The sequence below is a fragment of the Cohnella thermotolerans DSM 17683 genome (genome assembly GCF_000429825.1).
Taxonomy (GTDB): domain Bacteria; phylum Bacillota; class Bacilli; order Paenibacillales; family Paenibacillaceae; genus Cohnella; species Cohnella thermotolerans.
This window is the reverse complement of record NZ_AUCP01000013.1, coordinates 1-56,455: the sequence shown is the minus strand read 5'-3', so window position 1 is coordinate 56,455 and position 56,455 is coordinate 1. Positions and strand designations below refer to the sequence as shown.

Here is a 56,455-nt window from a genome sequence, read left to right as displayed (position 1 = left end):
CGGGCAAGACGGTGTTGATGGGACGCAAGACGTTTGAATCGCTGGGGCGCCCGCTGCCGAACCGGACGAATGTCGTGCTCTCCCGCACGCTTAAGGAAGCGCCGGAAGGCTGCCGGCTCGTCCGTTCGATCGACGAAGCGGCCGCCGAATACGGCGGCGGCGAGATCATGGTCATCGGCGGAGCGGAAATATATGCGCTGGCGCTGAAGGACGCCGACCGTATGCTGTTGACGGAGATCGGCAGAAGCTACGAGGGCGACGCTTATTTTCCGGCGTTCGACCGTTCCGAATGGGACCTGGTGTCCAAAATCCCGGGCGTTCAGGACGAGAAGAACGCGGTTCCTTACGACTTTTGCTTCTATGAACGCAAACGCGCATAGACGCAATCGTGCAAACAATTGAGAAGATAATCCATTCTGAACGACCGGGTTGTCTGGTAGGATGATCTATCAATACTGAATAATTATGCAAGCTTCTGTCTTGCGGCTTTAGTCGCAGACGGATATGATGAATAAAGTGCCCTTTAGCGCTGTTACGTGCGAAACACCGACAGATGGAGGAAATGAAGATGTCGACGCCTACGGGATTTATGGAATATCAACGCGAATTGCCGAGCGATCGCGATCCGCTGGAGCGCATCAAGGACTGGAACGAGTTCCACCGGATGTTCTCCGAGGATCAGTTGCGGACGCAAGGGGCGCGCTGCATGGATTGCGGCACGCCTTACTGCCATACCGGCATGGAATTGGCCGGCAACGCATCGGGATGCCCGATCAACAACCTCATCCCCGAATGGAACAACCTGGTTTACCGCGGTCTGTGGAAGGAAGCTTACGAGCGTCTGGCGAAGACGAACAACTTCCCCGAGTTTACGGGGCGCGTCTGCCCGGCGCCTTGCGAAGGCTCCTGCACGGTTGGCCTCATCGGCGAACCGGTAACGATCAAGACGATCGAGCAAGCGATCATCGACCGCGCGTTCGAAGAAGGCTGGGTCGTGCCGCAGCCGCCCAAGAAGCGTACCGGCAAGAAGGTTGCCGTCGTCGGCTCCGGTCCCGCCGGACTCGCCGCCGCCGCGCAGCTCAATAAAGCCGGCCACACGGTCACCGTCTACGAGCGTGCGGACCGCATCGGCGGTCTGCTGATGTACGGCATCCCGACGATGAAGCTCGAGAAGCACATCGTGCAGCGCCGTGTCGATCTGTTGGCCGCAGAGGGCATCAAGTTCGTGACGAACACGGAGATCGGCAAGGACATTTCCGCCCAAGAGCTGGTCGAGCAATACGATTCGGTCGTCCTGTGCGGCGGCGCGACGAAGGCTCGCGGCATCGGCAATGTGGAAGGAAGCCACCTCAAGGGGATTTATCCGGCGATGGACTTCCTGAATTCGACGATCAAGAGCTACCTCGATTCCGGGCTGGCAGACGGGAACTACATTTCCGCCAAGGACAAACACGTCATCGTCATCGGCGGCGGCGATACCGGCACCGACTGCGTGGCGACGAGCTTGCGCCACGGCTGCGCCAGCGTCACGCAATTCGGTACGCATCCCAAGGCTCCGCTGACCCGCGATCCGATCAACAATCCGTGGCCGGAGTTCCCGAACGTCTACACGCTCGATTACGCCCACGAAGAAGCGAAGGCGCTGTTCGGCGAAGACCCGCGCGCATTCTCCGTGCTGACGAAGAAGTTTGTCGGCGACGAGAACGGCAACGTCAAGGAGCTGCACACGGTTCAAATCCGCCGTTATGTGGATGAGCAAGGACGCAAGATTTACGAAGAAATTCCGGGTACCGAGAAAGTATGGCCTGCCGATCTTGTGCTCGTCGCCGTCGGCTTCGAAGGTCCGGAGAACACGCTGATCGAACAGCTCGGACTGGAGACCGACCGCCGCACGAACGTCAAGGCGGCATACGGCAAGTACAAGACGAACGTCGAGAAGGTGTTCGCCGCCGGCGACATGCGCCGCGGACAAAGCCTCATCGTCTGGGCGATCAACGAGGGCCGCGAAGCCGCCCGCGAAGTCGACAAGTACTTGATGGGCTCCTCGATGCTGCCTTAACATTCAGGAATAGGCCATTATCCACACAGGTTGTTCCCGATCGCGGCGATGCCGCCGGGAGCAACCATTTTTTTGCCGGAAGGGAGGAAGCTGACGATGCTCAAATACGGAGACGACCGGATCACGGAACTTAAATTCGTCTCGTTCGAACCGCGCGTGGAGCGGCGCAATGAGCATTGGGTGGACGTGACGCTGCGGTTCGAGACCGCCCCCGAGACGCCGATCCCGGACGATCTGATCGAGCTGACGGCGCTCGTCGTCTGCACGCCGCAGGGGATTCCGGTCGAGATCGAGCCGCAGGACGAGGGCTGCGACTGCGAATATCAATTTACGTTCGCGGAGAAGGAGCAAATTAAAGCCTACGTCCGCAGTGAGGCGGTGCAGGAGGCGATCGCGAAGGCATAGGCCGGCTTCATTTTGCAGTCCCTTCCCCCAAATCTTTCCTGTATGTTACACTACGGATTAGTAGATTGCTAGCTTACGGAAGGGGCCAGGGGCCGGATGGAACGCGCCGCGCTGTTGACGCCGACGGACATTCACGTCATTCGCCGCTACGTTCAAACCAAATACGCACCGCTGCCGCGGCACCGCCAAGCCGAGATCGTCGCGGACGCCGTTCGCGTCGCGTTGGAACGCAGGCTGCCCGATCTGTCACCTGTGGTCAAAACCCGGATCGTGAACGAGCTTATTCGCCGCTGCGTCGTTCAGGAGCAGCGAGAGGTCGCGATCGAAGATGTGCTCGAGGCGTGCGCCGCCGAGGGCGCCCACGACGGCATCGACCTGGAGCCGCTTCGCCGATGGATCGATGAACGTTCGCCGGACCGGTCGAGCCGGGATCGGATGGAGGCGCGCCTTCGTCGGGAACCGGGTGCGAACTCCGAAGAGACGGCGGCCGACATGCCGGGCACGGCCGGGACCGCCGCTTTCTCCGTATTAGGCCTTCCGACAGCCGAAGGCATATCGTCGCCTGCCGCTGCGGCTGTCGGAACGGAATCCGCAGCGGCCTTCGCGAATCCGCTCGCCGGAACCGAACGCTTGCCCGCCTGGAGCCGACGCGCCGCCTGGATCGCGCTCGCACTATCCCTGTCGGCGGGCGCGGCGATCGGGTGGCTGTCGCAGCGGGAGGCGACGGGCGAGGCGTCGCCCGTTCCAGAACGGCCGTACGTCCAGGCCGCACCCGGAGCGGCCGAGGCGCAGGCCGGAATGCCCGAGGAGCTTCGCTACGCAGACATCGACGCCGCGGCCGTGAAGGCTTATTTGCGCAGCCGGAATTCGCTGCTCGCGGACGAGCCCTACTTCGGCGCCATCGTGGCAAGCGCTCGCAAGTACGACGTGAATCCGCTCCTGCTGCTTGCCATCACGGGCCAGGAGCAAGGGTTCGTGCCCAAGACGGGCAAGCAAGCCAAGCTGATCGCCAACAATCCGTTCAACGTGTTCCATAGCTGGCAGGAATACAACACGGACATCGCCGACGCCTCGGACATTGCGGCGAAGCTCGTGGCAAAGCTGGGGGCAAGCCGTCCCGCCGGCCGCGATCCGTTCGAATGGCTGAACCGCACTTACGCCGAAGATCCCGAATGGGCGGAAGGCGTGCGCCAACTGTTCGACAAGCTGACTCATCTTCCCGCAAGCCAGCCTTAGAGAGGGTTCCGCGCCGCCTGTTCTGCCCTGTTCTGCATGGTCGCCGTCGTCGTGACGGTAATGGCTTACGAGACGATTCTGGAAGGCATGCATTTGCTGTCCCATCCCGCCCATACGACGGGGTTGTGGCTTACCGTGACCGTGCTGCTGCTGGCGTTGGCCACCGACGGTTACGTCCTGATCAAAGCGATGAAAGAAATCGTGCACGAGAGCCGGATCGAAGCCAAAGGGCTATCGATTTTCTATATCGACGGCATTACGACGATCGTCATCGGCGTTCTCATGGTTGGCGTCGCGTTCCGCGTCGGCTACGACAATATGGTCGGCCTGATCGAACTGAAGAGAGGGCTGAGCCTGGCGGAGGCGGACGATATCAAGTTCCACGTACGCGACAAGCTGCTCGGCGACCCGCACATTTCGGACGTGACGCTCGGCATTATCGAGGACAACGGGGTAACGGATTGGGATGCGAAGGAGCAGGCGGACTAAACGTAAAAAAAGGGGCGATGCCCCTTTTTTTACGTTTTCGGCAGGAAGCTGACCTCGTCCGGAAATTCGCTCCGCCTTAAACGCCGGATTCCTTCAACTTGAGCGCATATTCGCCGATGGCGGGGGGCACTTCGGACAACGCAGTCAGAGTCAGCAACGCGCCCCGGGGCGGCGTCTCAATCGTCAGCATATTGTACGTCCATTCCTGCTCGCGCTTCATGTAGATCGCGTTGATGCCGCATTCCACCGCGGGAAGCACGTCCGTCCGCAGCGAGTTGCCGATCATCCACGTCCGATCCGTGTCAAACCGGCCGGCTTGCAAAATATCCTTCAACGCTTCCGTATTTTTGCGCATCCGAATATAAATCCGGTCCTCAAAGTACCGTTCCAGGTTCATGCGCTCGATTTTGCGCTGTTGAATGACGGGGTCGCCTCCGGTGTACAGATGCAGCCGGTGTCCGCTCCGGCTCAGCTCGTCGAGCGTCTCTTCCATATGCGGATAAGGCTCGACTTCATGCTCGTAGACGCTGATGCCGAGATCCCACAGCCATTTCTCTTCCTCGCTCGATTTGGGCCGGCGGTGCTGCTCGCAGAAGTAGCGGTACGTATCGACGAACGACTGGGGAAAGTGCTCGCTCTTGAAGCCGAAAAGCTGAACGCCGGCAATGTCGAGCTCGGTGTGCTTGGCGAGAAGGGTCCCGCGATCGACGCCGTAACCGGAGAACCAGTCCAGCATCATGTCGGCGAACTGATCGAGAACGAGATTGAAATATTTGTTGCAGTAGATCAGCGTATCGTCCAGATCGAAAAGAATGCTCAACTTCATTCGTTCGTGCTCCTTCAACCGAGGCGTTCGGGTTCTTCGAAATCGCGAAGCCGATAAAATCATTATGGCGATGAAAACAACGTTTGTAAATGAGCGAGCGGTGGCAAGCTGAAAAGAAAAGCCCTCGCCGCGAAGCGAAGGACAGGGGGTGAGTTGCCGTTATGCCGAAGAACAGCAGCACCAAAGCCGACAACCAGCAAAATTTAGCCCGCTTCAAGGCAGAATCCCGAACGCCCGCGCTGGAGAAGCTGTCCCGTCTCCCGCCGAGCCTTAATAAGATCAACAAAAATTTGCCCTGACAAAAGCTTAGGCATACTTCTCGCGCTTGGCGATCAAGTCGCGCTTGATGAACGCGATCCGCTGGCGCGCATAGAAGTCGTAGCTGCCCCCGCTCAGATCGCGGGGGCTTAACGTATGTCCGGTATCGTTGTCGACAATGACGAGCTTCCCGTCGGAGTAAAATTTGAAGGTAAGATCACGAGACGGGCGGGCTCCCCTTGAAGGTTCCATATAACGGAAATGTTCGCAGTTCGCCATCCCAATCCACCTCTTCGTCAGAATAGTCGGAACAAATGTTCCCGTTCCCATTATAGCAAACATTTGTTCGTATGGAAAGCCGTTCCGGAATACAATAAACTAGATTTATTGCGGAATTTATCATCAATATAAGGTTTGCCGAAGAAGGAGCCGTTCAGCGATGATTACGATATCGGGATTGACCCGCAAATTGCCGCAAGGCAAAACGGTGCTGCAAGACATCAGGGGCCAGCTGGAGAAGGGAACGTTCGTCGCGATCGTCGGTTCGAGCGGCAGCGGCAAGTCGACGCTGCTCCGCTGCCTGGCGCTCAAGGAGCCCTGGACGAAGGGCGAGTACCGGTTCGACGGGCAGGACATCCGCAAGGCCGGGACGATGGCGCGCCTGAAGATCCGCCGCAAAATCGCCTATTTGGAACAGAAACCGCTTTTATACGAGAAAAAGACGGCGCTCAAAAACGTCATCATCGGAGCGGTCGGACAAGTGTCATGGTTCCGGCGCGTGACCGGCATGGTTCGCAGCGACGATTACATGGACGCGATGGACACGCTGGAAGCGGTCGGACTGATCGACCGTGCGCACCAGCCCGCCGAGAAGCTGAGCGGCGGCGAACGCCAGCGCGTCGCCGTCGCGCGGGCCATCGCCCACGGCGCGGAGCTGCTGCTGGCGGACGAGCCGGTGACGGGGCTCGATCCGCATTCGGCGGAGGACATTATGGCGATGCTCAAAAAGCTGTGCAAGGAACGAGGCACGACGGTCGTCGTCGCGATGCACCGTCTGGAGCTGGCGGAGAAGTTCGCGGACGAGATTTGGGGGCTGCACGAAGGCCGCCTCATTATGAACGTCCGCGGCCGCCGGCTGACGGCGGCGGAGAAGGCCAGACTGACATGACCGCGGTCCGGATAAGGCCGGCCGAATCCGCGGACGAGATCGCGCTCGCGCACAAGCTGGAGCTCGCCAGCTACCCGCCCGAATTGGCCGCTTCCCGCGAAGCCTTCGAATACCGGTGGCGGGCTTTTCCCGATTTTTTCCTGACCGCCTGGGAGAGCGGCGAGCTGATCGGGCTTACGTGCGGCGTGCGGACGGATGCGGCGGATTGCTCGGACGTCGGGATCAAGAAGCTGCACGGAGGTTCGCCGGACGGGCGCAAGCTGTGCGTTCTGTCGGTGGCGGTAAGCCCCGGGCGGCGGGGACGGGGAATCGGCGCCCTGCTGCTTCGGGAGTCGGTCGAGCGGGCAAGGGCGGCGGGGTTGGCGGAGGTCATGCTCATGTGCCAGCCGCATCTGGTGGAATGGTACCGGGCCGCCGGCTTTCGCGAGACCGGCCTGACCCATGACGAGCACGGCGGCGTCGAATGGCGCGATATGCGCCTGCCGCTCGGAGGCGAATAAAGAACGGCTCCCCCGCACGGTGCCGGGGGAGCCCGTTCCTACGCGGTTGTTAGCGTGGCGCAGGCGCGCCGCGGGTATACGCCCGAATGAAGGGCGTACGCGAAGATGGGAGAGAGAATCGATGGCAACGTTGGAGAACGCCGTCAAAATGCCGCTGCTCTCGGTCAATACGGGCGTTGCGGAGACGGGAACGTACAAGGGACGGGAAGCGAGGTCCGGAATCTTCAAGCGTCCGTCCGATCGCCCGCTTCGGCTCAGCCGGACGGGACTCGACGGGGACGAGCAGGCCGATCTCGTTCATCACGGCGGCCCGGACAAGGCGGTTTGCGTCTACAGCTACCGCCATTATCCGCATTTGGAGCAAGTGCTGAACCGGAAGCTGCCGATGGGCGCGTTCGGGGAAAACTTCACCGTAGACGAGCTCGCCGAAGACGAGATCCATATCGGCGACATCTACGCGGTCGGGACGGCGACGGTGCAGGTCAGCCAGCCGCGCGTCCCCTGCTGGAAGCTGGCGATGAAGTGGGGGCTGGACGAGCTGCCCGCGCTCGTGACCGAGACCGGAGCGACGGGATTTTATTTCCGGGTGCTGGAGGAAGGGGAGGTCGCGCCGGGCGAGCTCGTGCTGCTGGAGCGCCATCCGGCCGCGCTGTCCGTGCAGGAAGCGAACCGGATCATGCATCGCGACAAGAAGGACGCGGAGGGCATCCGCCGGCTGCTAGCCGTAGACGCGCTGGCGGACAGCTGGAAAGAGACGTTGAACCGTCGTCTGGCCAAAATCGAAGCGGAAGGGTGAGCCTGTGCCATGTTTGAAGAACGAACGGTTGTCATTACGGGCGCGGCCGGGGGCATCGGCCGCGTCCTCTCGCGCGCCTATGCGGAGAAGGGAGCCGCCGTACTGCTCACCGATCTGCCCGGCGAAGAGGGAGAAGCGCTGGCCCGCAGCCTCGCGCAGGAGGGCTCGCGGGCGGAGTTTTACGGCGCCGATCTGAGCAAGCCCGAGTCGGCCGCTCACATTATGGAGGCGGCGACCGAAGCGTTCGGCAGCGTGGACGTCTTGATCAACAACGCCGGCTTCGGCATCTGGAAATCGCCGCTGGAGCTGGAAGTCGAAGAATGGGACCGGGTGATGAACGTCAATCTGCGCGGCGCGTTTCTATGCTCGCGGGAAGCCGCCAAAGTAATGAAGCGGCAGGGCAGGGGCGGCGCCATCGTCAACATCTCCTCGACCCGGCACATGCAATCGGAGCCGAATTCGGAAGCGTACGCCGCGTCCAAAGGCGGGATCGCTTCGCTGACGCATGCCCTGGCGCTCTCGCTCGGCCCGGACCGGATTCGCGTCAACGCGATCAGCCCCGGCTGGATCGAGACCGGCGATTATACCGCGCTGCGTCCGGAGGACCACAGCCAGCATCCGTCGGGCCGCGTCGGAACGCCCGAGGACATCGCGCGCGCCTGCTTTTATCTGACCGATCCGGCGAACGACTTCGTCACCGGCATCAATCTGACGGTCGACGGCGGCATGACCCGCAAAATGATTTACGAGCCCTGACCCGATTTGCCGGATCCGTCGGCAATCGCGGGCAATCACCGACATATAATAATCTATTGAAGGAACGGGACGCGGATCCGGAAGGCCGGATGCGCTCCCGGCCGATTGAATCGTAAGCGTTTTCTTGAAAGCCGCCATCTTCGGCAGGAATATCCCGATCGGCGGCGAAATGGTTTTTCATACTAGCAAACGCTTCTGCAGACGGTCCGTTTTTCCATCATTTCGATGCGAAAGGGGATTAGTAAGCTATGATTGCGTTGCCCAGAACGAACGAGCTCGGTTTTTTCGAGATCCGGCTGGAATCGATCGGCGGACTCGGGGCCAATCTGGCGGGGAAAATGCTGGCCGAAGCCGGCGTCATGGGGGCCGGGCTGAACGGCGTCAGCTTCAGCTCCTACGGCTCCGAGAAGAAAGGCTCTCCCGTCAAAGCCCACATCCGCTTCTGCGACACCGACACCTCCATCCGCGACACCTCTCCCGTCGAGCGCCCTCACGTCATCGGCATTTTCCACGAGAACCTGTCCCGAACGGTCAATGTCATCTCCGGCATGTACGAGGATACGATCGTCCTCGTCAACTCCAAGAAATCGCCCGAAGAGCTGAAGCAATCGCTCAAGCTCATAAGCGGCACGATCGCCGTCGTCGACGCCACCGGCATCAGCCTCGAAGAGAACAACCGGGTCAACATGGCCATGCTCGGAGGCTTGTTCCGGCTGTGCGGGTTTCTCGATCCCGAATTTATGAAGGGCGTCGTCCGCAAATCGCTTGAGAAAAAGTATCCCGGCGCCGTTCAGCCCGCGCTGAACACGTTCGGCCGGGGCTTCCGCGAGGTTCGCTTCCAGACGTTCGGTCTGGCGGAAGGCGACTCGATGCCGGACTTCGTTCGGATGGACACCCCGGTGCTCGGTTACGAGACCCAGCCGCTGGGCGGTCTGATCACGAATCCCGGCAACAGCATTCTCAAGGACCTGAGCATCTCGCGCGCGGGCAGATTGCCCCATTTCGCCGATGACAAGTGCATCCATTGCGCCGCTTGCGACAACGTCTGTCCCGACTTCTGCTTCGTCTGGGATGAGCTTCCCGACAAGAAGGGACGCCCCCAAATGTTCCTGCAAGGGATCGATTACCAGTATTGCAAAGGCTGCCTGAAATGCGTGCAGGCTTGCCCGACCGACGCATTGTCCGCAGAATTGGAGGCGGACGGCTATGCGGACGGCCACCGCGTGCCGCACCGGTTCAACCTAGTCGTCTGACGTTCGGTTTCGGCTTGGCCTGAACGATTCGATTCACAAGACTTGTAAGAAGGGTGGGTATCGGGGAAATGGCAATCGATATGACCAAGGAGCAAGGCAGGAGGGGAACCGTCGAGCAGCGCGTCGTCTACGAGTCCGGCAACGAGATGGCCGCCTATGCGGCGCACCAGATCAACTATCATATCATGGGGTATTTTCCGATTTCGCCGTCGACGGAGGTCGCGCAATTTCTCGACCTGATGAAGGCGAACGGCCAGCACGACATCGTGCTCATCCCGGCCGACGGTGAGCACGGCTCCGCGGGCGTCTGCTACGGCGCCTCGACGGGCGGCGGACGGGTGTTCAACGCCACCAGCGCCAACGGCTACCTGTACATGCTGGAGCAGATGCCGGTGCAATCGGGCACGCGGTTCCCGATGGTCATGAACCTCGTCTGCCGCTCGGTGTCCGGCCCGCTCGACATCCATGGGGACCATTCGGATTTGTACTTCGCGCTGAACACCGGCTGGCCGATCGTGCTGTGCCGCGATCCGCAGGCCGTGTACGACATGAACCTCATGGCGCTCAAGCTCGCCGAAGATCCGGAGGTGCGGCTGCCGGTGCTGGTCGCCTCGGACGGCTATTTCACGAGCCATCAGAAGCGGCGCGTCATGACATTCGCTCGCCGCGAAGACGTGCTCGCCTTCGTCGGCGAGAAGCCGCCGGAAGGGTTCGCGCACGTGCTCGACCGCGAAAATCCGATTACGGTCGGTCCGTACATGAACGAGCCGGACTACATCAACAACTGCTACCAGCAGTCGATGGCGATGTACAAGGCCGAAGCGGTGTACGACCGCATTCGCAAGGAATACGCGGCGCTCACCGGCCGCGACTATCCGGTGCTGGACCTGTACCGGATGGACGATGCCGAAGTGGCCGTCTTCCTGCTCAACTCCGCGGCGGAGATCGTCAAGGACGTCGTCGACCGGCTCCGGGAACGGGGGATCAGAGCGGGAGCGATCTCGCCGAACCTCATTCGGCCGTTCCCGGCGAAGGCGATCGCCGACGCGCTGGCGAACGTGAAGGCGGTCACCGTCGGGGACCGGGCCGATTCGTACGGCGGGCACGGCGGCAACATGACGCTGGAGGTCAAGGCCGCGCTTCAAACGTACGGCAACCGGAAGACGCTCGTCGTCAGCCGCGTTTACGGGCTCGGCGGGAAAGATTTCTACGCCGAGGACGGCTTCAAGCTGTTCGAATACGCCATCGAGGCGGCGGAGCGCGGGAATGTGGAGAAGCCGTTCGACTACCACGGCCATACGAAGGGCGATCCGGCCAAAGCGCCCAAAAGGGTGCTCGAGCCGATGCGGTACGAGGAGCTGAAGACCGGGCTTATTGCCGTGACCCCGGACGCAGCGACGGGCAAGCTGAACGTGCGCGTGCCGCCGCTTCGTTCGCTGACGAAGAAGCCGAAGCGGATCGCGCCCGGCCACGGGGCATGTCCGGGCTGCGGCATTTTCTCCGGGCTGGAGTTGTTCTTCAAAGGCATCGAGGGCGACATCGTCGCGCTGTTCCAGACCGGCTGCGCCATGGTCGTCACGACGGGGTATCCTTATTCCGCGCACAAAGCAACGTACATCCACAACCTGTTCCAGAACGGGGCGGCGACCTTGTCCGGCGTCGTCGAGATGTTCCAAGAGCGGAAGCGGCGGGGCGAGCTCGACCATCTGGGGCTGAAGGACGACTTCACCTTCGTCATGATTACGGGCGACGGCGGCATGGACATCGGCATGGGCCCCGCCATCGGAGCGGCGCTGCGCAACCACCGGATGATCATTCTCGAGTACGACAACGAAGGCTACATGAACACGGGCGCGCAGCTGTCGTATTCGACGCCGATCGGGCACCGGACGTCGACGTCCAACGTCGGCTCGAAGCAGACCGGCAAAGCGTTCCACCACAAGGACACGCCGCAAATTATGGCGGCCACGAACATTCCGTACGTGTTCACGGGCAGCGAGGCGTTCCCGCAGGACTTGCTGAAGAAAGCGGCCAAAGCGCAATGGTACGCGCAGAACGTCGGCATGGTCTACGGCAAAATCTTGATCACGTGCCCGCTCAACTGGCTGTCTGAGGACAAGGACGGCGCGACGATCATCGAGCATGCGGTCAACACCTGCTTTTTCCCGTTGTACGAGGTGGAACGCGGGGTTACGAACATTACGTACAACCCGGAAGAGAAGGGAAAGCGGGTGCCGATGATCGACTGGCTGAAGCTGATGGGCAAGACGCGGCATCTCGACAAGCCGGAAAACGCCGAGCTGCTGCGGGACTTCGAGGCGGAGATCGAGCGCCGCTGGTGCATGCTTAAAGCCAAACACGAAAGCCCCTATTTGTAAGGCGGTGACCGGGCGATGCCTTATGCGCTCAGGCATTCGGTCACGGGAGAGCTTCTCTCGTGCTCGCAGACGAACGGTTATGAGTTGAAATATTACGGCATTCTGCTGTGGGAGGACGCCCCAGGCGCGGAAGAGAGGCTGGCGGCGCTGCTGCGCGCGGAACGGTACCGGCCGCAGGAGGAGAACGGGGGCAGACGCGAACGTCATGCGGCGGAGTGGGAACAGGTGCAGGAGCTGACCCGCTGGCAGCCGGTGCTGCTGAGCGAGCGCGAGGCCAAGCTGGCCAACGCGAAGCTGCGCAACGACGCGGGGCTGCGGGTGTTCCTGCGGGAAGGGGCGCTGCAGGCGGAGCCGGTTCCGGAGGATGCGGAGTAATCGTACCCGACGCCGCCTCAAAAGACGTTCAAGCGCATATCGGCTCTTCCCTTCGCCGGCGCGGGGGAAGAGCCTTTTGCATGGCCGTTTCCGGGAGCCGTCCCATTATCCCTCCGGTTCAGGGGCATGCGGGGGATGATGCCATTATCCCTGCGATTCAGGGAAATGCGGGGTCATCCCACGTTCTGACCGAAAGGGATAAGGGGACGCCTTCCGAATCGGAAGGATCAAGCCTTTCGCAGACAGCGGTCTTCCCGATCCGTAAGGCTCGCAAGAGATCGCCCCCCAAACTTCCGTTTTTTCCCCCGCGGGCGCGGACAAGCGCACATTCTTTCGCGATTCTGGAGGAATGGCTGACATTATACCCTGCATTTTATGATATAATGAGAGTCAATGTACGCGAAAGATTCGCAGGAAATGTCTCCGGGAGGGAACTAAACATGAGTCGACGTTTTGTCATCGAGGCGGTTATGATCGCCACTTACGGCCAGCTGCTTCTGCCGAAACGTCCTGTCGAATACAGGATTCCGTACTCCACGATCATGGAGTTGTACGATATGAAGGACAGCCCGGAGCCGATAATGCCGGAGCCGGACGACGACCGCCACGTCAAGGCCAAGGTTGCCGAGATGATCGAGTATTTCGAAGATCCGTTCAACCGCAAGAAGCTGGAGCGCGCGCTGATCGCTCCGTGGCGCGAAAGCCCGCCGATGCCGGTGAACGAGCATGTGACGCTCGTCGTCGTGAACGCGGTGGAGAACATGCAATACGGCGAAATGCTCGATCCGATCGAGACCGAGCTCATTCTGACGTCCCTGCGGCTGCAATGCCCGATTCTGACCGATCAGATCGAGTTCCAGGATAAGGTCGTGCAGAACAGCATTCCGGTTATTCTGTACGATATCGACGATTATGAATTCGCGCTGGAGGAAGACGTGCCCTCCACCGACGGATATTCGCAATGAACAAGCTGCCGGGCGGACCGGCAGCTTTTCGCGCTAGAGGAGGAACTTCATGCGAATCCGCTCAACGTGGGCCCGCTGGATGGCGGTCAGAATGCGCAAGAGAGGGCGCCTCGACCGTGCGTTCGATTGGTACCGCCGACTGGGCGAAGCCCGAATGTATCCGCAGGAACGGGTGGCCTACGCCGAACTGCTTCACGATCTCGGCTTTACGGACCGGGCGCTGCTGTCGTTGTCGGGAGTGCTGGCCGCGTACCGGCTTCCCGAAGCTTACGCGCGCCGAGCGTTTATTTACAACGACATCGGCAAGGTGCATGAAGCGATCGCGGATTTGAACGAGGCGGTGCGTCTGGATCCGGCACCGGCCATTTATTGGTATACGAGGGCGATCTGCTACAGCAGCCTCGGGGAATTCGGCCAAGCGGTCCGGCAAATGCGTGAAGCGATCGCCCGAAGCGACGGCGACAGCCGGTCTTCCTCGTATTACGAGCTGGGGTGCATCTATTTGCGCATGGAGCGCTGCGAGGAAGCGGCCGAGGCGTTCCGGCAGGCGATCGCGGCAAGCGGACATGACGTGCCCTTGCATCGTTTCCGTCTTGCGGAGGCTCTTGAAGGCGCCGGCCGCGAGGCGGAAGCGCTGGAAGAGGTGCAGCGCGCCGCCGCTTCCCAAAGCTTGCTGAAGCGACAGTCCGACCAAGGCGAGAGGCGGCTTCGCTCGGGCATCCCTTATTCCGAGACCGCCATTCGGACGTTGATGGGCATTATCGACGCGGAATACGGGTTCCGCATGAAGGAAGCCCAGCTTCTGGAGCGGGCGGGCCGGCGCGAAGAGGCGCTCGAAGCGATCGACAAAGGGCTGGCCGACTATCCCGAAGCGGACGATCTTCTCCTTCGCCGGGGAGCTCTTCTGCGCGAGCTGGGACGCATGGACGAGTCCGCGGCCGTCCTGGAGCCGTTGCATCGGCGAACGCCGGAGCGGCTCGCCGTCAGCATGGAGCTATGCGCGACGCTGCGCAAGCAAGCGCGCTGGCCGGAAGCGATCGCCACGCTGAAGGCTGCGTTGAGCCTTTATCCGGAGCATACGGTCGTTCGCTATTGGCTGGTGGATGTCTTCCGGGAAGCGAAGATGGCGGACGAAGCGTGGGCCGCCAGCGTCGAGCTGACGGAGATGGAGCCGGAAGATCCGCTCAACTGGAAGCAGAAAGCGGAGGTTGCCATCGATCGCGGGCGCTTCGGAGAGGCGGACGAGGCGTATACGCGCGTGCTGGCGCTGGATGACTCCGCGGACGGCTATATGCGCCGCAGCTATGCGCGCTTTGCTGCGGAGCGTTACGAGGACGCGATGCTGGATTTGCAAAGCGCGATGCAGCGGGACGAATCGCTTCGCGAGGAGAGCAAGACGGCCTATGCGATGGCCGAGCTTTATTGGGGCATGGGCAACCGGGAGCTGGCCGACGAGGAATACGGCCGCGCCATCCGTCTTGAGCCCGACAACCCGCATCTGTTCGAGCGGAGGGCGCATTGCCGCATTGCGCTGCAGCGGCCGGAGGATGCGCTGCGGGATTGCCGTTCCGGTCTGGCCATCGACCCGGGCAACGTCCGGCTGCTCTGGCTTCAGTGCTTCATCCACAGGCGGCTGGACGATCCGGAATCGGCGCTTGCGGCGACGCTCGACTACGTGCGGAAGGTGCCGGACGATCATCAGGGCCATCATCTTCTGGCGACGATCTATTCGGAGCTCGGCTTGTACGACGACGCCATCCGCTCGATTAACCGCGCGCTGGAATTGAGTCCGTTCGAAGCCCAGCTCTATCTGGAACGCGCCACGTTGTTCTACCACCAGTTGTTCGACCGGAACCGCGCCGCCGAGGATTTGGCCCAGTGGCTGCTGTACGCGGCGGCGGAAAGACCGGAAGACGACAGATTTGCGCAGCTCGGAGAGCTCGAAGGCTTCGACGACGAGATGCGCGAGAAGGCGATGGAGAAATTTCTGAACGGTTACGGCGCGAGCCGCTACTTATCTTAATCCCGCGAAGAGCCGATTGGAGATCGGCCGGCGGTCTATGGCGAGACGAACATGGGCGCCAACATTTTTCGGGATTTTCTGGCATCGATTACCGATGTTGTCGGGGGCCGGTCCGGATCCTGCGAGAACAAGCTGAAGGAAGCGCGCGAGATCGCCATCAGCGAGATGGTGGACCAAGCCCAGCGCATGGGCGCGAACGAGATCGTCGGCGTCGACGTCGACTACGAGGTCGTGCGCGAAGGCATGCTGATGGTTGCGGTAAGCGGAACGTCTATCAGACGGGGAAAGCGTCCGAAGTTCGCGCCGAGGCGATCCAAGTCGTCTACAACCGGCTGGACCGGGCGCCGGAGGATGAAGTGTTCCCCTTGTGCGAGAAGCAAGGGTTGGGCGTCCTGGCCAGGGTGCCGCTGGCGAGCGGCTTCCTGAGCGGTAAATACCGCCCCGGCGCCGTCTTCGGCAAAAGCGATGTCCGTTCGCGAAGGGACGCCGCGGAACAGAACCGGCTGCTGGAAGAAGTCGAACGAATCCGGCGCGAGGAAGTGCCGGATGGCGTGGATATGGCGGCTTGGGCGCTTGCCTGGTGCTTGAAGCACCAGGCGGTCACGTGCGTCATTCCGGGCTGCAAGGATGTTCCGCAGGTGGAAGCGAACGCGGCGGCCGTTAAGCTGGTGGCAGCGGGTCATCCCCAGGAAGTTTAAGGAATGGTTGTATAAATTTATAAGACCTGCGGATACTGGGACGAGACAAGCTTATAAAGGCGGTGCTCTCCCATGTGTCAACGCTTCTCCCTTACGGTCGGGCTTGACGAACTTGTCGAGCAGTTTCGGATCGGACAGGTTCTCGTTACGTACGTGCCCAGATACAACATTTCTCCGACGCAAACGGTGCCCGTCATTTACGAATACGGGAAACAGCGCATGATGGACGGCCTGCGGTGGGGGCTGGTGCCGTATTGGTCCAAGGATGCGCTTAATGCGGACGGGAGAACGATTGCCAGCCGGTCGATTTTCCGCCGGATGGTAAACAAGCAGCGGTGCGTCATTCCGTGCAACGGCTTCTACGGCTGGCTGTCGGAAGGCAAGGTGCACCAGCCGCTCCGCTTCGTCTTCCGGGATCGCCGGACGTTCGGCATTCCGGGATTTTACGAGGTATGGCCGAGAGTGGACGGCGAGGACGTACTGGCGTTCACGATGATCACGACCGAGCCGAACAGCGTCGTTCAGGGCTATGCGGACCGCATGCCCGCGATGCTGAACGAGGAAGGAATCGACGCGTGGCTGAGCGAAGCGAACGTCGAATACCGCAGCGTGTACCATTACGTGCGGGAGCTGCCTGCGGCCGAGATGGAACTGTACCCGGTCGGAGGTTACGTGAACGACCTGACGAAGGAAGCGCCGGAGTGCGCGGAGCCGATCCGTGCCTCTTACGCTTCGCTTCGAAGATAATTCGGCAGCCTCCGCAGGCGATTCGCCTGCGGAGGTTTTGTTTGGACGGGAGAGAGAATGCAATGGACAAAACGGTTGACGTCTACATTTTATCGGGATTTCTGGGAAGCGGAAAAACGACGCTGCTGAAGCGCCTGCTCGCCGAAGCGAAGAACAGGGGGCTGCGGCCGGCGGTGCTGATGAACGAGGTAGGCGAAGTCAACCTGGACGGGTTGGCCGTCGACGCTTCGGTTCCGATGGCGGAAATGCTCGGCGGCTGCATCTGCTGCACGATCAAGGCGGATGTCGGCCTGGAACTGCTCAACCTTGTGAACCGGCATCGGCCCGACGTCGTCTTCGTCGAGTCGACGGGGGTGGCGCAGCCGCTGGAAATCGTCGATGCCGTCTCGGATGTTTCGATGTATGCGAAAGTCGAGCTGCGCGGCGTCATTACGGTTGTGGATTCCGCCCATCTGCTCGATCGCGTTCGAGTCGGATCGGGCAAAACGCTAAAGCTGATGAGAGACCAAATCCGGGTGTCGTCCTGGCTGCTGCTGAACAAAATCGATCGGATCGGCGAAGCCGAGCTCCAGGAGTTGACGGAGGCGCTGCGCGGCTGGAATCCGCGAGCGGAACTGCATCCGACGATTCGGTGCGACGCGGACTTGTCGTCGATCTGGAGCTTGCCGTCGCCGGCGGACGGCGATCGCGGTCATCGCGGCGATGCGGCCAGCGACCGCGGCAACCCGCATGCGCACCATCACGACCATGACCACGTGAACGTCGTGACTTATTACATTCCGCGTCCGCTGGACAGCGAAGCGTTCGAAGCGTTCCTTCGCGAGTTGCCGGAGGGCGTCTACCGGGCGAAGGGGATCGTGTCGTTCTCCGATACCGCCAGCCGCTTTTTATTCCAGTACGCCTACCGGGAGAGCGACTTCATGCGCATCACGCCGCAGAAAACGGTACAGGACGTCGCCGTCTTCATCGGGGAAGGCTTCTCGCGAACGGATCTGCTGAATCGATTGGAGCGCCTCTCCGCGGCGGCAGGCTAATCGGATGGAACCGCATACTTTAACGAGCTGCCAGCGGCGACGTCCGCGGACGAATTGGAAAGACGGGCCGAGGACAAAATCAAAGAGAAGATCGAAACGTCACGCAAGCTTGCGATCGCCAAGAAGGTTCGAAACGCTGCCGATGCGTATCGAAGTGAAGGATCATTTGATCTATGCCGAAAATGAAGCTGAAAGCAAGGGGTGACAAGGAGCGTGCAATCGAGGGTGGAGGAAACGAACTGCGACTTCTCGCCGCTGAAGGAAGAGTTGAAGGAGCGGTTGCGTGCGCTTCAAGGCTTTATCGAGCGAACGATCGACGCGTTCGACGAAGAGGATAATTGCATGCTCGGCGAATTCGAGTTGATCCGCAAGGAGATCAGCGAGACGGGACTGCTCGCCGGCACGTTCTACTTGAGATGCTACTTGTCTTCCTTCACGGATAGTGTCGACGAAATATCCAAGTCGGTGCGGCATTTGTCCGAACGGCGCCACGGCGCTCTAATGGTCGTGGAGCGGAACGAGACGACGACGGACCTCGTCACGCCGGGCATCGCCATCGACGCCGCGATTACCCATTCGCTGCTGGAATCGATCTTCGTGCCCGGCACGCCCCTCCATGACGGCGCCGTTATTTTGAGGATGAACAAAATCGTCAGCGCGGCCAGCGTGCTTCCTTTGTCCGTCCGCGACAGCTCCGGCCGCAAGCTGGGCACGCGGCATCGCGCCGCGCTCGGATTGACGGAGCGTTGCGACGCGCTCGTCATCGTCGTATCGGAAGAAACCGGCCGCGCATCGTTCGCCATCGAAGGAAGGCTGTACCCGTTCGCCACCGGCGTCGCCGAAGACTAAGAAGCGCGCCGCATCGCTGCGGCGCGCTGAGAATGCCAGCTTTTACAGAACGCGTCTGGCGGTTGCGTAGTGGTCTTTCCACCAACCGGAGTTGATGCTGGAGATGGTCACGCCCGGCTTGCCGTACGTGTGGATGATCTTCCCGCCGCCGATGTAAATGCCGACGTGGTGAATCGGGGAGTAGAAGAAGACAAGATCGCCCGGCTTCAGATTGGACTTCGATACGTATCTTCCGACCTTCGCTTGGTCGGCGGATTTGCGGGGAAGCTTAATACCGTACAAGCCGTAGACGTATTGGGTCAACGAAGAGCAATCGAACGAGCTGGTGTTGCCGGTCTTCGCTCCGAATTTGTACGGTCTGCCCATATATTGCTTCGCTTTCGCGATAATTTTGCTGGCGGTGCTGGAAGTCGTTACAGTGGCAGCGCTTGCCTTGGCAGGCGCGAAGTCGGCGATGCCGGAGAACAAGACAGACAGGGCGACCATCGCGGCGCCGATCGTACGAATAACAGACTTGCTCAAGTTCATGCGATTTCTTCCTCCTGGAATCTCTTGATGTGAATCTACTATATCACATCGAAATCATCCAGATTTTAACTCTAAGAGGCAAAAAAGCGCTGTATCACGAATAGAAAAGCTAGATGAAAATAAAATAAAAAATTACTCAGAATTGCAACCTTTTGAAAAGAGCGCTTCCGAATAATAGAATAGGAGTTGTTGGAAGAGAACGCACAGGAGGAATCGTTCCCATGAAATTTCGCATTATCGGCGCCCGAACGACGCACGACGCCGCGAACGGATATGTCGCGCACGTGCAGTTCGAGGTCGAAGGCCACAAGAAGCCTTATGAAGCGACCTTGCAGAGCGACGACGGCAACGAATGGAGCCATTCGCTGTTTTTCCTGAACGAATCGGGAAGCGAGAAGGAGATCGAGGCGGTGGAAGAGGAGCTCGACCGGAACGACGAGCTGTTCGGCAGCCTGATCGACGCCGCCGAAGCGGCCTGGCAAGAGCGGACGTCCTCGGACGAACAAGAAGCGTGACAACAAAAACCCGTCGGATGCGCTCCGCGCGGAGCGTCCGATGGTTTTTTGTTGCGTTTCTTAAGTTCTCGCGCGGTCGAGGAGCTTATTTGACGACGAGAACCGGAATTTTCGTATGCTGAACGACATTGTGGCTGACGCTTCCAAGAACGAATTCGCGGATGCCGCTCAGGCCGCGGCTTCCCATGACGATGAGGTCCGCTCCGACAGCTTCCGCCGTATCCAGAATGACTTGCGCCGGGTAGCCTTCGACCGTCTTGAATTCCGCCGTCACCCCGTTCGGCACTTGCGCTTTGGCCGAATCGAGCACTTTGCCCGCATGGTCGATGTATTCTTGCGCCCACTCCGGCGGCGCGGTAATGAGCATATCGCCCGAGTTGAGCATCGGCGTCGCGTAAGCGTGAACGACCGTCAGCTTGGAACCGAAAGCTTCCGCGATCTTCGCGGCATGCTGCAGCGCTTTGTTGGCCAGGTTGGATCCGTCGAATGCGACCAGAATATGCTTGTACGCCATTTCGGACACCTCTCTTCCTATGTATCGTAGTATAATCTCCACATGATTAATGTAACCAGATTTGGCCGGTTTGAATAGCGACGCGGTCATTGATATTGAAAATCGGATGTGATAAAATATTTGGCCTGTCGCATTGTGAAAATTAGTAAAATCAGGAGGATCCAGCGCATGTCTCCGGACGCGAAGTTCAAGGAAGAGGAAAGTCGTCTCCATCGGGTATTGAACGAAATTCGGTCGCAACTAGCGGGAATCGGTCCCCGGTATACGGGCAGAGATTACACCGAGCAAGTGCTTGACGATCTTCGCCAGGAACGCAAGCAGCGGCTCGAAGTGGCGGAGCGCGAGCCCTACTTCGGGCGGCTGGACTTTCGCGAGGCGGGCGAAGCGAGTCCCGTACCGCTGTACATCGGCAAAGCGGGCGTAGGCGAAGCGTCTACCAGCAAGCCGCTCGTCATCGATTGGCGGGCCCCGGTGGCCAGCCTGTTCTATTCCTTCACCGGAGGCGATCCGTCCGTTCGGTACGATTCTCCCGAAGGAACGGTCGAAGGAACCGTCTTCTTGAAACGCAACCTCCTCGTGCGTCAGAGCACGCTGCAGAGAGTCGTGGACAGTTATACGGAAGGCCAGGAAGGGGAAGCGGCCGTTACCGACGAGTTTCTGCTTCACCGGCTTGGCGAGAGCAAGGACAACAAGCTCAGGGACATCGTGTCTACCATCCAGCAGGAGCAGGACGCGATCATCCGGACGGACAAAAACAAGGCGTTGTTTATCCAGGGCGTGGCGGGAAGCGGCAAAACGACGGTGGCGCTTCACCGCCTCGCTTATTTGCTCTATCGCTACAAGGACAAGGTACGCGCCGACCGCATGATGATTCTCGCGCCCAACCGGATGTTCCTGGACTACATCTCCGGCGTTCTGCCCGAGCTGGGCGTCGGCGACATCCGGCAGACGACGTTCGCGGAATGGGCGCTCGACATTCTCGGCGGCACCGTGGAAGTCGCCAAATCCGCCGCCGCGCTGGAGCGGTGGTTCGAACGGAAGACGATCGAGCGGGAGAGAGAGGAGGCGCCGGGACGCCGGAAGGGAAGCCGGGCGTTCGCGCAACGGCTAAACGAAGCGCTGGACCGCTGGGAACGGCAGTTCGTGCCGGATGAACCGTTCAGTCCCGAGCCGGGCTTCACGCTGGCCGCGGAGCGGATCGAAGCCTGGTTCCGCGAGGAGCCGCAGACCGATCCGCTCATGAAGCGGAGAGAACGGGTGCTGAATCGGCTGAAACGATGGATGGAGATCCAGCTCGGCAAACACCGTTGGGCCGACAAGACCGTCCGGTCGCGCGCAACCGCCAAATGGAAAGTGTATTCGGCCAAATGGCCGTCGCCAACCGCGGCGGAGTTTTACGCGCGCCATTTTCCCGACGATTTTCAGCTGCCCAAAACCGTATCCAAGCGGAAGCCGCTGACGGTGGAGGCGGAGGATCTTCCTGCGCTCGTATTGATTCATTTGAGGCTGTACGGATCGGACTCCCCGATGTACGACCATATCGTCATCGACGAAGCGCAGGATTACTCGCCGCTGCAGCTTGCCGTCCTGATGCGGCGCCAGCGGGTTCCGTCCATGACCGTGCTCGGGGATCTCCAGCAAGGCATTCACGACTACGCGGGCGTTCGCCGCTGGGAGGAACTTATGGAGCTGTTCGGGGAAGAGGAGACGGCTTATTACGAGCTCGACCGCAGCTACCGGTCCACGATGGAAATCATCGAATTCGCCAACCGCATACTGGCCGGCCTCGACGGCGGCGTGAAGCCCGCCCGCCCGGTGTTCCGGAGCGGCGATCCGGTCGAGACGGCCGCGCTCGGGGAGCGCAGCCGGGCGGACGCCGTGGCGGAGACGCTGAAGGCGTGGCGAAGCCGCCAGGAGCTCGGCACGATCGCGGTGCTGTGCCGGACGGCGGAGGCGAGCGCGCGGCTTCAGGCCGAGCTGCGGGAGCGCGGCTTCGACGCCGCGCTGCTGACCGCCGATCAACAAGCCTACGGAGGCGGCCTGACCGTCGTGCCCGTCTACTTGTCCAAAGGGCTCGAGTTCGACGCCGTGCTCATTCCGGACGCGGACGAAGAAGCCTACGGACCGGGAGACGCCAAGCTGCTGTACGTCGGCTGCACGCGTGCGCTGCACCGTTTGAAGCTGCTGTACCGGGAGCGATTGACCCCTCTTGTTATGATATAATAGGTGGCGATTGCCATTACTCCGAGGGGGCTTCGGGCTATGAACAGAAGATTATGGCTCGGCATGCTGCCGATGCTGCTCGCATTCGCCGCGCTGAACGCTTATGTCGGATGGCACGGAGACCTCTTTCTATCATCCGTCTGGCCCTCCTTTCCCCGCGTCGTCTATTGGATTCTATTCTTTCTGGTCGCCTTCTCCTATGTTTTCGGACGGCTTCTAATGAAGCTGCCCTATGCGGGCAGGCTGTTGAAAGTCGTCGGTTCCTACTATTTCGCGGTGTTCGAGTGGAGCGTCATCCTGCTGCTCGCGGCAGACCTGGCGGCGCTCATCGTCTACGCTTGCGGCGGCATGACGGCGTCGTTCGTCCCGGCGGCCGGCTGGACCGTCCTCGCGCTGCTTGCCGCTCTCGTGGCGTGGGGCTCGTATAATGCCTGGAGTCCCGTCGTCCGCTCCTACGAGATCAAGGTGGACAAAAAGACGGAGCTGACGGAGCCGCTCAAAATCACGGTCGTCTCCGACATCCATCTGGGCAACACGGTCGGCAACCGGCATCTGGACCGGCTTGTGCCGCTCGTGAACGGATGGGAGCCGGATTTGATCCTGCTGGCGGGAGACGTCATCGACGACAGCATCGAACCGTTCGTCCGCAACGGGATGGCGAACCGGCTCGGCCGGCTGCAGGCGAGGCAGGGCATTTTTGCCGTTCTCGGCAACCACGAATATTACGGCGGCCATATTGAAGAGTACGTCGAGCGGATGCGGGCCATCGGCATCCCGGTGCTGCGCGACGAGACGGCAATCGTCGCGGGCGGCGTTCAGATCGCGGGACGGAAGGATAAGACGGCGGAAGCGATGGACCCGGCGGGCCGCAAGCCGATCCGGGATCTGGTGGCTTCCTTCGATCCGGAGCGGCCGATCGTGGTTATGGACCATCAGCCGTATCAATACGATCTTGCGGCGGACGCCGGCGTCGACATTCTGGTCTCCGGCCATACGCACCGGGGCCAATTCGCTCCGAACCATTGGGTGACGGCCAGGCTGTTCGAGCTCGACTGGGGGTATTTGCGCAAACGGCAAATGCATGCGTTCGTCTCGTCCGGCTTCGGCACCTGGGGGCCGCCCATCCGTCTCGCGAGCCGTTCGGAAATCATTCAAATTACCGTTCGCTTTAAGGGGGAATCCGATTGAGATGGTTATCCGCGCTGGCCGGCGCGTTCGGCGTCAGCCTCGTCTGTCTCGTCGGCTTCGCCTGGGTCGCATACGGCGTAGAAACCGGAAGCCTGTCCGGCTTCGACCGCTTCGTCATTCGGCTCGTCCAGGGAACCGAGACGGAGCCGCTCACGAAGGCGATGGAAGCCGTCTCGTTGATCGGTTCGACGAAGCCGGTTACGGCCATCGCCCTTACGATTATGGCGATTTTGTTTTTCGCGCTGGGCCACCGCAAGGAATTGATCCTGTTCGTTATCGCGTTGGTCGGCTCGACCGTTTTCAATTCCGTCCTCAAAAACCTTTTCGAACGGGAACGCCCGTCGCTTCACCGCTTGGTCGAAGTGGCCGGCTACAGCTTCCCGAGCGGCCATTCGATGGCGGCGATCAGCCTTTACGGCGCGACGGCCTATTTGCTCTGGCGGCACATCGCGAGCCGAACGGGAAGAGCGCTGCTGATCGCGGCCGTCGCCATTGTCGTCGCGGCGATCGGATTCAGCCGCATCTACTTGGGCGTTCATTATCCGAGCGACGTCTTGGGCGCCTATCTGATCAGCGGCTGCTGGCTGGCGGTGTCGATCGGCGTGTTCCGCCGCTTAGCGGAGAGCCGGAATCAAGCGGCATCCGCGCGGACGTTGACATGAACAACCTATTTATGATAATTTGAATACAAGGTTTATTCATAATAAATCCATCGGAATTATATGATATTGCAAAGGCCGGCCCACCCGACAACAGGAGGCCCCATTCATCGTACCAGCTGCGGTGAGGGGTCTCTTTTGCTTTCCATTCGATTTGCATAGATTAATAGGACGACGTTCACGGGAGGACGGTTCGATGAGCTTAAGGCTTAGTTTGCTTGACCAAAGTCCGATTTTCGAGGGAGAGACGCCCACGGAAGCGCTGGCGCATACGATCGAATTGGCCCGATGGGCCGAACGGCTCGGCTATTATCGGTTCTGGGTGTCCGAGCATCACGATTCTTCGCAAGTCGTCGGCACTTCGCCCGAAGTGCTCATCGCCCATTTGCTCGCCAAGACGGAGACGATCCGGATCGGTTCCGGCGGCGTCATGCTTCAACATTACAGCCCGTTCAAGGTGGCGGAAAACTTCAACGTTCTGGCGGCGCTCGCCCCCGGCCGCGTCGACCTCGGCATCGGCCGCGCGCCCGGCGGATTGCCGCATTCCACCCGCGCGCTGCAAGGGGAAGGCGCCGCTCCGAGACCGCTGGCCGAGAAGCTCGCCGAGCTGGATCAATATTTGCATAACCGGTTGGAAGAGAGTCATCCCTTGTACGGCGTGCGGGCGAATCCGGTCGTGCCGAAGCCGGCCGGTCTGCACCTGCTCGGAACGACGGCGGAGAGCGGCAAGCTGGCCGGCGAATTCGGAGTTCCGTACGTGTTCGCCTTGTTTATTAACGGCGACGAGGACGTTGCGGAAGAGGCGATTCGCGCTTACCGGGAGCGATTCCGGCCCGTCCGTTCGGCCGCACCCGAGCCCATCGTCGCGGTATCCGTCGTCGTTGCGGAGACGGAAGAAGCGGCGAGGCGGATCGCATCGGATTTTCAACTGGTCAAGATCCATTTGGAGAGCGGGCGCACGATCACCGTCTCCAGCTTGCAGCACGCGCAAGAGATCGGCCGTCAGACGGCCGAACGCTACACATTCGAAGTGAAGGATGCTAACATTATCGCAGGAACGAAAGAGACCGTCCGCCGGAAGCTGTTGAGCCTTCAAGAACGCTTCGGCATCGGGGAGGCCATTCTGACCGCGCCGGCGAGAGACTTCGCCGACCGGGTCCGTTCGATAAGGCTGCTGCGAGAAGCCTTCTCGGAGGCTTCCGTGGACGGCTGACAGGAGGAATCCGATCGTGGGAGACATCGCCGCCATATCCGCCGGGACGGGCGAGCTGCAGAAGAAGCTCGTCGCCATCCGCAGGCGTCTGCATCAATATCCGGAGCTCGCGTACGAAGAGATGCGAACGACGCAAGCGATCCGGGAGTGGCTCGCGGAAGCGGGCATCGACGTCGCGGAATATCCGCTGAAGACGGGGGTGGTCGCCGAAGTGAAGGGAAGGGAGGACGGTCCGATCGTCGCGCTGAGAGCGGACATCGACGCGCTGCCGATCCAGGAGGAGACGGGATTGCCGTATGCGTCGACGATTCCGGGCCGCATGCACGCCTGCGGCCACGATTTTCACACCGCGGCGATCATCGGAGCCGCCTATTTGTTGAAGCGAAGGGAGGAATCGCTGAAGGGAACGGTCCGGCTCCTTTTTCAACCGGCGGAGGAGAAAGGGACAGGCGCTCTTCGCGTTCTGGAGAGCGGGGCGCTGCGCGGCGTGCAAGCGATTTTCGGCATGCACAACAAGCCGGACTTGCCGGTCGGTACGGTCGGCGTCAAGGCGGGGGCGCTCATGGCGGCTGTGGACGGCTTCAAGATCGAAGTCGAAGGCGTGGGAACGCATGCGGCGGTCCCGAACGCGGGCATCGACCCGATCGTCGCCGCCGCCCATATCGTAACGGCGCTGCAGACGATCGTCAGCCGCAATGTCGGACCGCTGCAGAGCGCGGTCGTGAGCGTAACGCGCATTCATAGCGGCACGACCTGGAACGTCATTCCCGAGAAGGCCGTTCTGGAAGGGACGATTCGTTCGTTCGACGAGCGCGTTCGCTCGGAGATCAAGAGCCGATTCGAGCGTGTCGTGGAGGGCGTGTCGTCCGGCCTCGGAGCGAAGCCGGCCATCCGGTGGTATCCGGGTCCGCCTGCCGTACGCAACGATGAACATTTAACGGAATTAATGATTCATGCCGCTAATAAAGTCGGCTTGCGAGCCGTGACGCCCGAACCGTCTCCGGCGGGGGAGGACTTCGCTTTCTACCAACGCGAGTTGCCGGGTTCGTTCGTCTTCGTCGGCACCTCAGGGCCGCATGAATGGCACCATCCCGCTTTCGACGTGAACGAGAGCGCGTTGGAGCCGGCCGCCAGGCTGTTCGCCGAAGCGGCGGAAACCGCTTTGATCCGATTGTCCGAAGGGAGGGACGACCATCCGAACGGTCTATGACGTCATTGTCGTCGGCGCGGGTTCGATGGGCATGAGCGCCGGATACCATCTGGCCAAGCGGGGAATGTCCGTCCTGCTGATCGACGCGTTCGATCCGCCTCACGAAGAAGGAAGCCATCACGGGGAACCGCGCCTTATCCGCCACGCTTACGGAGGCGATGCCACTTACGTGTCGATGGCGCTGCGGGCGCACGCACTGTGGCAGGAGCTGGAGCAACTGACCGGCACGACGCTGCTCGTACCGTCCGGCGTACTTAACATGGGTGCGCCCGATGTCTATCCGTTCGAGGAGCGGCTGGCCTACGCCTCGCTGTTCAAGCTGCCGGTCGAGCTGCTGAGCGCGGCCGACATCGCCTACCGATGGCCGGGCATCCGGCTGCCGGAGCACTATCGGGGCTTGTATGAGCCGAAAGCCGGCTATCTGTTCAGCGAGCGCTGCGTCGGCGCATGCCGGGCGCTTGCGGTGGAGCACGGGGCGGCGATCTTGCCGTACACGAAGGCGGAGAGCGTCCAGGTATCGCCGGATCATGTCTCGATTCGCACGAGCAACGGAGTTTTTCATGCGGAGCAAGTCATTCTGAGTGCGGGAGCCTGGTTCAAGACGCTCGAGCGGTTCGTCGAGCTGCCCATACGCCCCGTGCGCAAAGCGGTCGCCTGGTTCGAGGCGGACGAAGCGTTGTACGATACCAGCGTCTTTCCGGGCTTTACGTTGGCCGATGACGAAGGAGGCTATTACGGCTTTCCCAGCATCGGCGGCTCCGGCGTCAAGATCGGACGCCACGACACCGGCGCGGTTTGGAGGCCGGGCGAAGCGTTGGAGCCGTTCGGCGCGTATCCGGAAGACGAAGGCGATCTGCGCGCTGCGTTGGGGAAGTTTCTGCCGCAAGCCGCGGGCAGGCTGCTTCGGGGAGCGGTATGCAAGTATGAGATTACGCCCGACGAGCATTTCATTATCGACCGGCATCCGGCGTATCCCAACGTCTTGCTGGCGGGAGGCTTTTCCGGCCACGGCTTTAAATTCTCCATCGTCGTCGGTGAAATTTTGGCGGACTTGATCGCAGGCCATAAGCCCCGGCACGATTTGACTCCGTTTGCGTTGTCCCGCTTCAAGAAGGAACTCATCTCCTAAGCGTCATTCTAGGAGCTCCTCCGCTGCCGGCGGGGGATTTTTTTGTTGGAACATCTCGGCTAATGCCGGAAGTTGTCGTATGATCGTATTATCCGTTCGTACGATTCGGGGCAAAATAGGCGCGTCCTAAGGCAGAAGCCGGCAGCTGCGGCTCGGGTTCGGCGCCGTCGTAATGGGGCTCGGCATCAGGTCGATGCATTTGGTCGGCATGCCGGCCTTTTCCTTGCCGGTTCCGGTGAAGGGCTTGGATTCCGTCCGAAGCGGTCGACGAGGTCGAGCGGCTGAGGGGGCTTCACTTCGAATCCCCGTGTCGTCGACGCGTTCCTGCGGTTGTACCGTCAGAGCGAAATCTCTATACTGGATAGGGAAGATGTGTCATAATGCCAAACCGGCTAGGAGAGATGACTGGTGCTTGTCGATTTGAAACCGTATTTGGACGATGCAGCGGTCCAAGAATTGATCGGATATTCCGTCTATCCGGATCCGGAACAGCTCGCGCAAGCGATCGATTCCTACAAGAACGAAGCTTCGCTTGAGATCAAAGGCTATTTCACGGACGAAGCCGAAGGGGAGAGGCTGATCGGCATCGTCGGTTCGCGGATGAACGAACGGGGCGTGCTTGAAGTCAAGCATCTGGCCGTCGCGCCGGACGAACGGAACAAAGGGTTCGGAAGGATGTTGATGCTGGAGCTGCTGGCCGAGAAGCAGCCGGAAGCGATCGTCGCGGAGACCGACGAGGAAGCCGTCGATTTCTACCGCAACATCGGCTTTACGATCGAGAGTTTGGGAGAGAAGTTTCCGGGCGTCGAGCGCTTCAGATGCACGTATGTGACGGAACCCGACGAAGCGGATTGACCGCCGTTTAACGAAATTGACGGAACAGGCAGCGGCCCCGACGGGGCTCCGCTGTTTTTTTGTTCTTACGGGATGGTAAGTTTGGGAAAATGAGGTATAATGTCGTTATGCCGTCCATATTGCGAGAGAAAGGAAGCGGGAAGAAGGGGGTAGAGCCGCAATGGAGAGATGGGAGTACAAAACGATAACGTATAAAACCGGAGGCTGGCTGGGCGGCAAAGTCGACGCCGAGGACTTCGAAGCGGGGCTGAATGCGTACGGAGCGGAAGGTTGGGAGCTCGTCACCTGCTTCGATACGAGCATTGCCCAGGGGCAATCTCGGGACGTTATCGCCGTCTTCAAAAGAAGAAGGAGCGATTAACGTTTCCGCCGATACGACGACCCTTTCCGTTCGGAAGCGATAGCTGTCCATCTATAAACCGTTCGAGGTGCCTGAGGATGGGATACATTATGGATTTAAGAAAATTCGTCGGCTCGCGGCCTTTGATCATGGCGGGCGCCTGCGTGCTCGTATTCAACGAGGAAGGGCAATTGCTGCTGCAACGGCGCACCGACTCCTTCGATTGGGGAACGATCGGAGGCTCGCTGGAATTGGGCGAATCGTTGGAAGAAGCGGCAGCCCGGGAACTGCACGAAGAAGCCGGCTTAACGGCGGATTCGTTCAAGCTGATCTCGATTCTGTCCGGGAAGGACATGTACTACAAATACCCGCACGGGGACGAAGTGTATAACGTCTTGGCGGTGTTCGAAGCCGAAGGCGTTCGCGGCGTGCCGGTCGTCAACGATGACGAAGGGCTCGAGCTGCGGTACTTTTCGCTTACCGAACGCATTCCGGAGCTGAACCCGTTTAGCGAACGGGTGCTTAGGAAATTGGGGTATATCGTCAGCTAACCTTAGGCTGGGCACGGGCGTCGAAGAGCCGAGCGGACCCGATTATTTGCAGCCCTATTATCGGGCGCTGGCCGAAGAATACGGCTTCCGCCATCGGGCGATCCGTACGGATTATCGGTTCGATTCGCCGGAACAGGCGGAGACGCTCTGCCGGAATTTCTTCGGCGACGAGCTCGGCGACCGGATTCGGGAGGAACGGCTGACGATCGTGCCGGAATGCACCGGCATTTGGTGGAGAAGAAAAGGAAATAGCGCGGTTTAAAGGCTCGGAGACGGCATTTGGCTTACGAGCGCGAATAGAGGCGTCTGAGAACCGAAGAATTCATCGTTCCAGCCCTGAACTGCGCGCTCGGCCGAAAGCGCGTTAACCGACGTTTTTGACCGAGCGGCGCACGAGCAGCTCGGAAGGGAGCACGATTTTTTTCCACGGGCCGGCCGCTTCGCCTTCCTGAATCCGCTCGATCAGCATCTGCATGCCCAGATAGCCGAATTGGTAAGCCTGCTGCGAGATCACCGTCAGGAACGGATCGATCTCCGCGTAAGACGCCAGCTCGTCGAAGCAGACGATCGACAGGTCGTCCGGCACCCGCAGCCCGCGTCCGTGCAGCGTGCGCATCACTTCCACCGCCAGCACGTTGTTGCCGGCGATAATAGCCGTCGGAGCGGGAGTCATGCGGTCCAGCCACGCCTCGATCTCCGACAGGTCGCTGCGCGGACCGAAGCTCGTCTCCAGCACGTAGTCGTCCGAATACGCCAGGTCGTTCAGCTTCATCGCTTCGCGGAACCCTTCCAGCCGCTGTCTGGCCGTCGAGGCGGTCAAGGAGCCGTTGATGAGCGCGATGCGCCGGTGTCCCATCTCCGTCAAATGCTTGACCAATTGCCGCGCCCCTTCCTTGCCGTCCCCCAGCACGATGTCGCTCTCCATGCCGGGCACCTCGCGATCCAGCAGCACGAACGGCACCGCGTGCCTGCGAAGCGTCTCAAGATGGGGAAGGGAGGCGTCTCCGGTCGGCGCGATCAGCACCCCGTCCACCCGTGTCTTCAGAATCGTATCCAGGTACTCGTTCTCCTTGTCCAAGTTCTCGTCGCTATTGCCGAACAGAAGCCGAAACCCGTGCTTCTTGGCGGCATCTTCGGCGCCGCGCGCGAGCGTCGTATAGAAAGGGTTCGTAATGTCGGTAATCAGCAGGAACAGCAGGTTCGTCCGCTGCAGGACGAGGCTCCGCGCCATCTGGTTCGGCACGTAGTTCAGTTCCTCCATGACGCGCTTCACTTTGGCCCGCGTCTTCTCGCTGATTCGGCCGGTGTTATTGATAACCCGCGATACGGTCATCGCGGAGACGTTGGCCTTCGCCGCAATATCGTAAATCGTTACCATGGGACGAGCTCCTTCTGGACATTCATGCATTTATCTTACAAAAAAGGTGCATTGACAGCAAGGGAATTCGTTGCTAATTTAGAGTTATCGGTAACATAAACATTGCGCATGGAGGGAACATTTTATGGCAGATATGCACCATCGCTGGCAGGGCGGATTTCCCCGGATCGGCATCCGGCCGACCATCGACGGCAGGCGCAAGGGCGTCCGCGAGTCGCTCGAGGAACAAACGATGAACATGGCCAAGTCCGTGGCCGCGCTGCTCTCGGAGCACCTTCGCTATCCGAACGGGCAGCCCGTCGAATGCGTCATCTCCGACAGCTGTATCGGCGGCGTAGCGGAAGCGGCCGCTTCGGCGGACAAATTCGCGAAGGCGGGCGTCGGGGTATCGATAACCGTCACGCCTTGCTGGTGCTACGGCACGGAGACGATGGACATGGATCCGACGATTCCGAAGGCCGTCTGGGGCTTCAACGGAACGGAGCGTCCGGGAGCCGTTTATCTGGCCGCCGTGTTGTCCGGATACGCCCAGAAGGGGCTGCCGGCGTTCGGCATTTACGGGGAAGACGTGCAGGATGCGGGTGACACGACGATTCCCGAGGATGTGAAGGGCAAGCTGCTGGGCTTCGCCAGAGCCGGTCTTGCAGCCGCTTACATGCGCGGCAAATCGTATTTGTCCATGGGCTCCGTCTCGATGGGGATCGCGGGTTCGATTGTGAACGACGCTTTCTTCCAGGAATATCTCGGAATGCGGACGGAGTATGTCGACATGTCCGAATTCGTTCGGCGGATGGAAGAAAACATTTACGACGCCGCGGAATTCGAGAAAGCGCTTGCATGGGTGAAGAAGCACTGCCTCGAAGGCCCGGACAACAATCCGCCTCATCTGCAATCGTCCCGTGAACGCAAGGACAAGGATTGGGAGACCGTCGTCCGAATGACGATGATCGCCCGCGACCTGATGGTCGGCAACCCGCGGCTGGCGGAGCTCGGCTTCGGGGAAGAGGCGATGGGGCACAACGCGATTTTGTCCGGGTTCCAGGGGCAGCGTCAATGGACGGACCATTTTCCGAACGGAGACTTCCTCGAAGCGATCCTCAATTCGTCGTTCGACTGGAACGGCATTCGCGCGCCTTATCTTGTGGCGACAGAGAACGACAGCTTGAATGGCGTCGTCATGCTGTTCGGCCACCTGCTGACGAATACGGCGCAAATTTTCGCGGATGTGCGCACGTACTGGAGTCCCGCTTCCGTCAAGCGGGTCGCGGGTTACGAGTTGTCCGGAGCGGCGGCCGGCGGCATTCTGCATCTCATCAACTCCGGCTCGGCATCGCTTGACGGAACGGGCGAGCAGACGAAGGACGGAAAGCCGGCGATGAAGCCGTTCTGGGAAATTACCGAGGAGGAAGCGGCCAAGTGTCTGAACGCCACCTCGTGGCGGCCGGCTTCGGTCGAATATTTCCGCGGCGGCGGCTATTCTTCCGACTTCCTGACGCGCGGCGGCATGCCGATGACGATGTCCCGGCTCAATCTGGTGAAGGGAATCGGGCCTGTGCTGCAAATTGCGGAAGGCTATTCCGTCGATCTCCCGCAGCATGTGCACGACAAGCTCGACAAGCGGACCGATCCGACCTGGCCGACGACGTGGTTCGCGCCGATTCTGACCGGCAAAGGCGCGTTCCGCAGCGTGTACGACGTCATGGACAACTGGGGCGCGAACCACGGTTCGATCAGCTACGGCCATATAGGCGCCGACCTGATTACGCTCGCCTCCATTTTGCGCATTCCGGTCAGCATGCATAACGTCGCGGAAGAACGCATTTTCCGGCCGCGCGCCTGGGGTCTGTTCGGCACCGATAACGCCGAGAGCGCCGATTTCCGCGCTTGCGCCAACTTCGGCCCGCTGTACAAATAAGGAGTTTGGAGGAAAGAAACTTATGGGGAGCCAGACGATTCGCGAAGAGTTGTGCAAATACGCGCGCAAGACGGTTAGCAACAAGCTTGTCGTCGGACCCGGAGGCAACATCAGCGCAAGGCTTGACGGGAAAATGTACTTGTCCCCGAGCGGCTTCGCGCTCGACGAGATCGAGCCGGAGCAATGGGTCGAGGTGGACATTGAGAGCGGAAGCGTACAAGACAAAGGCTTGCGGCCGTCTTCGGAGGTGCTTATGCATCTGTACGCTTACCGCGTCAATCCGGCGATCGGCGCGATCGTGCATACCCATCCGCCATACTGCATCGCCTTTACGCTCGTCGAACGAACGCTGCCGGTCATGTTTCCCGATCAGGCGGCGCTTGTCGGCAAGACGACGTACGTGCCTTATGTGCTGCCGACGACCGACAAGCTGGCGGACGCCGTCGCGGCCGAGGTGAACGACTACAGTACGATCCTGCTGGGCAATCACGGTCTGGTGACGACGGGCCGCAACCTGCGCGAAGCGTATTACCGGACGGAAGTCGTCGAAGAGAGCGCCAAGATATACCTCATCGCCCGTGCGATCCGCGAGCCGAAGGCGCTCACGGACGAGGAGCACCGGGAGATCGCCTCCCTCGAGAGCGAAGCGTACCGGATTCAATTGCTGCAGAAAATGAAATGATTCCCGCATAGGGGCAGGGAGGAGAGAACGATGGCGAAGGGCGGAGCCGCGTCGGTTCTCGCTTTCGATCTCGGGGCGAGCAGCGGGAGAGCGCTCATCGGGGAGCTGGCGGACGGAGGCGACGGACGGGAAGCGCTGAAGGTTAAGGAAATTCACCGCTTCGCCAACCGCGCCATCCGCGTCGGCCGCCATTTGCATTGGGATTTGCTGCGGCTGCTGGACGAGATCAAGCAAGGAATCCGCAAGGCGTTCAAGGAAGGCTACGCGCCGGCAACGCTCGGAATCGACACCTGGGGCGTCGATTTCGGCTTGCTGGACGCGAACGGCGAGCTGCTCGGCAATCCTTACCATTACCGGGATTCGCAAACCGACGGATTGATCGAGGAAGTCGCCGGATGGATCGGCCGGGAAGAGCTGTTCCGGCAGGGTGGGCTTCAGCTGATGCCGTTCAATACGATCTATCAGCTGTATGCGATGCGCAAAGCTTCTTCCCCCATGCTCGATATCGCGCAGACGCTGCTGCTGACGCCGGATTTGCTCGCCTATTTGCTCACGGGCGTGAGATCTTGCGAATATACGATGGCGACGACGACGCAACTGCTTCACCCGGCGAGCAAGCAATGGAACGCGCCGCTCATGGAGCGGCTCGGCATTCCGACCCGGCTGTTCCTCGATCCGGTGCAGCCGGGAACGCCGATCGGTCCGCTGACGCCGGCCGTATGCGAGGAACTGTCCGTTCCGCCCGTCCAGGTCGTTGCGGTCGGGACGCACGATACGGAATCCGCGGTGGCGGCCGTTCCGGCTAGGGAGGAAATCTTCGCTTATCTCGTCTGCGGAACGTGGTCGCTGCTCGGAACGGAGCTGCCCGAGCCGCTGCTGTCGCGGGAAGCGATGGAAGCGGAATTTTCTAACGAGGGCGGCGTGGGCGGCACGTATCAGCTGCTCAAAAACATTATGGGACTGTGGATTTTGCAGGAATGCAAAGGAGAATGGGAGGAACGCGGCATTCACGCTTCTTTCGGGGAGCTGGCCGAAGCGGCCGAGAGAGCCGAACCGTTCCGCAGCCTGATCGATCCGGACGACGCCCGCTTCTACGCGCCCGGCGGCATGACGGGCAAGGTGCGCGCCTATTGCGAGGAGACCGGCCAGCCCGCACCCCGCGAGCCGGCGGAATTCGTGCGCTGCATTCTGGAGAGTCTTGCTTTGCGATACAGGCAAACGCTGGAGCTCGCAGAGAAGGTGACCGGGCGGACGTTCGGCGCGCTCCACATGGTCGGCGGCGGCATCCAGAACAAATTGCTCTGCCGCCTGACCGCTGGTGCGATCGGCCGCCCGGTTTACGCCGGCCCCGTGGAAGCGAGCGCGATCGGCAACATGCTGCTGCAGCTGATCGCGCTCGGAAGATGCGCCGGCCTGAAGGAGGCGCGCCGGCTCGTGGCCGATTCTTTTCCCGTCCAGGTGTACGAACCGGGCCGCGCCGAACCTTGGAACGAACGTTACGCAGCCTTTCTCCGCATGCGCAAAAACCGGGCTTAACGGCCCGGTTTTTGCGTTCCTCCGGCACGGATTGCATGCCTGGCCGCCCGGCAAGGAATCCTAAAGCGATAGGACGTTGGATACCGGCTAAATCGTTATATATGTTATGCTAATTAATCATATATTGTATCATAATTAAAATTATGATATACCATACTTAGCTTTACGAAATCACATTTTAGGGAGCTGAAAGAAAGATGAAGTTTTTTCTGGATACGGGCAACGTGGAAGAAATCAAACGCATCGTGAAACTCGGGTTGGTGGACGGCGTCACGACGAATCCGTCCCTGATCGCGAAGGAAGGCCGCGACTTCAAGCAAGTGATTCAAGAAATTTGCAGCATCGTGGAAGGCCCCGTCAGCGCCGAGGTCATCAGCCTGGACGTCGACGGCATGCTGAAGGAAGCGCACGACATCGCCACCTGGGCGCCTAACGTCGTCATCAAGCTGCCGCTCACCGAAGCCGGCCTGGAAGCGACCCACCGCCTGTCCAAGGAAGGCATCAAGACGAACGTCACGCTGATCTTCAGCGTTGCGCAAGGCCTGATGGCCGCCAAAGCGGGCGCCACCTTCATCAGCCCGTTCGTCGGCCGCCTGGACGACATCGGCGTCGACGGCATGCAGCTTGTCCGCAACCTTCGCCAAGTGCTCGACCAATACGGCCTGCCGACCGAAATCATCGCCGCCAGCATCCGTTCGATCGGCCATACCGAACAAGCCGCGCTCGCCGGTGCGCACATTGCGACCATTCCGGGATCGCTGCTGCCTTCGCTGTGGAAGCACCCGCTGACCGATATCGGGATCGAACGCTTCCTCAAAGACTGGGAGAAGATGCCGAAGGCGTAAGCCGCATCGCGCAAGGAGATCAACACCCGAAATCCTAAGGAGGGAGCGGGTATCGAACTTACGCCCAGGCAACTGGAAATCGTCGAAGTCATTACCAAGAACGCTCCCATTACGGGAGAGCAAATAGCCGAAGCACTCGGGATCAGCCGTCCGACCATCCGGTCGGACTTGTCTGTTCTCGTTATGCTTGGCTACATCGACGCCAAACCCAAGGTCGGCTATTTTCCGGGCAAGGCGCTGAAGCCGGAACGTTCCGTCCGCTCGGCGCTGATGCAGTGGAAAGTCAAGGACAGAATGAGCCGTCCCGTCGTCATCCGCGACAACGCGACCGTAGGCGACGCGGTCATCAGCCTGTTCGTCGACAATGTCGGAAGCCTGATCGTCACCGACGAGCAAGACAAGCTGATCGGCATGGTGTCGCCGAAAGATTTGCTGAAGTTTACCCTCGGCCATCCGAACGCCGCCGCGATCCCGATTCGCATGGTCATGACGAAGCACGCCCAGCTCGTTACGATCTCTCCGGAGGATACGGTACTCGAAGCCGCCAGGCGGATGATGGAGCATCAGGTGAACAGCCTGCCGGTCGTCCGGTCCCGGGCGGGCGAGGGCCATCCGAAGGGGCTGGAAGTGATCGGAAGGATTACGAAGACCAATATTACGCAGGCGATGGTTGAGTTGGCCTCGGATCTGTAGCAGGGTAGGGGGAGATGCCGTGTCGGCGGACCGTCAGAAAATCATTTATGTATGCTCCGACGCCGTCGGGGAAACGGCGGAAGCGGTTGCAAGGGCAACTTTGCGCCAATTCGCGACCGAGACCGTCAAAATCAAACGGTACGGCGGCATCAAGCACGAGGACGAAGTCAAGGCGCTCATCCGCGAAGCATCCGCAACCGGAGGATTTATCGCCTACACGCTCGTACAGCCGGAGCTTCGGGAGACGATGCGCGAGGAAGCGATCCGCGCCTCGGTGAAGGCTGTTGACGTCATGGGGCCGATGATGCAGGCGTTTAATCGATACGTTCAACGATTCGCCCAAATATCAGCCGGGCCTTCTTCACGAGATGGACGACCACTATTTCCGCAAAATCGAAGCCGTCGAGTTTGCCGTCCGCTACGACGACGGCAAAGACGCCAGAGGGCTTCTTCACGCGCAAGTCGTATTAGTCGGCGTGTCGCGCACTTCCAAAACCCCGCTTAGCATTTATCTTGCCCATAAAGGCATTCGAACGGCCAATTATCCGCTTACGCCGGAGGTTCAGCCGCCGGAGGAACTGTTCGCCCCCGCCGAACGTCTGATCGTCGGCTTGACGATGAAGCCGGAACGCTTGCTCAAAATCCGCACGGAAAGGCTGCGCGCGTTGGGACTTCCGGTCGAAGCGCATTACGCTTCGCTGGATCGCATTGAGACCGAGCTGCGGTTCGCGGACGGGCTGATGGCGAGACTGGGCTGCCCGGTCATCGACGTAACGGAGAAAGCGATCGAAGAGACGGCCGGCCTCATTATGGAGAAATGGATGAGTTCAACGGTTTAAAGGAGGAAGACGGGAATGGAAAGGGAACTCGCTCTGGAAATCGTGCGCGTCACCGAGCTGGCCGCGCTCGCATCCGCGCCGTGGATGGGGCGTGGCGACAAGAACGCAGCCGACGGAGCGGCGACTTCGGCCATGCGCGCGATGTTCGACACCGTCTCGGTGCAAGGTACCGTCGTAATCGGCGAAGGCGAAATGGACGAGGCTCCCATGCTCTACATCGGCGAACGGGTGGGGAGCGGCAACGGGCCGGAGGTCGACGTCGCCGTCGATCCGCTCGAAGGGACGGAGATCGTGGCCAAAGGGCTGAACAACGCCATGTCGGTCATCGCTGTGGCGAACAAAGGAAACTTGCTTCACGCTCCGGACATGTATATGGAGAAGCTCGCCTTCGGTCCCGAGCTGGCAGGCAAGCTAAGCTTGACGGATCCGCTGGAGACGACGCTGCGCCGATCGGCCGACTTGTTAAACAAGAAGGTGTCCGACCTGACCGTCATGATCCTGGATCGGCCTCGCCATGAAGCGATGATCAAGACGCTGCGCAAAGTAGGCGTCCGCATCAAGTTTCTGTCGGACGGGGACGTGGCCGGGGCGATGGCTCCGGCGTTTCCCGAAGCGGGGATCGATTTGTACGTCGGTTCCGGCGGAGCGCCGGAAGGGGTGCTGGCGGCGGCCGCGCTCAAATGCCTGGGCGGCGAGCTGCAGGGCCGATTGATGCCGTCCAACGCCGACGAGTACAGCCGGTGCATCCGGATGGGAATCGAGGATCCGTACCGGATTCTGACGATGGAGGACATGGTCGGCTCGGAGGATGTGATCTTCGCCGCAACGGGCGTTACCCCCGGCGAATTCATCGGCGGGGTGCGCTACCTGTCCGAACAGCGGGCCGAGACTCATTCCATCGTCATGCGGGCCAAGACGAGGACGATTCGCTTCATTCGTTCCCTTCATTATTTGCCCAACAAAGCGCTACTCCAGACGAGCCGTTAACCGGCTCAATTTACGAATTTGTAGCCCACGCCCCACACCGTCTTGATGTGCTGGGGCTCTTTGGGTTCACTTCGAGCTTCTTCCGCACCCGGCGAACTTCGAATTTTTCCTCTTCCAGATAAAGCGTCAACATCTCTCCGAGAATGGGATCGTCCACAATGACCAAGATCTTTATGTCTCAATTGTTAGGTAAACTAATACTTTCTTTATATTTATGAATAGAACTGAATACGGCTTGCAGCCTGCGGACGAATATCGAAACAATCGCCGCCTCGACGACGAACGCAACTGCAACGATAAGAGGAAGCCCGTACAGGGGCGGGACGTTCCCAGCAGCTTCGCGACAATTCGAGAGCGGCGACGAGCATGAACATCGGAATGGCAGGTGCGAGCACAGCCAACATTGTATTCCTAAGCGAGCGCAACATGCAAACCTTCCGCAAGAAATATGAGCGAAACTAACATTTGCCTAACAACAATCAAGCAAAAAATTTAACGCTTTGTCTTTATGATAGCGAATGAAGTCGGTATCTAAAAAGAAACTGGGGAGGAAATGGTTGGATTCTGGAACGTATCCGCCGAATTTGGCCATCGGCCGCATACATATTAGCAGGAGAGGCGATCCGGCAAGCCGTATCCGCGATGAATCAGAGCTCGACCGAAGTCGAAGCGGGCGTTGCGGTGACGGAGGAGCGCCTCGCGCCGAGCGAAGAGATCGTCGCTTCCTCCGTATGCCGGCCAATATCGCGTAAGATTTGCAGAATGCGTTTAAAACATACAAATTCAACGAAAGCAGGAGATTCCTTGAAGATGTTGAACAGCTACTTTCAGACCGACGGTTCCCAGCTTCACATGCAATCGACGCTGCTCCATCCGATCTTCGCTTCTTTCGCGAAAAAGTACAAATTGACGCCCCGGGAGTCGCAAGTGATGCGAATTCTTGTCCTGGAAGGTCTTCGCAACGACGAGATTGCGGCGCAAATGCACATCTCGCCGAAGACGCTCAAAAATCATCTCGCCTGCATGATGAAAAAAACGAAGACCGGATCGTCGCGATCGTTGCAAGCCTTATTTTTCAACTTCGCCATGAGAATGTTGCTCCCTTCCGCTTAGGAAGGGTTTTTTGCTGCCTCGGGACGGGGGGCCGCAAGCGTATCGACGGCTTGCATAGGAAGGCGAACCTTGAACGCGGTTCCCTGCCCCGGCCGGCTGTCCACCGTGATGGAACCTCCGTGCAAATCGACGATCTTTTTCACGATCGACAGTCCGAGCCCGCTTCCTCCGGCCGACCGGTTGCGCGACTTATCCACTTTGAAGAAACGTTCGAACACGTGGGGGAGGTCGCTCTCGGCGATGCCGATGCCCGAATCCGCGAAGATCGCTTCCGCAAACCCGTCGACTTGTTCGAGCTTGACGGTGATCGCGCCTTCCTCCGGCGTAAATTTGATGCTGTTATGAAGCAAATTGCTCCACACTTGCGTCAACAATTCCTCGTCGCCTTCCAACGTCGTCTCGGCTAGCTGGACGTCAAGCTCCAGGCGCTTCGCCTCCCATAACGGCTCGCAGGACAGCACGGCCTGGCGGATTTGCCGGTCCAGCCTGAATTTGCGGATTTGGAAAGGATGGCTTCTCGATTCGAGCGACGTCAGCTTGAGCAAGTTGTCGCTGAGCCGCGACATCCGCTCGCTCTCGGTCTCGATAATTTGCAGGTAGTGGTCGCGCGCTTCGGGCGGCATGTCGTTCTGCCGAAGCGCCTGCGCAAATCCTTTGATCGCGGTCAGCGGCGACTGGATCTCGTGGGAGACGTTGGAGATGAACTCCTGGCGCATCTGCTCCATCTGCCCCAGTTCGGCCGCCATCCGGTTCAAATTTTCTACAAGCACGTAAAATTGGCCGGCGTAGCGCGGGTGGGCCTGCAAATTGATGTTGAAGTCTCCTTTGGACATCCGCTGCATGGCGTCGATCATCATCGTGAACGTGTTGACGGTCCGCCGGTCCGGGTTCACGATCAGCCGAACGATCGTCATCAGGATGCCGAAGAAGAACAGCGCCAGCACAATCGAGATGTAATCGCGCAGTGTCGGATGCTCGTGCCCGTACGGCCAGTAACGGTCCAGGAACCTCGTCGCATAATGGGCTCCCGTCCAGCAGAGAGTGAACACGGCGAAGAAAGCCGACACGCCAAACAGGACATGGTACCATCTGGGCTGCTGCGGCTGGCGCAAATGATCCCACTGGTTCTCGCGTTGACGTTCCCATTGCTCCCGGTTGCGGCGCCGTTGCCGCCGTATCCGTTCCGCACGATGCCGCTTATGCTCGTAGTGCCGGCGGTCCAGCTTCTCGCGCTCATGCCGGATTTGGCTGCGCATTCTTGCCTTCAGCTCGCGGATGGAGCGGCGGTGATCCTCGATCTCGAGCTTCTTCGCCTCAAGCTGTTCGCGCAAGCGCTGATGTTGTTCATGAAGCTGCTGCTGTTCGTGAGGGTCATGCCCGCGATGACTCATGTCAGAACCTCCAGCCGGTAGCCGAGCCCGCGAATCGTCGTAATGCGGAAGCCTGCCTCGTCCTCGGGGAACCGTTCGCGCAGCCTGCGGATGTGGACGTCGACCGTCCGCTCGTCGCCTTCGTAGTCGTAGCCCCAAATCTGTTCGATCAATTGTTCCCTGGAGAACGTCTTGCCGGGATAGCTGGCGAGCTTGAACAGCAGCTCGAACTCCTTGAGCGGCAGCGTCAGCGATTCGGAGCCGACCGTAAGCTCGTACGTCTTCCGGTTGAGCTGCACTTGTCCGGCCTGGATCGTCTGAGAGACGGCGATCTTGTACCGCTTGAGCAGCGCCTTCACGCGGACGACGAGCTCCGCGGGCTCGAACGGCTTGACCAGATAGTCGTCGGTTCCGAGCTGGAAGCCTTTTACTTTCTGGGAAGTTTCGCCTTTGGCCGTCAGCATCAGCAGCGGAATGTCGTAATGCTCCCGAATCTCCTTGCACAGCTCCCAGCCGTCCATTTTCGGCATCATGATGTCCAGCACGACCAGATCGAACCGGACCGACTCCATCAACGCCAGCGCTTCGACCCCGTCGGAAGCCTCCAGCACCTCGAAACCTTCCCGGCCCAAGAACAGAGCGACCAGTTCGCGAATATGTGGATCGTCGTCTACGACGAGCAATTTTGCCAATGTCACCAACCCCTTGCTTCCAATATAACGTTTTTGAGCTTATCTTCATACTTGTCGATTCGAAACCTTTTTCGATGGCATTCGATAGGCCTTGTCGCCATCATGCGCGAACATTGTGAACTGAATATGAATTCAACTATGCTACAATAAAAAGAGGAAAGGGGTCGTGAATGATCGTGAAGATGAGCTCATCTCCGGTTCGCGGACGATTCGCGCCGACGCCTTCGGGGCGGCTGCACTTGGGCAACGCGGCGACCGCGCTGCTCGCCTGGCTGCAGGTTCGCGCCGCGGGGGGCACGATGATCTTGCGGATGGAAGACCTGGACGGTCCGCGCTGCAAGCCCGGAACGGCGGACCTCGTCATGGAGGAGATGGTCTGGCTCGGCCTCGATTGGGACGAAGGGCCGGACGTCGGCGGGCCGTATGGCCCTTACGAGCAAAGCGCGCGCCTGGCGCTTTACGAAGCGGCGCTCGAGCGGCTCCGCGCGGGCGGATTCGTCTATCCGTGCTACTGCAGCCGCGCCGAGCTGCAGGCGATCGCGAGCGCGCCGCACGGACTGGCTTCGGAGGGCGGCGCCTACGACGGCCGCTGCCGCCGTCTGTCCCCGGCCGAACGGCGCGCGAAGGAAGCGCTCAAGACGCCGTCCGTCCGGTTCGCCTTGCCGGATCGAAGCTTCTCGTTCGTCGACGGCGTGGCCGGTCCGCTGACGTTCGGGCCCGGCGCCGGCGGCGACTTCGTCGTGAAGCGCGCCGACGGCATCGTCGGCTACCAGCTCGCCGTCGTCGTGGACGATATCGCCATGGGCGTGACCGACGTGTTCCGCGGCTGGGATCTGCTCGACTCGACGCCGCGCCAGTTGGCGCTGTACGAGGCGTTCGGCGAGCGCCCGCCCAGGTTCGCGCACGGCCCGCTGCTGCTCGGGCCCGACGGCTCGCGCCTGTCGAAACGCCACGGCTCCGTCGCGGTGTCGTCGCTTCGCGAGCAGGGCGTGCGGCCCGAGAGGCTGACGGGCTGGCTCGCCTGGCTGACGGGGCTGACGGACAAGCCGGAGCCGATGACCCCGCCCGAGCTGATCCCGCTGTGGAACCCGGAACGCATCATCCGCGAGGCGGTTCGGCTGCCGGCCGATTGGACCGATAGGTTGAAAGCGAACTAGAAGGAGAACAGGTGCATGGAACGTTGGAACGACGAGAGGCTGTCGCGGCAGATCGATTTTCTGGCCGAGGCGGACAAGCTGAAATCAGTGCTTCGCCGAACGCTGCTCATGGACGGGAGCCGAAATGAGAACACCGCCGAGCATTCCTGGCACATCTCGCTGATGGCCTTGCTCCTTCACGAGCATGCGCCGGAGCCGAAGCCGGATTTGTCCCATGTGATCAAGCTGCTGCTCGTGCACGATTTGGTCGAGATCGACGCGGGCGACACGTTCGCTTACGACGCGGAAGGTTACTCGGACAAGGAAGAGCGCGAGCAGGCGGCGGCCCGGCGCATCTTCGGCCTGTTGCCGGACGATCAGGCGGACGGGATCATGGCGCTGTGGCGGGAGTTCGAAGCGATGGAGACGCCCGAAGCCGTGTTCGCCGCCGCGGTGGATCGGCTGCAGCCGCTGCTGCACAATTACCGCACCGAGGGCTTCTCCTGGAAGCGGAACGGCATCGTCCGCGCGCAGGTGCGCCATCGGATGCTTCCGATCCGCCAGGCGTCGCCGAAGCTGGCGGCGTTCGTCGAGGAGCTGCTGCAGCGAGCCGTCGACCGCGGCTATTTGGCGGACGAACCGCCGACGAAGGAGGAATGACGCTTGGCCTATTTGTACGGGGAACGCATCATGCTTCGCGAATACCGCCCGGAGGATCTGGTGCCGATTCGCCGCTGGGTGAACGATCCGGAGATCGTCGGCTATTTGTCGGATATTTTCCTGTATCCGCATACGCTGGAATCGACGGAAGATTATCTTCGCGCGATGATGGACCCAAAGCCGGACACCCGCGGTTTCGTCATCGCGGACGCCGCGACCGAGCTGTATATCGGCCAGATCAATCTCGACGCGATCGATTGGAAGAACCGGGTTGGCCGCATCGGCATTCTGCTCGGCTCGGCCGAATGGTTCGGCCGCGGCATCGGAACGGAAGCGATGCGGCTGCTCGTGGCGTTCGCGTTCCTCGAGATGAATTTGCACCGGCTCGAGCTGGAAGTGTACGACTTCAACGAACGCGCTCTGCGCAGCTATCGGTCCTGCGGCTTCCGGGAGGAAGGCCGGCTTCGCCAGCGGCAGTATAAAAACGGGCGGTACGTGGACGTCATCCAGATGGGGCTGCTTCGATCCGAGTGGGAGGCGCTCCGCAATTGACCGGCGTACCGGGCGGCTGTCTGGAAGATTGATGCGTTCCGCCCGCTTGCCGGAAAATTTGAAATTGGCAACAACTTTTTCGCTCGCCGAGTCGTAGATACTATTACCGCGCGCAGTACGCTTTCCATGCGGCTGCGCTCCTTTTTTGCGCTTTTCTCGCAAAAAAGGCCGAAGAGATTAATAGAGCGGGCGGAACATTTGGCTATCATGACAACGCAGAATTAGAGAAAGAAGCAAGAAGAAGGGAGAGTAAACAAAGTTATGAGACGATGGGGAAAAAGGGCGATGGCCGCCGCGCTCGCGGTCTCGCTGATCGGCGGCTCCGCTTCCGCCGGTCCGACGGCGTTCGCGGCAGACGCCGCCAACACGGCCATGCAAATCATGCTCGACGGCTTCCCGCTGCCGTTCGATTCCGCGCCGAAGGCCGTTCAGGGCGTCACGCTCGTCCCGTTCCGGGCCATTGCGGAGGCGCTTGGCATTACGGTCGTATGGGACCCCGCCGCGAAGGAAATTCGCGCCAGCGGCGATAACGGTTCGGGCCAGCCGACGAAAGTGGTGCTGCGCCTCGGCCGGAAGACGGCCGAGGCCGACGGCGCGAGCGTTCCGCTGCTCGCCGCTCCCGTCATTCAGCAAAGCCGGGTGCTCATTCCGCTCGCCTTCTTCGCCAGGCAGTTCGGCGCCCAGGTCGGCTGGAACGCGGCGACGCACACGGTGGAGATTCAGTCGCCGAAGCGGGCGATGAATGTGATGGGCTTCTACGCGATCAGCTCCTACGATCAGATCGGACGAGTCGCTTCGTTGAACTCGGTCGCGTTCGGTTGGACCCAGATCGACGAGAACGGCAGCGTGACGCTAACCGGTTCTCCGTTTTTCTGGCCGGAAGCGGCCGGAGAGGTGACGCCGGAATCGATCGTGCAGGCCGTTAACGATCAGCAGGACGAGACGTACCTGATGGTCTACTCCGGCGACGCCAAGCGTCAATTGACGAAGCTGCTCACGGACGCTTCCCTGCGCGATCAGTCGATCGAACGGCTCGTATCGCTCGCCCAGGAGAACGGCTTTACCGGCCTTATGCTCGATTTCGAGGGGCTCGGTTGGAAGGACGACCCCGCGACCGCCAAGAAGCAGCTCAACGATTATGTGGAGCTGTTGTCCAAGAAGGCGAAGCCGCTCGGCATCAAGCTGGCTCTTGCGCTTCAGCCGCCGAACGGGGCGTACAAAGGCTACGATTACGGAACGCTCGCCAAGCTGGCGGACAAAATCGTGCTGATGGCTTACAACTACCACCAGGATAAAACGCCGGAGCCCATCGACCGCGTGAACGAAGCGATTCAAATGGCGCTCAAGGCGGGCGTGTCCGCGGAGCAATTGCTGCTCGCCGTCAACATGGATCACGAGAACGAGACGTCCGTCGGCAGCAAGCTGGGCTTGGCGAAGCGCTACGGCTTGGACGGCGTCGCCTTCTGGCGGCTCGGTATTCTGACCGCGGCCGAGACGCAGGCGATCGACGCTTCGGTCGTGAAGGAATAAATATGAAGCCGGACGCGATAGAAGCGGCTCTCAGATTCTCCTATTTTCCCGAAGGAGATTGGGCGATCCTGGAGGGAGGCGAAGCCGGCTGGAACAATACGACCCGGTACGTGACGGCGGCCGACCGACGCTACGTGCTGCGCATCTATGAGACGCTGCGCGAATTCCGCGTCCATCTCCCGAAGCTGCGGAAGCTTCCGCATCAGCTCATTCACGGCGACATCAACGATTCCAACCTGCTGGCCGCTCCGGATGCCGCCGGGAAAGTCGCCGCCGTGCTCGATTTTGAATTTTGCACGCGCGACCTAAGGGCGATGGAGCCGGCCGTCGTAGACGGAGAAGAGGTGCTGAGGCAGCAAGCGGCCGAAGCGGCTTCCGGACTTCGCGCCTTGAAGGAGCGGGAGTCCGAGGTGGCCCGATGGTATGCCGAAGCGTTCGCGTAAGCGAAACGTCGAATCGGCGCCCGCGGCCGAAGGTTGGAGGCTGGAGGCTGGAGGCAGAGGGAACACCTCGCCGCGGTGCGCCGGTATCGGCAAAGAGCCGGCTTCAGTCCGCAGACCGCTGCCGGTCGATCGCTTCCTCCATCGTTTTGTCCGTCAGATGCGCGTAAATTTGCGTCGTCTCGGGAGAAGCGTGGCCGAGCTGCTCCTGCGTCTTATAAAGATCGTTGCGTAAGTAATAATCGGTCGCGAAGGAGTGGCGCAGCTTGTGGACGGACAAATACGGCTTGCCGAACCGCTTGGCGTATTTGATAACCATCTCCTGAACGGCCCGTTTGGTCATGCGGGAGCCTTCTTTCTTGCCGTTGGCGATGGCGAGGAAGAGGGCTTTCTCCCGTTTGGGCGCCTTGTACCGAAGCTCCCGAAGACGCAAATAGGCTTCCAGGTCTTCGACGGCATCCTGACGGAAGTAGACCGGCGTCTTGAACGTGTCGTCGTTTTTCCCTTTGCGGTAAACGTAGGTCAGTTTCTTCTTCAAATCCAGATCGTCGACGTTCAGATTGACGAGCTCCGAGACGCGCAATCCGGAATTGAGGATCAGGCTGACGATGCAGGCGTCGCGCGTAGCGTTCTGCTCGTGCGCGAACAGCGCCTGTTTGTTCGTGGCGACATCGTGGGCATAGTCATATTTAATGTAGTTAATAAATTCGGCAATCTCTTGCTCTTGAAGCAGTTTGCCTTCCAGCTTCGCGGCGGTATCCTTCGGCTTATGCGTCCGCTTGATCGACACTTTGGCCATGACGTTGCGCTTGAGCAGCGGGTAGAAATGTTCGTCCTCCGCGATCTGGCTTAAATAGTGGAACAGGGACCGCAGGGAAGAGAGCTTGCGCGAGATCGTCGTCCGGCTGTTGGCGTGATCCCTGCGCGTGGCCAGAAACATCCGGTAATTGTCCACGCTGTCCATGTGCAATCGTTCGAGGTCGGTTAGCGGAATCTCGGTCATGCGTTTCGCCTCCGTCAACCCTTCCGCCATCAGCCACGAAAAAAACGTCTCGTAGTCTCTCACATACTCCAGCAGGGAAGAGGGGGATAGATCCGGAAGCTTGTAGTTGACGAATTTCTCGACGTACCAAGGCATGCCCGGCACGCGGCGGTCCAGCTCCTCGCGGTCTTTCTTCTTTTGCAGATTCATCGAATCACCCGTTCGCCTTAATGTTGGAGAATGTTTTGTTTACATAACATGAAATATGTAACCTTGTTTTCGACAATCGAAAGCGATATGCTATAAGTATAGCATGTACATCGAACGGACGCTTGGCAGATCGTTGCGAATTTAGATCGTTAATCGTTAAGGTCATGAACTCTTGTCGCTTTGTGTTGTCGTTCCGCCGCTTCTCATTCGCGGCAACTGCGCATTCAGAAAGGAGCGTGCCTTTATGGCCATCGTGCAAGTAACGATCGTTCCACTCGGCACCGGAACGCCCAGCGTCGGCGAATACGTCGCCGCCATTCAGCGAACGTTGGAGGAAGCCCCGGAGAAGGTGCGTTATCAGCTCACCCCGATGAGCACGATTGTGGAGGGCGATCTCGACGACCTGCTCGCGGTCGTGCGCCGCCTGCACGAGGTGCCGTTCAAACGGGGCGCGCTGCGCGTCTCCACTTCGATTACGATTGACGACCGCAGGGACAAAGTCGGTACGATGGAGCAGAAGATGGCTTCGGTAGCAGAAAATAGGAAACGTTTATAAGCGGAGCGTTGCATGCGGACGCCCCGCTTCGGTCACTGAGCAACGCTGTCATTAAAGGCGCCGATCAGGCGTCTTTTTGTTGTGTCCGGGGTTCCCTCGTCTTCGCGTTAGCCCCCCGTTCGGCGGCCGAATTCGCAAAATAGGGCTTGGGACGCATAGACATGTCTATCAAGAAAACTTGGTTGACATCCCCAATATATTGGTGATAGATTAAATACAGTCCACAACATATAGTTGGGACAGACGCCTGACGGCCATATGCGAGACAAGTCGGCGAGCCCTTGCGCAATGCGTAACGTTCGCCTCGGACGACGGTTTCACGCCCGTTCCGTCCGCGAAGCTCGATGCTTCCGGCCTCGCAAAAGGGTGAAATATAGGCTAGACGCTTTCGGTTTGCGTTTCCAGATTATGCCGATTGCGTCTTTTATTTTCAGCGGTGCGAAAGGAGACGGCACTAGATGTTGATTGCTTACGATTCGAGAACCGGAAATGTGAAGAGATTCATTCGCAAGCTCGATCTTCCGTCCGTTCAAATCGAAGAGAACACGGTGCTTGACGAGCCGTTCGTTCTCGTTACATACACGACGGGCTTCGGCCAGACGCCCGCGAAGGTGCTGTCGTTCCTCCAGCGCAACCACGACAAAATGCGGGGCGTGTCGGCCAGCGGCAACCGCAACTGGGGCGAGAGGTTCGCCATGAGCGCGGACCATATTTCACGGATGTACGGCGTGCCCGTACTGAGCAAGTTCGAGTTGTCGGGCACGACGAAGGACGTCGAGACATTTCTGAGAGAGGTGAAGGCAGTTGCGTCATATTGAATTGAACAATTTGCTCATGCAGCGCGATGCGGACGGCTTCTTCCAATTGGATAAAGATCGCGAGGCCGTCGAAGCGTTCATGGCCGAAGTGGAGCGCAAAAGCTTGAAGTTCGCGAACACGGCCGAGAAAGTCCGTTACATGATCGACGAGGACTATTACGAGGACGTATACGAGCATTATTCCCCTTCGGAGGTCGAGGAAGTCTATGCGCTGACGCACAGCTACGATTTCCGCTTCCAGTCTTATATGGCCGCTTCGAAGTTTTATACCGACTACGCGGTGAAGAGCAACGACAAGTCGCTGTACCTCGAGCATTATCCGGACCGCGTGGCGATCGTCGCCCTGCATCTCGGCCGCGGCGACGTAGCGACGGCGCTCAAGCTGGCGTCCGCGATGATGGAGCAGCGCGTACAGCCGGCGACGCCGACGTTCCTGAACGCGGGCAAGAGCCGCCGGGGCGAGATGGTGTCGTGCTTCCTGCTCGAGATGGACGACTCGCTCAACTCGATCAACTATGTGTTGAGCACGTGCATGCAGCTGTCCAAAATCGGCGGAGGCGTCGCCGTCAACTTGTCCAAGCTGCGCGGGCGCGGCGAGCCGATCAAGGGCGTCGAAGGCGCCGCCAAAGGCATCATGCCGGTGCTCAAGCTGTTGGAGGACGCATTCTCCTATGCCGACCAGATGGGCCAACGCAAAGGTTCCGGCGCCGGCTACTACAATATTTTCGGCTGGGACGTCATGGAGTTCCTCGACAGCAAGAAGATTAACGCCGACGAGAAGACGCGCCTGAAGACGCTGTCCATCGGCCTGATCGTGCCGAACAAGTTCTACGAGCTTGCGGCGCGGAACGAGCCGCTGCACGTTTTCGGACCTCATTCCGTGCATAAAGCATACGGCGTCCACCTGGACGACATGAACATGGACGAGATGTACGAGACGCTTCTGGCGGACGACCGCGTCAAGAAGAAAGCCGTGCTCAGCGCGCGGGACATGCTGACCAAGATCGCGACGATCCAGCTCGAATCGGGCTATCCGTACATTATGAACCGCTCCAACGCGAACAAGGATCATGCGCTCAAAGGCATCGGCACCATCAAGATGTCCAATTTGTGCACGGAAATTTTCCAATTGCAGGAGACTTCCGAGATCGGCGATTACGGCGAGCCGGACATCATTCGCCGCGACATCAGCTGCAACCTGGCGTCGCTGAACATCGCGAACGTCATGGAACGCCGCAAAATCCGCGAATCGGTGCACGAGGGCATTACGGCGCTTACCGCGGTCAGCGATATGACGAACATTTCGAACGCGCCCGGCGTCGCGAAGGCGAATGCGGAGCTGCACTCGGTCGGACTCGGCGCGATGAATCTGCACGGCTACCTGGCGAAGAACCGGATCGCTTACGAAAGCGCGGAAGCGCGGGATTTCGTCCGCACCTTCTTCATGATGGTCAACTTCTACTCGATCGAGAGAAGCATGGAGATCGCCCGGGAGAAAGGGCAGACGTTCGCCGGCTTCGAACGTTCCGAATATGCGAGCGGTGCGTACTTCGAACGGTACAAGAACACCGACTACCGCCCGACGACGGAGAAGGTGCAAGCGTTGTTCGAAGGCATGGCGATTCCTTCGCCGGACGATTGGGCGAAGCTGCAAGCCGACGTGCAGAAGCACGGCTTGTACCATGCTTATCGTCTCGCCATCGCGCCGACGCAGAGCATCTCGTACGTCCAGAACGCGACGAGCAGCGTGATGCCGATCGTCGAGCCGATCGAGACGCGCACGTACGCGAACTCGACGACTTATTATCCGATGCCGTTTTTGAGCCGTGACAACTTCTTCTATTACAAGTCGGCTTATCAAATGGATCAATTCAAGGTCATCGACCTGATCGCGGAAATTCAAGCGCACGTGGATCAAGGCATCTCGACGGTGCTGCACGTCAACAGCGACGTGACGACGAGAGAGTTGGCCCGGTACTATATTTATGCGGCCAAGAAGGGACTCAAATCCCTCTATTACACGCGGACGAACATTCTGTCCGTCGAGAACTGCGTCAGCTGCGCCGTTTAACGGGCGGCACGAGGCGAGGACGAAAGGGGAACAAGCGGCATGTGCGCCATGAAAGCCGTCAACTGGAACCGTCCGGACGACGATTATACGAATATGTTCTGGAACCAGAATTTAATGCAGTTCTGGACCGATGAGGAAATTCCGCTCTCCGACGACAAGATGTCGTGGATCGAGCTTAACGAAGCGGAGCGCACGCTCTATATGAAAGTGCTGGGCGGGTTGACGCTGCTCGATACGGTGCAGGGCGGCGTCGGCATGCCGAAAATTCTCGAGCACGTGGACGGCTTGCAGCGCAAGGCGGTGCTCGGCTTCATGGGCATGATGGAGCAAATCCACGCGAAGTCGTACAGCAGCATTTTCACGACGCTGGCCACGACCGAAGAGATCGACGCCGTCTTCCGCTGGGTGGAGGAGAACCGCTACCTGCAGACGAAGGCGGATACGATCGCCCAATACTACAAAAATATCGAGTCGCGTAAGGACCTGTACCTGGCGATGGCCGCTTCCGTTCTGCTAGAGAGCTATTTGTTCTACAGCGGCTTCTTCTATCCGTTATACTTGGCGGGCCAGGGCAAAATGACGAGCAGCGGCGAGATTATCGACCTCATTCTGCGCGACGAGAGCATTCACGGCGTTTATGTCGGCGTGCTCGCTCAGGAAGTCTATGCGGAGCTGGACGAAGATGAGCAGAAGGATGCGTACGAGACACTGCGCGGGCTGCTGCAATTTCTGCATCAGAACGAAATGAGCTACACCGAGGAGCTGTACGGCGAAGTCGGCCTGACCGGCGAAGTGAAGACGTTCGTCCGCTACAACGCCAACAAGGCGATGATGAATCTCGGACTCGAGCCGGTGTTCCCGGAAGAGGACGTCAACCCGATCGTGTTCAACGGCATCAGCACGAAGACGAAGCAGCACGACTTTTTCTCCAAGAAGGGGAACGGCTACGTGCGTACGCTCAACGTGGAGCCGTTGACGGACGACGATTTCAAATTCGATTTCTAACGCACGAACGAAGCCGAAAGGCCGCATTCTACCCTGCATCGGGGGGATGCGGCCTTTCGCAGCGGTTAGGCCCGGATCTGATTGAGCAAGGGTACAGGCTGGCGCAGAACATATTGGAGGAGGGAGCCGATCTGATTCTCGTCAGCGTAGGAGCATTAGGGGATGATAAGCTGCGGGAAAAACTATTCATGACGGCGCGAAGCCGCGGAAGGCGGATCATCGTTCCTTCCGCCGCCATCGGAGGACTCGACCGGATCGCGGCCGCGGGTTTTGCGCGACTTGACATCGCCGTTCATTATCGGAGTATAGAAGCAAGGAGACTCCACGGCAAATGACGGATCACTGCGAATTTGAAAGTTAACATATTTAAAACTATGTCAACTAACAATGGACTATGGTGGAAACCCGACGCTGGGCACTCATCGGCAATGTCCAAGGCCAACCATGGGACAGGAACAATGGTATAGGGTTGGGCCCCACGCCTGGTTTACTCATAAAGTGCACGGGAACTCCGTCAACGTTTACCTTATAGTGTTCGTAGGCGTTGATTGCATTCTCGGATTTGCGCCAGTCAAACTCGTTCATCCAGTAGTCGACGAGTCCTTCGAGATAGTTCCGACTAACGCCGTAAAACCAGTTATCATTACCTGCATCGAGAGGCCATCTAGTGGACTTTAGACGGTTTTGAAGATCGGCAAGCACCTCATCCGATATGTAGATCGGACTGGGTTCAAGCGCTAAAGGAGCAGTTGCTTATATTATTAACTTTTATAAGTATCTAATGTAATTTGGGTCTGATTGCATTAGAAAAAAGATTGTTTACATAATATATATTATGTTCACTTTATGTTGCAGGCAGAGAAGGATTCCCTTATAATGGTTGGCGAAAGGGAGGTCGGTACGGATGGCAAAACATTTTGCCGGAGCTGGCAACGACTCGTGCAAAGCCTGATATTAGGGCGATACTTTGCATGGGGCGGACGGTGAGTTACGATGAATCGCCCGAGAAAGCTTATATCGTTTCTAATAATGGGCTTTGCACCTTATTTTTTTCTTCCAATAAAAATAAGGGGCTGAAAAGCATGTGCAAACCATTTATTAGAAACCATCAATATAACGTGATCCGGAAGCAAGCGGACCAACTGAAGAAAGCCTTGAATACCGTCTCCGATCGGAAAGTGTTGGAATCGGTAAGAGACACCGTCCAGTCCAAGCTGCACGAAGCGTTTCCGGAGGCGACGGAGCTTCAGATCGCGACGTTGGAGAAGCTAGCGGCGATTCCGTCGGCGGATGAAATCCCGTCCTGCGTGGATTCGCTCGAGCCATACAGGACGGCGTTCGGGGAAGTGACGGAAGCGCAGCTCAAGAAGCTGTTCCCCAAGAACAAAAAGCTGAAGGTTCCCGCCCTCGCGTCGATCGATTACCGTGACGTCACGTATTTGGGCTGGACCGATATCGCGACCAATAAATTGTATATCGTCTATCATCTGGACGGCCGGCTCGTCGGCATAGAAGGAAGATATACCCCAACGAACAAGAAGGGCGTTTGCTTCTTGTGCCATCGGCACGAGGAGATCGCTTTGTTTACGGCTATTGCCAAGTCGAAGCCGGCGCACGCATCGCCCGATTATTACAAGGCGATCGGCAACTACGTGTGCGTGAACAGCGAAGCTTGCAACAAGAACATTACGGATGTGACCGTATTGGAGAAGTTTATTCAGGCGGTCATCGGCTAAGGGAGATCGAACGGCCCCAACATGAGGAGCCGCCGATTCTGCCAACACGAGGGCTGTCGCCTAGCATTTGCGGCTAGTGCGACAGCCCTCGTTCATTCGTCGACGACAAAGCGGTCCATTAGATTATTGTAGCCTGACCAAATTCCACTTCTGCGCGCCGGTGCCGTTATCCGTCCAGATTTGGACGTTCGTTCCGTCGGCCGTTCCCGACGAGGATACGTCGAGCGCTTTTCCGCTATTCACGTTGATCAGCTTATACGAACCGTCCGCATTCCGGATCAAGTTCCACTTCTGGGCGCCGTTCCCCAAGTCGGTCCAGACTTGCACGTTCGTTCCGTCCGACGTTCCGGATCCCGCCACGTCGAGCGCAAGGGCGCTGTTCACGTTGATTAGTTTGTAGGAGCCGTCCGCGTTTTGGTAGATCGTCCATTTCTGCGCGCTGGTGCCGTTATCCGTCCAGATCTGAACGTTCGTGCCGGGCGTCGTCCCGGCTCCCGCGACGTCCAATGCTTTTCCGCTGTTAACGTTGATCAATTTATAGGTTCCTCCGGACACGATATCGCCGGATGGGGGAGGCGTGCCTCCGTCTTGGTACACTCTTACGTAATCGACGTACATTTTCGCCGGGAAAACGGTTGATCCGTCGGGCGAGCCCGGCCAGTTTCCTCCGACCGCCATGTTCAGAAGAAGGAAATGCTCCTTGTGGAACTCTTCCGTCGAATTGATGTTGTTCTCGATGTTGGCCTCCCAGAACTGGACGCCGTCGATGAGCCACTTGATCGAGCTGGATGTCCATTCAATGGAATAGACGTGGTATTGGGTCACATCGACCGCTTGGCTGGGTCCGCCATAATCCGCTTGGCCGTTGGCGTCCCAATGGATATACCCGTTCGTATTGTTATCGTTGTTGACATGCTCCATAATGTCGATTTCGCCGCTTTTAGGCCAGCCTACCGTTCCGATATCCGTGCCCAGCGTCCAGAAAGCGGGCCACAGGCCTTGACCCTTCGGCATTTTGATTCTCGCTTCGATCCTTCCGTATTGAAAGCTTTTTTTCCCTTGGGTCTTCAAGCGAGCCGAAGTATAGTTCATGCCGCCATAGGATTCCTTCCTGGCTTCAATGACCAGGTTGCCGTTTTCGATTCTGGCGTTTTCCGGACGGCTGGTGTAATACTCCAATTCGTTGTTTCCCCAACCTCCGCTGCCGGTGCCCGTTTCGAACGCCCAGTTGTTGGTATTGATGGTGGTTCCGTCAAATTCATCGCTCCATACCAGGTTATAGGCCGCATTCGCCGAAGAAATGGGGAATAACGTCGTCACGAGAGCAAGCACCAGAAGAAAAACATACGCATTCAAACCTTTGAATAATCGTTTCATGATTTTCCCTCCTTTGGGCTATCAAATATAACCTTGCATGTTCCCGCGCACGTTGAGAGGATCTGCAGCGCACCTCCTTTGGCAAATTTCAAGCGACACACGAAAGTAAAGCGCTTTCATCATCTAAATTGTATCACGTGGGACATCGTTGTAAAAATAGGCCAAAAGATTCTAAAGTAAGGATAGCGGGGTGAGCATTCAAGACCGGTTTTGTCGAAAAGACGAGATTCGGCAGGAACTGCAATTTGAGGTGAGGATCGGTCTCGGCGATCGCCGTTTTTATGGTGGACGGTTGGTTGGAACTTCGGCTTGTTTTCGTCAGATTTTTACCGTTGACCATAATTTTCCACGGGCTTATAATTAATTTAATCCTGTGAAAAGGAGTGTGATTGTGATGATTGCAACGAACAATACCCGAAAAAAACTTTTATTAGGGGCACGGAACGATAATTAGACGAGTTTTATTCTAATTCTCTTCCGTGCAATCAATAAACACGGAGGGAAGACCGTTGAATATAAATAATTTTGAGTTTGATGGTAGTTACTACAAAGAAATTGGCGATTTTATCCGGGAAAATTACTTGAATTATGGATTTACCAAAGGGACAATTCAAGAGGTTGATTTTCTTGTAGAGCTGATGGACCTTTCGGCTAATAGCTATATTTTGGACATCGGTTGCGGTCCGGGGCGCCATAGTTTGGAACTGGCACGTCGTGGCTTTCGTACCGTGGGAGTGGACATTTCCCCGGAATTTATCAAGTACGCTACTCAAGTGGCATCTGCTGAAAGTTTAAATGCAGAGTTCTATGCTATTGATGCGCGAGAATTGAATTTTTCCCAAAAATTTGATGGTGCAATTTGCCTCTGTGAAGGTGCATTCGGTTTAGCTGGTAATTTGGATAATCATCGGAAGGTGCTTAGGGGTATCCACAGGGCATTGAAACCAGGGACGTTATTGTTTTGACTGCGATAAATGCCTTAAGCGCGGTGAGAAACAATAAGGACCCTAAAAATTTCGATGCTTATTCCTGTACCGGTTTTCATCCTAGCATAATAAAAAGTCCCGATGGTAAAACGAAAGAAGTAACAATCTATACGACAAGTTTTACTTTTCGTGAATTAAAGCTGTTGTTTGAGGAATCGGGTTTTGATGTATTGGCGGGATATGGCTGTGTTGCAGGTAAGTTTAGCAAAAAACCATTAGAATTAGATGATATTGAAATAATGATGGTAGCACGTCGGAAATAAGATTAAAGAGGGTTATGGCTTAAAATGCCGTAACCCTTCTTTAATGGTTTGCTTAATAATATTGACTCCGAACTTTTTTGGGTATATGTAACGAGTAATTAGGGCTTGCTGAACGAACAAAAAATCCTTATTCCACAAGGGATTTGAGCTACTTTTGTCGAATTTATCTGCAAGGAAAACATAGAAAATTGGCAAAAAACCTTGCAGATGGAGTGAGCGAACGTGTTCGTGCCGAATCGGGATATGGCAGATCTGTTGGAAAATTTCTACTTACCCTTTGGCGGGAAGCTTAATCCTGGGAATCGCTGGGTACAGCTTGCCGCACTCATCCCTTGGGATAAAG

At 59.0% G+C, this 56,455-nt stretch carries 59 protein-coding genes and 4 pseudogenes (1 of these 63 cut by a window edge); 53 read left to right on the top strand and 10 right to left on the bottom strand.

Features of this window, described 5'->3' with window-relative positions; all coding sequences use genetic code 11:
- The 5 genes and pseudogenes from G485_RS0103885 to G485_RS24955 all read left to right on the top strand — a co-directional run.
- Positions 1–380, top strand: partial view of a dihydrofolate reductase gene (locus tag G485_RS0103885; protein WP_027091466.1) — the 3' portion only. 109 nt of this gene lie to the left of the window's left edge; the window shows 380 of its 489 coding nt (coding positions 110–489); its start codon lies beyond the left edge, outside the window; the stop codon is at positions 378–380.
- A 188-nt stretch (positions 381–568) separates the two neighbouring features.
- Entirely contained in the window at positions 569–2,059 is a 1,491-nt protein-coding gene (locus tag G485_RS0103880) for a glutamate synthase subunit beta (RefSeq protein ID WP_027091465.1), read from the top strand.
- Between the two features lie 96 nt (positions 2,060–2,155).
- Positions 2,156–2,464 carry a hypothetical protein gene (locus G485_RS0103875; RefSeq protein WP_027091464.1) on the top strand — a complete coding sequence of 103 codons (309 nt, stop codon included), beginning with the start codon at positions 2,156–2,158 and terminating at the stop codon, positions 2,462–2,464.
- Positions 2,465–2,560: 96 nt separating this feature from the next.
- A complete protein-coding gene (locus tag G485_RS0103870) occupies positions 2,561–3,700 on the top strand; it encodes a glucosaminidase domain-containing protein (RefSeq protein WP_027091463.1) in 1,140 nt (379 codons plus the stop codon).
- Between the two features lie 27 nt (positions 3,701–3,727).
- Positions 3,728–4,189 (top strand): annotated as a pseudogene (locus G485_RS24955) (cation diffusion facilitator family transporter); the annotation flags it as partial.
- 76 nt (positions 4,190–4,265) lie between these two features.
- On the opposite strand, the gene G485_RS0103860 reads toward G485_RS24955, so the two are convergent.
- The gene (locus G485_RS0103860) at positions 4,266–5,015 is read right to left on the bottom strand and encodes an HAD family hydrolase (RefSeq protein WP_027091462.1); all 750 of its coding nucleotides are present in this window, start codon (positions 5,013–5,015) and stop codon (positions 4,266–4,268) included.
- Positions 5,016–5,176: 161 nt separating this feature from the next.
- Between G485_RS0103860 and G485_RS30340 the strand changes: the two genes are divergently transcribed.
- Positions 5,177–5,314, top strand: a complete 138-nt coding sequence (locus G485_RS30340) for a hypothetical protein (RefSeq protein ID WP_169732289.1) — start codon at positions 5,177–5,179, stop codon at positions 5,312–5,314.
- A gap of 7 nt (positions 5,315–5,321) precedes the next feature.
- Here G485_RS30340 and G485_RS0103850 read toward each other — a convergent pair whose 3' ends face one another.
- Positions 5,322–5,552: a hypothetical protein gene (locus G485_RS0103850; RefSeq protein WP_027091461.1), complete on the bottom strand. Its 231-nt coding sequence runs from the start codon at positions 5,550–5,552 to the stop codon at positions 5,322–5,324.
- A 160-nt stretch (positions 5,553–5,712) separates the two neighbouring features.
- Here G485_RS0103850 and G485_RS0103845 point away from each other — a divergent pair, with 160 nt between their 5' ends.
- The 14 genes and pseudogenes from G485_RS0103845 to cdaS all read left to right on the top strand — a co-directional run bounded on the left by G485_RS0103845 (position 5,713) and on the right by cdaS (position 18,815).
- Positions 5,713–6,441 (top strand): phosphonate ABC transporter ATP-binding protein, encoded by a 729-nt coding sequence (locus G485_RS0103845; protein ID WP_027091460.1) that lies wholly within the window; start codon positions 5,713–5,715, stop codon positions 6,439–6,441.
- Positions 6,438–6,941, top strand: a complete 504-nt coding sequence (locus G485_RS0103840; protein WP_027091459.1) for a GNAT family N-acetyltransferase — start codon at positions 6,438–6,440, stop codon at positions 6,939–6,941. Before G485_RS0103845 ends, G485_RS0103840 begins: the two co-directional genes overlap by 4 nt.
- A 121-nt stretch (positions 6,942–7,062) precedes the next feature.
- Entirely contained in the window at positions 7,063–7,737 is a 675-nt protein-coding gene (locus G485_RS0103835; protein ID WP_240489054.1) for an MOSC domain-containing protein, read from the top strand.
- A gap of 9 nt (positions 7,738–7,746) precedes the next feature.
- Complete coding sequence (locus G485_RS0103830; RefSeq protein WP_027091457.1) at positions 7,747–8,493, top strand: SDR family NAD(P)-dependent oxidoreductase; 747 nt, start codon at positions 7,747–7,749, stop codon at positions 8,491–8,493.
- A 248-nt stretch (positions 8,494–8,741) separates the two neighbouring features.
- Positions 8,742–9,746, top strand: coding sequence for a 2-oxoacid:acceptor oxidoreductase family protein (locus tag G485_RS0103825; RefSeq protein WP_027091456.1), 1,005 nt, complete (start codon positions 8,742–8,744; stop codon positions 9,744–9,746).
- Positions 9,747–9,814: 68 nt separating this feature from the next.
- On the top strand, positions 9,815–12,124 hold the full coding sequence (locus G485_RS0103820; protein WP_027091455.1) for a thiamine pyrophosphate-dependent enzyme: 2,310 nt from the start codon (positions 9,815–9,817) through the stop codon (positions 12,122–12,124).
- 15 nt (positions 12,125–12,139) lie between these two features.
- A complete protein-coding gene (locus tag G485_RS0103815; protein WP_027091454.1) occupies positions 12,140–12,499 on the top strand; it encodes a hypothetical protein in 360 nt (119 codons plus the stop codon).
- 440 nt (positions 12,500–12,939) lie between these two features.
- Positions 12,940–13,464: a hypothetical protein gene (locus G485_RS0103810; protein ID WP_027091453.1), complete on the top strand. Its 525-nt coding sequence runs from the start codon at positions 12,940–12,942 to the stop codon at positions 13,462–13,464.
- A 49-nt stretch (positions 13,465–13,513) separates the two neighbouring features.
- Positions 13,514–15,487 carry a tetratricopeptide repeat protein gene (locus G485_RS0103805; RefSeq protein WP_027091452.1) on the top strand — a complete coding sequence of 658 codons (1,974 nt, stop codon included), beginning with the start codon at positions 13,514–13,516 and terminating at the stop codon, positions 15,485–15,487.
- Between the two features lie 15 nt (positions 15,488–15,502).
- A pseudogene (locus tag G485_RS30770) lies at positions 15,503–15,763 on the top strand (YbjQ family protein); the annotation flags it as partial.
- Positions 15,754–16,185: pseudogene (locus G485_RS30330) on the top strand (aldo/keto reductase); the annotation flags it as partial. The pseudogenes G485_RS30770 and G485_RS30330, both read left to right, overlap by 10 nt.
- 72 nt (positions 16,186–16,257) lie before the next feature.
- Positions 16,258–16,932: an SOS response-associated peptidase gene (locus G485_RS0103790; protein ID WP_027091450.1), complete on the top strand. Its 675-nt coding sequence runs from the start codon at positions 16,258–16,260 to the stop codon at positions 16,930–16,932.
- A gap of 62 nt (positions 16,933–16,994) precedes the next feature.
- Positions 16,995–17,966, top strand: a complete 972-nt coding sequence (locus G485_RS0103785; protein WP_027091449.1) for a CobW family GTP-binding protein — start codon at positions 16,995–16,997, stop codon at positions 17,964–17,966.
- 225 nt (positions 17,967–18,191) lie between these two features.
- Positions 18,192–18,815, top strand: coding sequence for a sporulation-specific diadenylate cyclase CdaS (cdaS, locus tag G485_RS0103780; protein ID WP_027091448.1), 624 nt, complete (start codon positions 18,192–18,194; stop codon positions 18,813–18,815).
- A gap of 42 nt (positions 18,816–18,857) precedes the next feature.
- On the opposite strand, the gene G485_RS0103775 is transcribed toward cdaS, so the two are convergent.
- Positions 18,858–19,343, bottom strand: coding sequence for a C40 family peptidase (locus G485_RS0103775; RefSeq protein ID WP_027091447.1), 486 nt, complete (start codon positions 19,341–19,343; stop codon positions 18,858–18,860).
- 221 nt (positions 19,344–19,564) lie between these two features.
- Here G485_RS0103775 and G485_RS0103770 point away from each other — a divergent pair, with 221 nt between their 5' ends.
- On the top strand, positions 19,565–19,858 hold the full coding sequence (locus tag G485_RS0103770; protein ID WP_027091446.1) for a hypothetical protein: 294 nt from the start codon (positions 19,565–19,567) through the stop codon (positions 19,856–19,858).
- A gap of 85 nt (positions 19,859–19,943) precedes the next feature.
- Here the strand turns inward: G485_RS0103770 and G485_RS0103765 are convergent, their stop codons facing one another.
- Positions 19,944–20,372 (bottom strand): universal stress protein, encoded by a 429-nt coding sequence (locus G485_RS0103765; protein WP_027091445.1) that lies wholly within the window; start codon positions 20,370–20,372, stop codon positions 19,944–19,946.
- A gap of 168 nt (positions 20,373–20,540) precedes the next feature.
- Between G485_RS0103765 and G485_RS0103760 the strand changes: the two genes are divergently transcribed.
- The 11 genes from G485_RS0103760 to G485_RS0103710 all read left to right on the top strand — a co-directional run bounded on the left by G485_RS0103760 (position 20,541) and on the right by G485_RS0103710 (position 30,002).
- Positions 20,541–22,595 carry a HelD family protein gene (locus G485_RS0103760; RefSeq protein WP_027091444.1) on the top strand — a complete coding sequence of 685 codons (2,055 nt, stop codon included), beginning with the start codon at positions 20,541–20,543 and terminating at the stop codon, positions 22,593–22,595.
- 39 nt (positions 22,596–22,634) lie between these two features.
- Positions 22,635–23,783, top strand: coding sequence for a metallophosphoesterase (locus G485_RS0103755; protein WP_027091443.1), 1,149 nt, complete (start codon positions 22,635–22,637; stop codon positions 23,781–23,783).
- Positions 23,780–24,445 carry a phosphatase PAP2 family protein gene (locus G485_RS0103750; RefSeq protein ID WP_240489053.1) on the top strand — a complete coding sequence of 222 codons (666 nt, stop codon included), beginning with the start codon at positions 23,780–23,782 and terminating at the stop codon, positions 24,443–24,445. Before G485_RS0103755 ends, G485_RS0103750 begins: the two co-directional genes overlap by 4 nt.
- Before the next feature lie 193 nt (positions 24,446–24,638).
- Positions 24,639–25,655, top strand: coding sequence for an LLM class flavin-dependent oxidoreductase (locus tag G485_RS0103745; RefSeq protein ID WP_027091441.1), 1,017 nt, complete (start codon positions 24,639–24,641; stop codon positions 25,653–25,655).
- Between the two features lie 25 nt (positions 25,656–25,680).
- Complete coding sequence (locus tag G485_RS0103740; RefSeq protein ID WP_420805721.1) at positions 25,681–26,865, top strand: M20 peptidase aminoacylase family protein; 1,185 nt, start codon at positions 25,681–25,683, stop codon at positions 26,863–26,865.
- A complete protein-coding gene (gene solA / locus G485_RS0103735) occupies positions 26,849–27,994 on the top strand; it encodes an N-methyl-L-tryptophan oxidase (protein ID WP_035154599.1) in 1,146 nt (381 codons plus the stop codon). Before G485_RS0103740 ends, solA begins: the two co-directional genes overlap by 17 nt.
- A gap of 172 nt (positions 27,995–28,166) precedes the next feature.
- The gene (locus G485_RS31410) at positions 28,167–28,418 is read left to right on the top strand and encodes an MHYT domain-containing protein (protein WP_420805720.1); all 252 of its coding nucleotides are present in this window, start codon (positions 28,167–28,169) and stop codon (positions 28,416–28,418) included.
- Positions 28,403–28,849, top strand: coding sequence for a GNAT family N-acetyltransferase (locus tag G485_RS0103725; RefSeq protein WP_027091438.1), 447 nt, complete (start codon positions 28,403–28,405; stop codon positions 28,847–28,849). The genes G485_RS31410 and G485_RS0103725 overlap by 16 nt, the downstream gene beginning before the upstream one ends.
- 160 nt (positions 28,850–29,009) lie before the next feature.
- Complete coding sequence (locus tag G485_RS0103720; protein WP_027091437.1) at positions 29,010–29,210, top strand: DUF4177 domain-containing protein; 201 nt, start codon at positions 29,010–29,012, stop codon at positions 29,208–29,210.
- An 89-nt stretch (positions 29,211–29,299) separates the two neighbouring features.
- On the top strand, positions 29,300–29,740 hold the full coding sequence (locus G485_RS0103715; RefSeq protein ID WP_240489052.1) for an NUDIX hydrolase: 441 nt from the start codon (positions 29,300–29,302) through the stop codon (positions 29,738–29,740).
- A gap of 46 nt (positions 29,741–29,786) precedes the next feature.
- Positions 29,787–30,002 carry a hypothetical protein gene (locus G485_RS0103710; protein ID WP_027091435.1) on the top strand — a complete coding sequence of 72 codons (216 nt, stop codon included), beginning with the start codon at positions 29,787–29,789 and terminating at the stop codon, positions 30,000–30,002.
- 102 nt (positions 30,003–30,104) lie between these two features.
- Here the strand turns inward: G485_RS0103710 and G485_RS0103705 are convergent, their stop codons facing one another.
- Positions 30,105–31,118: a LacI family DNA-binding transcriptional regulator gene (locus G485_RS0103705; RefSeq protein ID WP_027091434.1), complete on the bottom strand. Its 1,014-nt coding sequence runs from the start codon at positions 31,116–31,118 to the stop codon at positions 30,105–30,107.
- 124 nt (positions 31,119–31,242) lie between these two features.
- Between G485_RS0103705 and G485_RS0103700 the strand changes: the two genes are divergently transcribed.
- From G485_RS0103700 to G485_RS30580, 8 genes and pseudogenes are all read left to right on the top strand, one after another.
- On the top strand, positions 31,243–33,033 hold the full coding sequence (locus G485_RS0103700) for an L-fucose isomerase (RefSeq protein WP_027091433.1): 1,791 nt from the start codon (positions 31,243–31,245) through the stop codon (positions 33,031–33,033).
- A 22-nt stretch (positions 33,034–33,055) separates the two neighbouring features.
- Positions 33,056–33,715, top strand: a complete 660-nt coding sequence (locus G485_RS0103695) for a class II aldolase/adducin family protein (protein ID WP_027091432.1) — start codon at positions 33,056–33,058, stop codon at positions 33,713–33,715.
- Positions 33,716–33,745: 30 nt separating this feature from the next.
- Complete coding sequence (locus G485_RS0103690; protein ID WP_027091431.1) at positions 33,746–35,251, top strand: rhamnulokinase; 1,506 nt, start codon at positions 33,746–33,748, stop codon at positions 35,249–35,251.
- A gap of 197 nt (positions 35,252–35,448) precedes the next feature.
- The gene (gene fsa, locus G485_RS0103685) at positions 35,449–36,096 is read left to right on the top strand and encodes a fructose-6-phosphate aldolase (protein WP_027091430.1); all 648 of its coding nucleotides are present in this window, start codon (positions 35,449–35,451) and stop codon (positions 36,094–36,096) included.
- An 18-nt stretch (positions 36,097–36,114) separates the two neighbouring features.
- Positions 36,115–36,789 (top strand): helix-turn-helix transcriptional regulator, encoded by a 675-nt coding sequence (locus tag G485_RS0103680; protein WP_338027728.1) that lies wholly within the window; start codon positions 36,115–36,117, stop codon positions 36,787–36,789.
- 19 nt (positions 36,790–36,808) lie between these two features.
- Positions 36,809–37,628: pseudogene (locus G485_RS24940) on the top strand (pyruvate, water dikinase regulatory protein).
- Between the two features lie 15 nt (positions 37,629–37,643).
- Positions 37,644–38,615 (top strand): class II fructose-bisphosphatase, encoded by a 972-nt coding sequence (gene glpX, locus G485_RS0103670; protein ID WP_027091428.1) that lies wholly within the window; start codon positions 37,644–37,646, stop codon positions 38,613–38,615.
- Between the two features lie 810 nt (positions 38,616–39,425).
- Positions 39,426–39,728 carry a response regulator transcription factor gene (locus G485_RS30580; RefSeq protein ID WP_205620110.1) on the top strand — a complete coding sequence of 101 codons (303 nt, stop codon included), beginning with the start codon at positions 39,426–39,428 and terminating at the stop codon, positions 39,726–39,728.
- On the opposite strand, the gene G485_RS24935 is transcribed toward G485_RS30580, so the two are convergent.
- Together G485_RS24935 and G485_RS0103655 are read right to left on the bottom strand one after the other, a co-directional pair.
- A complete protein-coding gene (locus G485_RS24935; RefSeq protein ID WP_240489051.1) occupies positions 39,725–41,119 on the bottom strand; it encodes a sensor histidine kinase in 1,395 nt (464 codons plus the stop codon). The genes G485_RS30580 and G485_RS24935 overlap by 4 nt on opposite strands.
- Positions 41,116–41,790: a response regulator transcription factor gene (locus G485_RS0103655; RefSeq protein WP_027091426.1), complete on the bottom strand. Its 675-nt coding sequence runs from the start codon at positions 41,788–41,790 to the stop codon at positions 41,116–41,118. The genes G485_RS24935 and G485_RS0103655 overlap by 4 nt, the downstream gene beginning before the upstream one ends.
- 170 nt (positions 41,791–41,960) lie before the next feature.
- Between G485_RS0103655 and gluQRS the strand changes: the two genes are divergently transcribed.
- The 5 genes from gluQRS to G485_RS31405 all read left to right on the top strand — a co-directional run bounded on the left by gluQRS (position 41,961) and on the right by G485_RS31405 (position 46,111).
- Entirely contained in the window at positions 41,961–42,947 is a 987-nt protein-coding gene (gene gluQRS, locus G485_RS0103650; RefSeq protein ID WP_051317993.1) for a tRNA glutamyl-Q(34) synthetase GluQRS, read from the top strand.
- Between the two features lie 15 nt (positions 42,948–42,962).
- Positions 42,963–43,586 carry an HD domain-containing protein gene (locus G485_RS0103645; protein ID WP_027091424.1) on the top strand — a complete coding sequence of 208 codons (624 nt, stop codon included), beginning with the start codon at positions 42,963–42,965 and terminating at the stop codon, positions 43,584–43,586.
- 3 nt (positions 43,587–43,589) lie between these two features.
- Entirely contained in the window at positions 43,590–44,138 is a 549-nt protein-coding gene (locus tag G485_RS0103640; protein ID WP_027091423.1) for a GNAT family N-acetyltransferase, read from the top strand.
- Positions 44,139–44,399: 261 nt separating this feature from the next.
- Complete coding sequence (locus tag G485_RS0103635; protein ID WP_084423092.1) at positions 44,400–45,668, top strand: stalk domain-containing protein; 1,269 nt, start codon at positions 44,400–44,402, stop codon at positions 45,666–45,668.
- A gap of 2 nt (positions 45,669–45,670) precedes the next feature.
- Positions 45,671–46,111 (top strand): phosphotransferase, encoded by a 441-nt coding sequence (locus tag G485_RS31405; RefSeq protein ID WP_027091421.1) that lies wholly within the window; start codon positions 45,671–45,673, stop codon positions 46,109–46,111.
- Positions 46,112–46,214: 103 nt separating this feature from the next.
- Here G485_RS31405 and xerS read toward each other — a convergent pair whose 3' ends face one another.
- On the bottom strand, positions 46,215–47,300 hold the full coding sequence (xerS, locus tag G485_RS0103625; RefSeq protein ID WP_027091420.1) for a tyrosine recombinase XerS: 1,086 nt from the start codon (positions 47,298–47,300) through the stop codon (positions 46,215–46,217).
- Between the two features lie 244 nt (positions 47,301–47,544).
- On the opposite strand from xerS, the gene G485_RS0103620 reads away from it, so the two are divergent.
- From G485_RS0103620 to G485_RS31300, 5 genes are all read left to right on the top strand, one after another.
- Positions 47,545–47,856 (top strand): MTH1187 family thiamine-binding protein, encoded by a 312-nt coding sequence (locus G485_RS0103620; protein WP_027091419.1) that lies wholly within the window; start codon positions 47,545–47,547, stop codon positions 47,854–47,856.
- 458 nt (positions 47,857–48,314) lie between these two features.
- Positions 48,315–48,674 (top strand): class Ib ribonucleoside-diphosphate reductase assembly flavoprotein NrdI, encoded by a 360-nt coding sequence (gene nrdI / locus G485_RS0103615; RefSeq protein ID WP_027091418.1) that lies wholly within the window; start codon positions 48,315–48,317, stop codon positions 48,672–48,674.
- Positions 48,661–50,745 (top strand): class 1b ribonucleoside-diphosphate reductase subunit alpha, encoded by a 2,085-nt coding sequence (nrdE, locus tag G485_RS0103610; protein ID WP_027091417.1) that lies wholly within the window; start codon positions 48,661–48,663, stop codon positions 50,743–50,745. Before nrdI ends, nrdE begins: the two co-directional genes overlap by 14 nt.
- Before the next feature lie 39 nt (positions 50,746–50,784).
- Positions 50,785–51,750: a class 1b ribonucleoside-diphosphate reductase subunit beta gene (gene nrdF / locus G485_RS0103605; RefSeq protein WP_027091416.1), complete on the top strand. Its 966-nt coding sequence runs from the start codon at positions 50,785–50,787 to the stop codon at positions 51,748–51,750.
- A complete protein-coding gene (locus G485_RS31300; protein ID WP_156922095.1) occupies positions 51,738–52,085 on the top strand; it encodes a hypothetical protein in 348 nt (115 codons plus the stop codon). The genes nrdF and G485_RS31300 overlap by 13 nt, the downstream gene beginning before the upstream one ends.
- A 46-nt stretch (positions 52,086–52,131) precedes the next feature.
- Here the strand turns inward: G485_RS31300 and G485_RS28740 are convergent, their stop codons facing one another.
- Positions 52,132–52,470, bottom strand: coding sequence for an epoxide hydrolase N-terminal domain-containing protein (locus G485_RS28740; RefSeq protein ID WP_276203330.1), 339 nt, complete (start codon positions 52,468–52,470; stop codon positions 52,132–52,134).
- Between the two features lie 362 nt (positions 52,471–52,832).
- Between G485_RS28740 and G485_RS0103595 the strand changes: the two genes are divergently transcribed.
- Positions 52,833–53,486: a FusB/FusC family EF-G-binding protein gene (locus G485_RS0103595; RefSeq protein ID WP_027091415.1), complete on the top strand. Its 654-nt coding sequence runs from the start codon at positions 52,833–52,835 to the stop codon at positions 53,484–53,486.
- Positions 53,487–53,609: 123 nt separating this feature from the next.
- Here G485_RS0103595 and G485_RS0103590 read toward each other — a convergent pair whose 3' ends face one another.
- Positions 53,610–54,863, bottom strand: a complete 1,254-nt coding sequence (locus tag G485_RS0103590; RefSeq protein WP_027091414.1) for an RICIN domain-containing protein — start codon at positions 54,861–54,863, stop codon at positions 53,610–53,612.
- A gap of 509 nt (positions 54,864–55,372) precedes the next feature.
- Here G485_RS0103590 and G485_RS28195 point away from each other — a divergent pair.
- Positions 55,373–55,828: a class I SAM-dependent methyltransferase gene (locus G485_RS28195; RefSeq protein ID WP_051317992.1), complete on the top strand. Its 456-nt coding sequence runs from the start codon at positions 55,373–55,375 to the stop codon at positions 55,826–55,828.
- On the top strand, positions 55,825–56,112 hold the full coding sequence (locus G485_RS29690) for a hypothetical protein (RefSeq protein ID WP_156922091.1): 288 nt from the start codon (positions 55,825–55,827) through the stop codon (positions 56,110–56,112). Before G485_RS28195 ends, G485_RS29690 begins: the two co-directional genes overlap by 4 nt.
- The last annotated feature ends 343 nt before the right edge of the window (positions 56,113–56,455 follow it).

Coding starts and splice junctions, on each gene's coding strand:
- G485_RS0103880 (WP_027091465.1), top strand. CDS start 569: ATGTCGACGCCTACGGGATTTATGGAATATCAACGCGAATTGCCGAGC.
- G485_RS0103875 (WP_027091464.1), top strand. CDS start 2,156: ATGCTCAAATACGGAGACGACCGGATCACGGAACTTAAATTCGTCTCG.
- G485_RS0103870 (WP_027091463.1), top strand. CDS start 2,561: ATGGAACGCGCCGCGCTGTTGACGCCGACGGACATTCACGTCATTCGC.
- G485_RS0103860 (WP_027091462.1), bottom strand. CDS start 5,015: ATGAAGTTGAGCATTCTTTTCGATCTGGACGATACGCTGATCTACTGC.
- G485_RS30340 (WP_169732289.1), top strand. CDS start 5,177: ATGCCGAAGAACAGCAGCACCAAAGCCGACAACCAGCAAAATTTAGCC.
- G485_RS0103850 (WP_027091461.1), bottom strand. CDS start 5,552: ATGGCGAACTGCGAACATTTCCGTTATATGGAACCTTCAAGGGGAGCC.
- G485_RS0103845 (WP_027091460.1), top strand. CDS start 5,713: ATGATTACGATATCGGGATTGACCCGCAAATTGCCGCAAGGCAAAACG.
- G485_RS0103840 (WP_027091459.1), top strand. CDS start 6,438: ATGACCGCGGTCCGGATAAGGCCGGCCGAATCCGCGGACGAGATCGCG.
- G485_RS0103835 (WP_240489054.1), top strand. CDS start 7,063: ATGGCAACGTTGGAGAACGCCGTCAAAATGCCGCTGCTCTCGGTCAAT.
- G485_RS0103830 (WP_027091457.1), top strand. CDS start 7,747: ATGTTTGAAGAACGAACGGTTGTCATTACGGGCGCGGCCGGGGGCATC.
- G485_RS0103825 (WP_027091456.1), top strand. CDS start 8,742: ATGATTGCGTTGCCCAGAACGAACGAGCTCGGTTTTTTCGAGATCCGG.
- G485_RS0103820 (WP_027091455.1), top strand. CDS start 9,815: ATGGCAATCGATATGACCAAGGAGCAAGGCAGGAGGGGAACCGTCGAG.
- G485_RS0103815 (WP_027091454.1), top strand. CDS start 12,140: ATGCCTTATGCGCTCAGGCATTCGGTCACGGGAGAGCTTCTCTCGTGC.
- G485_RS0103810 (WP_027091453.1), top strand. CDS start 12,940: ATGAGTCGACGTTTTGTCATCGAGGCGGTTATGATCGCCACTTACGGC.
- G485_RS0103805 (WP_027091452.1), top strand. CDS start 13,514: ATGCGAATCCGCTCAACGTGGGCCCGCTGGATGGCGGTCAGAATGCGC.
- G485_RS0103790 (WP_027091450.1), top strand. CDS start 16,258: ATGTGTCAACGCTTCTCCCTTACGGTCGGGCTTGACGAACTTGTCGAG.
- G485_RS0103785 (WP_027091449.1), top strand. CDS start 16,995: ATGGACAAAACGGTTGACGTCTACATTTTATCGGGATTTCTGGGAAGC.
- G485_RS0103775 (WP_027091447.1), bottom strand. CDS start 19,343: ATGAACTTGAGCAAGTCTGTTATTCGTACGATCGGCGCCGCGATGGTC.
- G485_RS0103770 (WP_027091446.1), top strand. CDS start 19,565: ATGAAATTTCGCATTATCGGCGCCCGAACGACGCACGACGCCGCGAAC.
- G485_RS0103765 (WP_027091445.1), bottom strand. CDS start 20,372: ATGGCGTACAAGCATATTCTGGTCGCATTCGACGGATCCAACCTGGCC.
- G485_RS0103760 (WP_027091444.1), top strand. CDS start 20,541: ATGTCTCCGGACGCGAAGTTCAAGGAAGAGGAAAGTCGTCTCCATCGG.
- G485_RS0103755 (WP_027091443.1), top strand. CDS start 22,635: ATGAACAGAAGATTATGGCTCGGCATGCTGCCGATGCTGCTCGCATTC.
- G485_RS0103745 (WP_027091441.1), top strand. CDS start 24,639: ATGAGCTTAAGGCTTAGTTTGCTTGACCAAAGTCCGATTTTCGAGGGA.
- G485_RS31410 (WP_420805720.1), top strand. CDS start 28,167: ATGGGGCTCGGCATCAGGTCGATGCATTTGGTCGGCATGCCGGCCTTT.
- G485_RS0103720 (WP_027091437.1), top strand. CDS start 29,010: ATGGAGAGATGGGAGTACAAAACGATAACGTATAAAACCGGAGGCTGG.
- G485_RS0103715 (WP_240489052.1), top strand. CDS start 29,300: ATGGATTTAAGAAAATTCGTCGGCTCGCGGCCTTTGATCATGGCGGGC.
- G485_RS0103705 (WP_027091434.1), bottom strand. CDS start 31,118: ATGGTAACGATTTACGATATTGCGGCGAAGGCCAACGTCTCCGCGATG.
- G485_RS0103700 (WP_027091433.1), top strand. CDS start 31,243: ATGGCAGATATGCACCATCGCTGGCAGGGCGGATTTCCCCGGATCGGC.
- G485_RS0103695 (WP_027091432.1), top strand. CDS start 33,056: ATGGGGAGCCAGACGATTCGCGAAGAGTTGTGCAAATACGCGCGCAAG.
- G485_RS0103690 (WP_027091431.1), top strand. CDS start 33,746: ATGGCGAAGGGCGGAGCCGCGTCGGTTCTCGCTTTCGATCTCGGGGCG.
- fsa (WP_027091430.1), top strand. CDS start 35,449: ATGAAGTTTTTTCTGGATACGGGCAACGTGGAAGAAATCAAACGCATC.
- glpX (WP_027091428.1), top strand. CDS start 37,644: ATGGAAAGGGAACTCGCTCTGGAAATCGTGCGCGTCACCGAGCTGGCC.
- G485_RS30580 (WP_205620110.1), top strand. CDS start 39,426: ATGTTGAACAGCTACTTTCAGACCGACGGTTCCCAGCTTCACATGCAA.
- G485_RS24935 (WP_240489051.1), bottom strand. CDS start 41,119: ATGAGTCATCGCGGGCATGACCCTCACGAACAGCAGCAGCTTCATGAA.
- gluQRS (WP_051317993.1), top strand. CDS start 41,961: ATGATCGTGAAGATGAGCTCATCTCCGGTTCGCGGACGATTCGCGCCG.
- G485_RS0103645 (WP_027091424.1), top strand. CDS start 42,963: ATGGAACGTTGGAACGACGAGAGGCTGTCGCGGCAGATCGATTTTCTG.
- G485_RS0103635 (WP_084423092.1), top strand. CDS start 44,400: ATGAGACGATGGGGAAAAAGGGCGATGGCCGCCGCGCTCGCGGTCTCG.
- G485_RS31405 (WP_027091421.1), top strand. CDS start 45,671: ATGAAGCCGGACGCGATAGAAGCGGCTCTCAGATTCTCCTATTTTCCC.
- xerS (WP_027091420.1), bottom strand. CDS start 47,300: ATGAATCTGCAAAAGAAGAAAGACCGCGAGGAGCTGGACCGCCGCGTG.
- G485_RS0103620 (WP_027091419.1), top strand. CDS start 47,545: ATGGCCATCGTGCAAGTAACGATCGTTCCACTCGGCACCGGAACGCCC.
- nrdI (WP_027091418.1), top strand. CDS start 48,315: ATGTTGATTGCTTACGATTCGAGAACCGGAAATGTGAAGAGATTCATT.
- nrdF (WP_027091416.1), top strand. CDS start 50,785: ATGTGCGCCATGAAAGCCGTCAACTGGAACCGTCCGGACGACGATTAT.
- G485_RS0103595 (WP_027091415.1), top strand. CDS start 52,833: ATGTGCAAACCATTTATTAGAAACCATCAATATAACGTGATCCGGAAG.
- G485_RS0103590 (WP_027091414.1), bottom strand. CDS start 54,863: ATGAAACGATTATTCAAAGGTTTGAATGCGTATGTTTTTCTTCTGGTG.